This is a genomic window from Phytopseudomonas flavescens, assembly GCF_900100535.1.
Classification (GTDB): domain Bacteria; phylum Pseudomonadota; class Gammaproteobacteria; order Pseudomonadales; family Pseudomonadaceae; genus Aquipseudomonas; species Aquipseudomonas flavescens.
Genome location: NZ_FNDG01000002.1, coordinates 111279 through 168139, shown reverse-complemented (window position 1 = coordinate 168139; position 56861 = coordinate 111279). Strand labels below are relative to the sequence as shown.

Genomic DNA, 56861 nt, shown 5'->3' with positions numbered 1-56861 from the left:
TGCTGCGCAGCGATGTCCGGCTGATCGCCGCCACTTCCATCGATCTGGAAGCCGCGGTGCGGCGCGGCACGTTCCGCGCCGACCTGTACTACCGGCTCAACGTGCTGACCATCGCCGTGCCACCGTTGCGCGAGCGGCTGGAAGATCTGCCGGCGCTCTGCGAAGCGATCTTCGATGCGCTGCAGGGACGCCACGAACTGCACCCCGAGGCCATGGCACTGCTCTCTCGCCATGCCTGGCCCGGCAACGTTCGTGAGCTGCACAACGTGCTGGAGCGCGCCTGCCTGCTCAGCGATGAAACACTGCTCGATCGCGCTGCCGTGGCGGCGGCAATCGGCACGCTGCAAGCGTTGCCCGAAGTACATGATGGGCCTGCCGATGACGCTCGGATCGAAGACTTCCACCAAGCCCGGGCCAGCTTCGAGCGCGAGCTGATTGGCAAGGCGCTGGCCGCCACTGCCGGAGATGTGCCCCAGGCTGCGCAGCGCCTGGGCCTGGGCCGCTCCACCCTGTACCGGAAGATGCTCGAACTGGGCCTTTCGTCCTGATTTCGGGACTCGTCCCGATTTCGAGACAAGCGCCTGAATCAAGCCAAGAAGGCACAACGCCTGGTTTTCGTCCCGGAAACGGGACTGACAGCAGGCATCGCACCCTAGCAAAAAATAAAGTCATTGAAATTCAACAGCTTATAAACCTGGCATAGAACTCGCTATGGAACCAGGCGCGGGCCTACCCGCCGCCGACAATAAAAACAAAAGCGCCCACAGCGCCTGTGCGAGTTACTCGAAGGCTACGGCAGCCTCTCGATTCGCCGTGCTGCAGGGTCAGGAGATAGTCGATGAGTGTCATCATCGCCCTCGCTGCACTGGCTCTACTGATGCTGGCCGCCTACCGTGGCTACAGCGTCATCCTCTTCGCTCCCATCGCCGCCCTCGGTGCCGTTCTGCTCACCGATCCCAGCGCCGTGGCGCCCGCGTTCACCGGGGTGTTCATGGAGAAGATGGTTGGCTTCATCAAACTCTACTTTCCGGTGTTCCTGCTCGGTGCCGTGTTCGGCAAGCTGATCGAGCTGTCCGGGTTCTCGCGCTCCATCGTGGCTGCCGCCATCCGTCTGTTCGGTACTGGCCAGGCAATGCTGGTGATCGTGCTGGTCTGCGCCCTGCTCACTTACGGCGGCGTTTCGCTGTTCGTGGTGGTGTTCGCGGTCTACCCGTTCGCCGCCGAGATGTTTCGCCAGAGCAACATTCCCAAGCGGCTGATTCCCGCGACCATCGCCCTAGGCGCATTCAGCTTCACCATGGACGCCCTGCCCGGCACCCCGCAGATCCAGAACATCATTCCCACCACCTTCTTCAATACCACCGCCTGGGCCGCACCCTGGCTGGGGCTGATCGGCAGCCTGTTCGTGCTCGGTGTCGGCATGCTCTATCTGCGTCGGCAACTGGGCAAGGCCCTGCGCGCTGGCGAGGGTTATGGCACGGAGCTGCGCAACGAGCCGGAAACCCCGGACGACATCAAGCTGCCCAGCCCGTGGCTGGCCATCGCGCCGCTGATTCTGGTGGGCGTGGCCAACCTGCTGTTCACCCACTGGATTCCCGAGTTCTATGGCAAGACCCACAGCCTGCAACTGGCCGGAATGGCGGCTCCGCTACAGACCGATGTCAGCAAGCTGACCGCCATCTGGGCGGTGCAGGCGGCGTTGCTGCTGGGCATTGTGTTGGTGCTGATCAGCGCCTTCGGGGTCATTCGCGAGAAACTCGCCGAAGGCACCAAGAGCGCGGTGAGTGGCTCGCTGCTGGCCGCGATGAACACCGCCTCGGAGTACGGTTTCGGTGCGGTGATCGCGTCGCTGCCGGGCTTCCTGATCCTCGCCGACGCCCTCAAGGGCATTCCGGATCCGCTGGTCAACGAAGCGGTGACCGTCACCCTGCTGGCCGGCATCACCGGATCGGCGTCAGGTGGCATGAGCATCGCCCTGGCGGCCATGTCCGACAGTTTCATCGCCGCGGCCAACGCCGCCAACATCCCGCTGGACGTCATGCACCGTGTCGCCTCCATGGCCAGCGGCGGCATGGACACCCTGCCCCACAACGGCGCGGTCATCACACTGCTGGCGGTGACCGGGCTGACTCACCGCGAAGCCTACAAGGACATTTTCGGTATCACCATCATCAAGACCCTGGCGGTGTTTTTCGTGATCGGCGTCTTCTACAGCACCGGCATCGTCTAATTTTATGAAGCGAGCGGCCTGTGGTATCGGGCCGCTCGCACGCAAGGAGTCCAGCATGAATCTGAAAGGCAAGACTGCACTGGTCACCGGTTCCACCAGCGGCATAGGCCTGGGTATCGCCCTGGTATTGGCTGAAGCCGGCGCCGATCTGGTACTCAACGGCTTCGGCGATGCCCAGGCGGCCATCGATGCCGTGGCGGCGTTCGGCGGCAAGGTCGGCCACCACTCGGCGGACGTGTCAGATCCGCAGCAGATCGAGGCGATGATCGCCTACACCGAGCAGGCGTTCGGCGCGGTCGATATCCTGGTCAATAACGCCGGCATCCAGCACGTGGCGCCGGTGGAAACCTTCGCCCCGGAACGCTGGGACGCGATCATCGCCATCAATCTGTCGTCGGCCTTCCACACCACCCGGCTGACCCTGCCCAGCATGCGTCAGCGCAACTGGGGACGCATCATCAATATCGCCTCGGCTCACGGGTTGGCGGCTTCACCTGGCAAGAGCGCCTATGTGGCAGCCAAGCACGGGCTGATCGGTCTGAGCAAATCCGTGGCGCTGGAAACCGCCACTACCGGTGTCACCTGCAACGCCATCTGCCCAGGCTGGGTACTGACGCCCCTGGTACAGGCACAGATCGATGCCCGCGCGGCCGAGAGCGGCGACAGCGAAGGCGAACGGCGTAACCTGCTCGCAGAGAAACAGCCGTCGCTGGAGTTCGTGACGCCCAGACAGCTCGGTGAGTTGGCGCTCTTCCTGTGCAGCGATGCCGCTGCCCAGGTACGCGGCGCGGCCTGGAACATGGATGGTGGCTGGCTGGCACAATGACTGAAAACGGGTAGTGTCTGAACGGCCCACCTGCCAATAAAAAGCACGAATAAAAAAGTGATGAGGTAACCCAATGCAGCAACCGCTCTGGACGCCCATGGCCGAACGCATCAGTGCCACACGCATGGATGCCTTCCGCCGCTTCGTCAACAGTCGCCACGGCCTGGATCTGGCCGACTACCCGGCGCTGCACGCCTGGAGCGTGAGCGAGCGCGAAGCGTTCTGGCAAGCCATCGTCGATGTCTTCGACATTCGCTTCAGCCATCCACCCCAGGCGGTACTCGAAGAAGGCGCGGCCATGCCCAGCGCCCACTGGTTTCCAGGTGCCACCCTGAATTTCGCCGAGCACCTGCTGCGCCGCCGCGACGAGCATCCTGCCATCGTCGCAGTAGCCGAAGACGGCAGCCGCGAACAGCTCAGCCATGCGCAACTGGCCGCACACGTCGCCGGCCTGCAACGCAGCCTGCAGGCCGCCGGCGTAGGCATTGGCGACCGGGTCGCGGCCTTTATGCCCAATACCTGGCAGACCCTGGTCGGCATGCTTGCCACCGCCAGCCTGGGGGCCACCTGGTCGAGTTGCTCTCCGGACTTCGGTACCCAGGGGGTGATCGACCGCTTCGGCCAGATCGAGCCCAAGGTACTGATCGCCTGTGCCGGTTATCGCTACGCTGGCAAGACGCTGGACCTGACCGGCAAGCTCAACGAAATCCTTTCGCAGCTCCCCACCCTGCAGCAGTTGGTGATCGTGCCCTACGCCAACCCGGACACCCGGCCGGGCGACTTCCAGACCCAGGCCAACGTCGAGCGCTGGGAGGACTTCTATCGCGCCGAGGGCGAGCCGCAGTTCACCCCCGTGCCCTTCGAGCACCCGCTGTACATCCTCTACTCCAGCGGCACCACCGGGGTACCCAAATGTATCGTCCATGGTGCCGGTGGCACCCTGCTGCAGCACGTCAAGGAACTGGGCCTGCACAGCGACCTGACGGCGGACGACACGTTGTTCTACTACACCACCTGCGGCTGGATGATGTGGAACTGGCTGGTCTCCGGCCTGGCGCTGGGTGCCACCCTGGTGCTGTATGACGGCTCGCCGTTCCACCCGGATGCCAACCGCCTGATCGACCTGATCGACGCCGAGAACATCAGCATTTTCGGTACCAGCGCCAAGTTCATCGCGGCCCTGGAAAAGGCCGGCGCCAAGCCGCGCGAAAGCCATCGTTTGCAGCGCCTGAAGGCGATTCTCTCCACCGGCTCGCCATTGGCCCACGAGAGCTTCGACTACGTGTACCGCGACATCAAGGCCGATGTCTGCCTGTCGTCCATCTCCGGCGGCACCGATATCGTTTCCTGCTTCGCCCTGGGCAATCCGGTTTCGCCGGTGTACCGCGGCGAGATCCAGTGCAAGGGCCTGGGCATGGACGTGCAGATCTGGAACGATGACGGCAAGGCGGTGACGGGCGAAAAAGGTGAGCTGGTTTGCGCCCGCCATTTCCCTTCCATGCCCGTGGGCTTCTGGAACGACGCCGACGGCGAGAAATTCCGCAGCGCCTATTTCGACACCTTCCCCGGCATCTGGGCTCATGGCGACTACGCCGAGCAGACGCTGCATGGCGGGCTGATCATTCATGGTCGCTCGGACGCCGTGCTCAACCCTGGCGGCGTACGGATCGGCACCGCCGAGATCTACCGCCAGGTGGAAAAAGTCGAGCAGGTACTGGAGTCCATCGCCATCGGCCAGCAATGGGATGGCGACGTGCGCGTGGTGCTGTTCGTGCGCCTGCGTGAAGGCGTGAAGCTCGACGAAGCGCTGGAGAAACAGATCTGCCAGGTGATCCGCGCCAACACCACACCGCGCCACGTACCCGCACGGATCGTCGCGGTGGCGGACATTCCGCGCACCATCAGCGGCAAGATCGTCGAGCTGGCGGTGCGCAACGTGGTGCACGGCCAGCCGGTGAAGAACACCGACGCGTTGGCCAACCCCCAGGCCCTCGATCTGTTTCGGGATCTGCCGCAACTGCGGAACTGATGCCGGTTGGCGCCCTCGCGACAGGGCGCGATTACGGCCGATTGCTGGCTTTGCCATGGATCGGGCAGCCCCGGGTCGGTGATAATCGCCGGCGTGCAGGATTCCCCGCACGCCACTTTCCTGTTTCTTACCGACGAGGTTCACCACCGTGGCAAAAGCGATGGCCCGCCATATCCTGGTCAAGAGCGAAGACGAGGCCAAGGCACTGAAAAAACGCATTGCCGCGGGGGAGGCGTTCGATGTCCTGGCGCGCAAGCACTCCACCTGCCCGTCCGGAAAGAAGGGCGGTGATCTCGGCGAAGTGCGCCCGGGCCAGATGGTACGCGTGATCGACCAGGTGATCTTCAAGAAGCCACTGCGCGAAGTGCATGGCCCGATCAAGAGCCAGTTCGGCTATCACCTGGTACAGGTGTTCTACCGCGACTGACGTGCCCATCTATGCATAGGTGAAAACGGTCTAGCCGCAAATCGTCGCGACGGGATGCCGCCTGCCGGCCAAGCTGGCAGGATGTCAGGCAAACCGCTCAACGAAGGAGATGCAAGGATGAGTTTTGGTCCCCTGGTCAGCAGCGAATGGCTCGCCCGCGAGGGCAGCGCTGCAGACGTGGTGCTGTTCGATGCCAGCACCTACCTGCCCAACGAGGCGAAGAACGGTCGCGAGGAATACCTCAAGGCCCATATCCCCGGCGCACGCTTCTTCGATATAGACGCCTTTTCCGACCCTGACACACCGCTGCCCCACACCGTGCCATCCCAGGGGCGTTTCGCCCGCCTGATCGGCGCCCAGGGCGTCGACAATCACAGTCGTGTGGTGGTTTACGACCAGCGGGGGCTGTTCTCCGCCGCGCGCGCCTGGTGGCTGTTTCGCTATTTCGGCCACGAGCATGTCGCCGTGCTCGATGGCGGGTTGCCCAAATGGCTGACCGAAGGCCGCCCTAGCGAAACCGGTGAACCCGTCGCCGCCGCCCTGCGAACCTTCCAGACCAACGTGCATACACGCAGGCTCAAGGGCCTGGGCGATGTGCGTGAAGCCATCGAGAATCAGGACACCCTGATCCTCGATGCCCGTGCCGCCAACCGCTTCGATGGCAGTAGCGCGGAAGCACGCCCAGGGGTTGCCTCGGGCCATATCCCCGGCAGCCACAACCTGCCCTACAGCCGCCTGCTGCGCAGTGACCAGACCCTGCAGCCAGCCGATGCGCTGCGTGACTTGTTCGCCGAGGCTGGCGTCGACGGCAAACGATCAGTGATCACCAGTTGCGGCAGCGGCGTCACGGCTGCCGTACTGTTGCTGGGCCTGGAAGTGGCCGGCCTGCCCGAGGCCGCGCTGTATGACGGCTCCTGGACAGAATGGGGCGGCCGTCCGGACACGCCCAAGGCGACGGGGGTGGTTTGACAAGCCTGACGGCATCCCTTCGGGGCGGATCCCGCCGCCCCGACGTAGCACACCGGGCGCCGGGCGTGCGAAGAGCGGCGCACGGCATCAAACAATCTGGCAATCAATTTAATAAAACCCATTAAGTCATTGATAATAAATGGATTTATTTTTAGACACATGAAGACGCCCCCCGGACGTTGATAGCTGTCGCCATCGCGACGGGGCATCTGAAGCCCAGCGCTGTTGCATGACAGACACTTTGGCGGCACAACCCTCGAACAGGCCGCCATGTAGAGAGAAAATCCGTAAAAAGCGTTTTGGCCTCATTGGTCACAAGCAGCCTAGCGGTTACCGAGCCTGATACCTGATCACGTGCAAAGCAGGAACATGATCGATAAATCACATTATATATAACCAATAAAATCATGATATTTATAGATTTTTATCTAAATCTTCAGAAACGGGATTAACAACAAAAAATCAAATATGGATATATCTATATCCATTCAAATTCTTTTGAAGAATAAGCCGTTGCTCGTATAACCCTGATGACCAGGACGCGAAACGAGCACCCCATGCCCCGCACCATGCAACCCTCCTCTGTATCCGCGCTGTACGCCCAACAACTGTTTGCTCAGCAACAGCTGCACAACACTAGGTTCGGCGGAGCAACAGCTGGTCCTTCACCAGGCGCCGCGAGGCCGCGAAATCCGCAGCTACGGGTGCTTGGTACAGCTCTTGCTGCATGCCCGTGCCGCCCTGCTCACGGGGCTCTGCCACAGGACGCGAACATGATTGCTCGCCGCAACGCATCTACACCCCAACTGAGACCGTCAGCGGTCTCGATCCATGCAGGCCGGCTACAGGCCCGCAACGAGCGGGAGGCTGCCCTATGAATGTCTTCTGGTTCCTGCCGACCCATGGCGATGGCCACTTTCTCGGTACCAGTCAGGGCGCACGCCCGGTAAGCCTCAACTACCTCAAGCAGATCGCCCAGGCCGCGGACGGCCTGGGCTATTACGGCGTGCTGATTCCAACCGGCCGCTCCTGCGAAGACTCGTGGGTCGTCGCCTCGGCCCTGGCGCCCATGACGGAGCGCCTGCGTTATCTGGTCGCCATCCGCCCCGGAATCATCTCGCCGACCGTCTCGGCACGCATGACCGCGACCCTCGATCGCTTGTCGGGCGGACGCCTGCTGATCAATGTCGTCACCGGCGGCGACCCGGACGAGAATCGCGGCGACGGCATTCACCTCAGCCATGCCGAGCGCTACGAAGTCACCGACGAATTCCTGCGCATCTGGCGTCGTGTCCTGCAAGGAGAAGCCGTGGATTTCGACGGCAAGCACCTCAAGGTCGACAATGCCAAGGCTCTCTACCCACCGCTGCAGCGCCCCTACCCGCCGCTGTACTTCGGCGGCTCATCGGAGGCTGCTCATGAACTCGCTGCCGAGCAGTTGGACGTCTACCTGACCTGGGGCGAACCGCCGGCCGCAGTGGCAGAGAAAATCGCCGACGTGCGCGCCCGCGCCGCCAAACATGGCCGTACCCTGAAATTCGGCATTCGCCTGCACGTGATCGTCCGGGAAACGGCGGAACAAGCCTGGGCAGCGGCAGATCGTTTGATCGAGCACATCTCGGACGAAACCATCGAGGCCGCGCAGAAGTCCTTCTCGCGTTTCGACTCCGAAGGCCAACGGCGCATGGCCGCCCTGCATGGCGGCCGCCGCGACGGCCTGGAAATCGCCCCCAACCTGTGGGCCGGCGTCGGCCTGGTGCGCGGCGGGGCCGGCACCGCGCTGGTCGGTGACCCGCAGCAGGTGGCGGCTCGCATCAAGGAGTACGCCGACCTGGGCATCGACAGCTTCATTTTCTCGGGCTACCCCCACCTCGAGGAAGCCTACCGTTTCGCCGAGCTGGTCTTCCCGCTTCTGCCCGAACCCTACGCCAGCCTGGCCGGGCGCGGCATCACCAACCTCACAGGCCCATTCGGCGAAATGATCGCCAACGACGTGCTGCCCACTACCCAGACCGCGAGGACACACGCGTGAGCGCCCATCAGAAAGCCGCAGTTCTCAGCCCGCTGCAAACCGCGCGAAAGCTGGCCGCCGACTTTGCCGAAAGCGCTGTCGAGCGCGACGAAGCGGGCGGCACGCCAAAAGCCGAACGCGATGCCATCCGCCAGAGCGGTCTGCTCGCGCTCAGCATCCCCACTCAGTTCGGCGGCCTGGGTGCCAGCTGGACCGAGACCCTGGGGGTGGTGCGTGAATTCGCCAAGGTCGACAGTTCCATCGCCCATGTGTTCGGCTTCCAGCACCTGATGCTGGCCACCGTGCGCCTGTTCTCGCGGCCGGAGCAATGGCAACCCTGGTACGAGCAGACGGCACGCAAGAACTGGTTCTGGGGCAACGCCCTGAACCCGCTTGACACCCGAACCATCGTCAAGAAGTTCGACGGCTGGCGCGAGTTCTCCGGCAAGAAGAGCTTCTGCTCGGGCGCCACCGACTCGGAGATGCTGATCGCCTCGGCCGTCGACGAGAGTGCCGGGGGCAAGTTGCTGATCGCCGCGATCCCCAGTGGCCGTACCGGTATCACCCTGCATGACGACTGGAACAACATGGGCCAGCGACAGACCGACAGCGGCAGCGCGACCTTCGAGCGGGTGCGTGTCGAGGAAGAGGAGTTGCTCCTCGACCCCGGCCCGCTGAGTACACCGTTCGCCTGTCTCCGGCCACTGATCGCGCAATTGCACTTCTCGCACATCTTTCTCGGCATCGCCGAAGGTGCTCTGGAGGACGCACGCCACTACACCCTCAAGGAGGGTCGCCCGTGGTTCAGATCCAAGGCCCAGCACACCAGCGAGGACCCGTACATCCTGCGCCACTACGGTGAATTCTGGGTTGGCCTGGAAGGTGTACGCCTGCTGGTCGAACGTGCCGCCACGCAGCTCGACGAGGCCTGGAACAAGGAACATGCGCTAAGCGCCGAAGAACGCGCCCGCCTGGCCATTTCCATCTCCACCGCCAAGGTGGCCGCCAGCCGTACCGGCCTGGATATCTGCAACCGCCTGTTCGAAGTCACCGGCGCTCGCGCCACCCATGCCTCGCTGCGCCTCGATAGACACTGGCGCAACCTGCGCACGCAAACCCTGCACGACCCCGTGGACTACAAGATCCAGGAACTGGGCGACTGGGCTCTCAACCAGACACGCCCCACGCCAACCTTCTACTCATAGGGATAACCATGCAGCTGCTGACGCTTCCTCCCTCCCCCGCACTGGCTACCTCGATTCGGGCAACCGCTCAGGTTTTCGAAGACCCAAAATCGCAGGCGCTGCTCGCCCACTTGCAACAGGTCGCACCCAGCGAGGCAAGCGTCCTGATAATCGGCGAAACCGGTACCGGGAAGGAACTGGTCGCGCGGCACATCCACAACCTCAGCGGCCGGCGCAACGGGCCGTTCATGGCGGTCAACTGCGGCGCCTTCTCCGAGTCGCTGGTCGAGGCCGAATTGTTCGGCCACGAAAAGGGCGCCTTCACGGGCGCCCTGGCCGCCAAGGCCGGCTGGTTCGAAGAGGCCAACGGCGGCACCCTGTTCCTCGACGAGATCGGTGACTTGCCGATGCCTATCCAGGTGAAGCTGCTGCGCGTTCTGCAGGAGCGCGAGGTGGTGCGCCTGGGCTCACGTAAAAGCATCCCGATCAACGTGAGGGTGCTGGCAGCCACCAACGTGCAGTTGGAAAAGGCCATCAACGCCGGGCATTTTCGCGAGGATCTGTACTACCGCCTGAATGTCGTCAGCCTGCAACTGCATCCGTTGCGCGAGCGCCCTGGCGACATCCTGCCGCTGACCCGGCACTTCATCACGGCCTACAGCAAGCGTCTCGGCTATGGCGAGGTGCGTCTGACCCACGAGGCTCAAGCCAAGCTGGTCAATTACAGCTGGCCCGGCAACATCCGTGAGCTGGAGAACGTCATCCATCACACGCTGCTGATCTGCCGCGCCGGGGTGATCGAGCAGGACGATCTGCGCCTGTCGAACATGCGCATCGAGCGCCAGGATAGCGCGCCCCCCGTCGACGAGTCCGCCGAAGCCCTGTTGCAGCGTGCGTTCCAACGCCTGTTCGAGGAACAGAGTGGCGCCCTTCACGAGAAAGTCGAAGACAGCCTGCTACGGGCCGCCTACCGCTTCAGCCATTACAACCAGGTGCACACCGCCAGCCTGCTGGGGCTGACGCGCAACGTCACCCGGGCCAGGCTGATCGCGATTGGCGAGCTGGTCGTCAACAAACGAAAACCTGCGCAAAGTTCGCAGGGCAACCGGGTCATCAACCTGTCGATATGACAACCGATACCCATGCCGAGCATGCGATAGACGAAGGCGTGAACCGCCTTCCCTCACCCATCGCGTAAAGGACGCACTCCATGAGCCTGGACATATTCTGGTTTCTTCCCACCTCCGGCGACACCCGCTACCTGGGCCACTCCGGGAGCGGGCGCCCCGCCACCAACGCCTACATGCGGCAGATCGCCGTGGCCGCCGACCAGCTCGGCTACGATGGCCTGCTGATTCCAACCGGCGCCAGCTGCCTCGATCCCTGGGTCACGGCGGCGAGTCTGGTGCCGGTCACCCAGCGCATCAAGCTGCTGGTGGCGCTGCGCACCTCGCTGGGCAATCCCACCGCCTCGGCCCGCCAGGCGGCCAGCCTCGACCAGGCCAGCGGCGGCCGGCTGCTGCTCAACGTGGTACCAGGCGGCGACGCTACCGAGCTGGAAGCGGACGGTGTATTTCTCGATCATGATCAGCGCTATGCGGCATCCGACGAGTTTCTCGGCATCTGGCGCCAGCTCCTGCAAGGCGAGACTGTCAACTTCGATGGCGAACACCTCAAGGTGCGCGGTGCGCAGAACTTCTTCCCGCCGGTACAGACGCCCTACCCACCCCTGTACTTCGGCGGTTCGTCCCCGGCGGCCCACGACCTGGCAGCCAAGCATGTCGACGCCTACCTGACCTGGGGCGAGCCGCCCGCGGCAGTCGCCGAGAAGATCGCCGACGTGCGTGCCCGGGCAGCCGCCTATGGCCGCACGGTGCGCTTCGGGGTACGTCTGCACGTGATCGTACGGGAGACCGACGCTGCCGCCTGGGCGGCCGCCGAGGAGCTGATCAGCCATCTGGACGACGACAGCATCGCCGCCGCCCAGACCAATTACGCCAAGATGGATTCCGAAGGTCAGCGGCGCATGGCGGCCCTGCACGGCGGCCAGCGCGACAAGTTGGAGGTGGCGCCCAACCTGTGGGCCGGCGTCGGCCTGGTACGCGGCGGTGCAGGTACGGCACTGGTCGGCGATCCGCAAACGGTAGCTGCACGTCTTCAGGAATATGCCGACCTGGGCGTCGACAGCTTCGTGCTCTCCGGCTACCCGCACCTGGAAGAAGCCTACCGCTTTGCCGAACTGGTGTTCCCGCTGCTGCCAGGCAAGAGCAAGGTCACCGTCGATGGCGCCTTCACCGGGGGGGCATTCGATATCCGCGCCGCCAAGGGCAAAGTAGCCTGAGCATTGCAGGCAGACGCCTAGCGCGCCTGCCTGCTCCCCCGCTCGCCAGAAAACATCGACAGCCCCATGAAACTGCTCGTCCTGCGTCACGGCGAAACCGCCTTCAATAGCGAACAGCACTACCTCGGTGCGCTTGACCCCGCGCTGACCGAACGGGGTATCGAACAGGCACAGCAGTTGGCCAGAATCCTGCCTGCCGACATCCAGCACATACTGTGCTCGCCATTGCTGCGTGCACGTCAAACGGCGGACATCATCGCTCAGGCCGGCAATACCAACGCCAAGGTAGTCAGCGCATTTCGCGAGCGCGATGTCGGCGTCTTCGAAGGTTTGACCCAGGCGCAAGCACAGCGGCGTCATCCGGATCTGTGGGCCCGCAACATCACCCGGCGCTGGAGTGACGCCCCAACGGGCGGGGAAACCATCGAGACGGTGGCCCTGCGCATACGCGATGGCCTGCTCCAGCTGCAACAGCAGTACGGCGACACCCCTGTCGCACTGGTTGCCCACGGTTTCGTCGCCAAGGTCATTCGTGCGCTGAGCCAGCAGAACTTCGCCGACCTGTTCACCTGGCAACTGGCCAATGCACAAGGCTTCATGGCGACAAGCAGCGCTGCAGATCTGCAGCGTTTGCAACGACGCTCACTGCGTCAGCTTTGGGAAAGCGGACAACATGGCTAGGAGGTTCCCTGCCTGTCAGAGTCCGCTTCGTTCGCTTGGTAGCGCCGGAGTAACCTCACCAGGGTGGGTGGCACTCGAGTCATCGTGCGTCCCTGATTGAAGAAATAGAACGAGGCGTGCTGCATGTCGCTGACATCCGAAGAAATCGCAACGCTGACCACGCTCGAGGAAGCCATGTGGAGGGGCACGTCGCGTTACGACCTGGCGTTTCAAGAACGGCATTTCTCCGCCGACTTTTTCGAGTTCGGCCGCTCCGGCAACCGTTACTCGCGCAGTCAGTCACTGCTGTCCGAATCTGCGGGGCAAGATATCCAGGCGCAACTGCCGCTGGACGATCTGCGTATCCGTCGCCTGGACACGCAGACGGTTCAGCTGACCTACAACAGCCACGTAGAGCGCGAGGGGGTCGTCCAGCACGCCAGGCGGAGTTCGATCTGGAGCCGGCAGGACGGCACCTGGGTCATGCGTTTCCATCAGGGCACGCCTTATGACGTATGAGAACGCCGAGATTGCCAGCAAGCCTGGCTTCCGATCGCTTGTCTTGGTACCACTGCCAGAAGCCACATGAACATGCCATCGGCCCTTCGCCCCATCGCGCTCTGCCTGTTCAGCCAAGATCGGCGCATTCTGGTCAACGGGGCACAGGCGTCAATGACCCGAGCAGGCAGTCTTGCCGATGAGGTACTCGGCAAGATCCCTGTCCGCTTCCTCGGCCAACACGCCAACGACAACGTCGATGCCTGCATGACGCAGAATCTTCACACCTGCCCCTGAGTTTCTCGGATCGGGGTCGAGCATGCCGACGAACACTTGCCTGATACCGCTTGCTACCAGGGCTTGGGCGCAGGATGGTGTTCGCCCATGAAAGGAGCACGGCTCGAGTGTCACGTAGGCCGTAACGCCGGTGTGATCGCGCGGTAATCGCTCCAGGGCCTGTTGACGTTTCGACACGAGCCGCATGGCCGCCAGCGCCATGGCTTCGGCATGGTGAAAGCCTGGAGGTTGGGTGAAGCCCCGGCCGATCACTTCCCCCTCCTTCACCAACACGCACCCCACAGGCGGGTTGGGCAAACAGCCAGGTAGCGCCAGACGTCCCTGGGCAAGGGCAAGGCGCATGAAATGTTCGTTTGCGGGTGGCTGCATGCCGGCATTCATATCGCGACGGGCCTATCTGCCTGCATCGGACAACGCCCTAAATGGCATGAGCCAGGTGCAGCTCCGTCAGCGCCTCGGCTTTGAGCCGTGACAGTTCGCCATCGCGGCGGTCACGGGGGCGTGGCAGGTTGACGATCAACTCCTGCCGAATGCCGCTGGGGCGACTGCCCATCACCAGCACACGGTCACTGAGATACAGCGCCTCGTCCACGTCGTGGGTCACCACCAACAGGGCAATGCCATGGTGCTCCGCCAGTTCGAGGAGCAGATCCTGCAGTTTCATGCGGGTGAAGGCATCCACTGCACTGAAGGGTTCGTCGAGCAGCAATACCCGTGGCCGCGAATAGAGCCCGCGAGCCAGGGCGACGCGCTGCGCCATGCCGCCGGAGAGCTCCTTGGGCAGCGCGCTGGCGAAACCCTCCAGGCCCACTTCGGCGATCAGTTGTGCCACGCGCTCACGGTCGTAGTCGCGATCGTCGGCAAAGCCGATGTTCTGCTCCACCGTGAGCCAGGGCATCAACCGCGGCTCCTGAAACACGAAAGAGACGTCGCCGCCCTGCTCAGCGAGCTGCACGCGGCCACTGAACTCACGCTCCAGGCCCGCGACGATGCGCAACAAGGTGCTCTTGCCGCAGCCACTGGGGCCCAGCAGGCTGACGATCTCCCGCTCACGCAGGGATAAAGCGACGTTCTGCAGCACGGTCACGCCAGCGAAGCTCTTGCGCTCCACACGGATATCCAGCAATGACGCAGCCATCTCACACCTCCTTGCCAGTGAATGCGTCACGCCAACCCAGCAAACGCTGCTCCAGCCTCGCCAGCAGGCCATCGCTGAGCTTGCCGAGCAAGGCCAGGACGATGATCGAGGCCAGGACGATATCCGGCCGCGAGGTTTCCCTGCCATCGGTGAGCAGGTAACCGAGCCCCTTGGTGGCGGCGATCAGTTCGGCAGCGACCAGAAACATCCAGGCCAGGCTGAGCCCGCTGCGAATACCGGTCATCAGCCCGGGCAGCGCCGCTGGCAGGAGAATGCGCCAGGCCAGGCGACGCGAGCTGAAGCCGTACATCTGGCCGACCTCGACCAGCTTGCGGTCGATGTTGCGGATGGCCGCGACGCCGTTGACGTACACCGGAAAGAAGGCGCCGATGGCGATAAGAACGACTTTGGAGGTCTCGTCGATGCCCAGCCAGAGCAACAGCAGCGGCACCCAGGCCAGGCTGGGAATCGCCCGCAGCCCGGCGAAGGTGGGCTCCAGATAGGCTTCGGCCTCACGACTCAGGCCCACCCAGGCGGCCACCAGCAGGGCCAGCCCGGCGCCGATGGCGAAACCGGCGAATACCCGCGCCAGGCTGGCGCCGATATGCCCCCACAGCGGCCCCTCGGCCAGCTCATGCAGGGTCAGCAGGATCTCGCTGGGCGCCGGCATCTGATAGGACGGAACCCAGCCGATGCGCACCACGATCTCCAGAAACACGATCAGCAGCAGCGGGATGACCAATCCCTTGGCGCGCCGACGCCAGGCACTGGCATCGAACCCCGATTTCCATGGGAAACCGCGCAAAGCCGGCAGCGGCTTGCTCTTGATTGTCATGACAGACTCCGATTGTTGAAGCGACATGGACAGCGCTGTCGCGGCGAATGGCGGCAAGCGCTGCACTCACGCCTTATTTGCCGGCGACGGCCTGCTTGCCGAAGGACGGCTCGATCAGCGCATCCACCACCGCGTTCACGTCGGTGCCACGACGCACCAGTTGCTCTTCCAGCAGGATGGGTGCGGCAGCCTTGAGCGCCGCGACATGCTCAGGGCCGGGCTGGGCGTTGCTGAAGTCGGTGCGCTGCAGTTGCAGCTTGGCCACTTCCAGCGGCAGCTTGGCTTCTTCGGAGAGAATCTTGGCGAGTTCCTCGGGGTTGCCCCGAGCCCACTCGCGCGCCTTTTCGTAGGCGGCCAGCACTTTTTCGATGGCCTGCGGATGTTCCTTGGCGAATGTCTCGGTAACGCTCACCACCCCATAGCTGTTGAAGTCGAGATTGCGGTAGAGGATGCGCGAGCCAGCCTGCAGCTGGCTGGCGGCGAGCAGCGGGTCAAGGCCGGCCCAGGCGTCGACGTCCCCCTTTTCCAGGGCGGTACGGCCATCCGGATGCTGCAGGTGCACCAGTTCCACATCGTTCTTGTCGAGGCCTACGGTGGCCAGGCTACGCAGGGTGAAGAGGAACGGGTCGGTGCCTTTGGTGGCGGCGATCTTCTTGCCCTTGAGATCCTCCAGGGTCTTGATCGGCGAATCCTTGGCCACCACCAGGGCGGTCCACTCCGGGCGGCTGGCGACGTATACGGTCTTGATCGGACTGCCATTGGCACGGCTCAGCACTGCGGCCAGCCCGGCGGTGGAAGCGAAATCCACACCGCCGCTGTTCAGGTACTCGAGGGAGCGGTTGCTGCCCTGGCTGAACACCCAACTCACCTTGGTAGCGGGGCCTACGCTCTCCTCCAACCAGCCAAAGCGCTTGAGCACCAGGCTGGTCGGTGAATAGTAGGCATAGTCGAGCTTCAGCTCCTTGGGCAGCTCGGCCGCCTGCAGCGCAGCGGACAAGGTGAAGGCGGTGGTGGCTAACGCCAGCCGCCGCATGAACGAATGGACGAGACGAGGTTTGTACATGGACGGGCTCCCAGCAGGACAGGAGCGGAACCGTCGCCCTGAGCAGCGGTTCCGCGGTTGTCTGCAGCGTTGCAGCAGTCATGCCAGCGCCCGGGGCCCGACTTCCCTGGCATTGCGTGCATTCACCTGCCACGCCACGGGCAAAGTGTTAATCCACTGTTGCCAGGCGAACAGTCAGGCCATTCAGTGATGACCAGCTTGGCATCCATGAACATGCTGGACTAGAGTCAGACGACATCACCAAGGAACCAACGGAATGGCAAGCAAGAGTGATTTGATACGCGCGCTGAAGATCTACAGGGAAAGGACGGACGATGCCATCGCCGAGCGATACAGGCAGATTGGCCTGATCAAGGCGCAATTGGCAGAGCTGTTGAGGATGGTGAACGTCGATATCGCCAACGTGGGAGGCCTGGATCTGATCCGAACCGAGGATCAGCATACCTTCGACGGCACGATAGTCGAACTCGAATCCCTGAAGATCGTCCTGGCAGGCAATACCGTTGATATCAAGCCGGACATCGTCGATTCGTCCCTGCAGGTGATCATCAGCAACCTGTCTCCCGAGCATCCATCCCTGACCGTGCGAAAAGAGCACGGGCAATGGATCGTTTTTTCGTCGGCCGATACCTTCCTGTCACAGTTCAGCAATGACTTTCTCTTGAACCACCTCGTTGACCTGGTGAATCGTTCCTAGTACGGCGCACAACGAAAGCGCAGGTCATTCGGTTGCACTGTTCGATGCACTGCCGTGCAGGATGACGGTATCGATCCCCTCTTCAAGCGAAGGCACCTCCAGCATTGCAAACACGCTCCGCAGCGCATGCTCCGGCACGACCTTGTCCGCGGCCCTCGCGGCGTTGCGTGATAGCGCCTGCTCGAGGCTTGCCTGAACGAACACCGCCACCACCGGCACTTCATACGCTCGGGCCAGGGCCAGCAGGCGTTCGCGATGACGACGTGCCGGCAGAGCGGCATCGAAAATCACCGCATGCTCGTCCAGGCCAGCGGCGTGGCGCGAAATCCAGCTAGACTTGCCCGCGCCCTGCACGCCCATGACCAGATAGAGCCTGCTCGCCTGCGCCAGCAGCGCTTCCACTGCGCGGTAGGCGTGCTCCCATGCCTGCTGACTGCGCTCTGCGCTGAAAACCCGCCCGGCTGGCGTTTCCAGGTAATCGTCAGGATTGACGATGCGTGCTGCCAGCAGCGGCTTGTTCAACTCAACCGGCCGGCAACAATGTGCGTCGGCTCCTTGTAGCCGGGTATCGATGCGTGCCAAGGCGTGACCACTGAGTCGACGAAAGTTTCGTCATCGGCAGTGATGGGCACCTCCAAGGTCGCCTCTATGGTGCGCGGTGACACGCAGACATCGGTCTGCCCACCGCACATCATGCTGCCCAAGGTTAGCGGTGAAACCTGCAGGCCTGAACGGCCCAGGCGACGATACTCAAGACTCATCCGGTTCTCCTATCGGTCTCAGACCCACTCAATACAGCCTCGCGGACACGCTCGATCACTGCCTCGAACGACCTGTGGAAGCCTACGGCTGGCAACTCGAGCGGCTGCCAGAAACATTCGAAACATAAGCCCACAGGGCACAAGGATGATACATATCACCGCACAACCTGCAGGAGCAGGATGGCCAGGTACCAGGACTTGTAATGCCTGACGAAGAACAGCACGAATTGCAGCGGGGTATCCGGCAAGCTGCGGATCCTCCAGCCGTGCAGGTCGCTCGGGGGACGCGGGATCGATCTGAAAATGCTCATGGCGTACGAATCCCTGCAGGTAGGGCTACGCCGCAGTGGCAAGGTGCAGATTGAAGCGGGTCAACGGCAGGGGTTCGCCGTTCTCCTCGAAGGTGCGTTGGCTGGCGGTATCGGCGACGAAGCCGGCACTGCGGTAGAAGCCGGCAGCACGCTGGTTGCCGTCCAGCACCCAGGCGGTAACGGCGCGGTAGCCGGCGTCCTGCATTGCCTGCCGTGCCGCCTGCCAGAGTCGCGAGCCGATGCCCTGCCCCCAGGCCTCCGGCAGCAGGTAGATGGCCATCAGCTCGCCGGTCGCAGGCGCGACGCCCTCATCACGGCTGGCACCAAACGAGCACCAGCCCAGTACGCGTCCCTGGGCTTCGGCGACTCGAATCACCGGTTTCCCTGCGGCTATGGCTTTGTCGAACCAGGCCACACGCCGCTCCAGGCTGTCGCTCAGCGCGGCAAGATAAGCAGCCGACAGCAGGTCGCGATAGGTCACCTGCCAGCTGCGGATGTGAAGCGCTGCAATCGCCCGCGCATCGCCTGCCTGCGGTGGGCGAATCAGCACACTGGCTGCACTCGAGTTCATTTTTCACAGGCCTCCCGCCCATTCTTCACGCTCATCGCTCAATTGCCGGCCTGAGCACGGAGCACAGCCCGTGCCAGCACCATACCTAACCTGGGACAATCAATTTGCTGAACCGATGTGGCCCCAGGTACAACGTCATGCCCATAGGGATGCAGATACTGTCTTGCCCATTACCTCGCAAGCGCTAATTCGGCATCAAAGGCAGCCCCGATATCATTGAGCAGGATGCGCGCGGGCAAAGGTGGGCCGCTGTCCCAGTCTCAGAAGCCCACCGCCTGGCCATCCCGACGGCTGTCGCTGGCGGCCACATAGCCGTGGTTCGGGTCATCCGAGAGCCGCCAGATGAACTGCCCGGAGCCGAAGTCCATGTAGGGGTCCTCCACGGACTTCAGCGTGTTGCCAAGGGTGTGTAGACCGCGCACGGCGTCGGCGTTCATGCTCGCTTCCAGGTCCACCGAGAAGTCGCGGTTGACCTTCCAGCGCGGCGCATCGCAGGCAGCCTGGGGTTGCTGGCCATAGTCGAGCATGCGCACCAGGGTCTGTACGTGGCCTTGGGGCTGCATGTCGCCGCCCATCACCCCGAAGCTCATCTGCGCCACGCCGTCGCGGGTCAGGAACGCCGGAATGATGGTGTGGAACGGTCGCTTGCCGGGGGCCACCAGGTTCGCCGAGGCCGGGTCGCTGGAGAAACCGGCACCGCGGTTCTGCAGGCTGACGCCATAGCCCGGCACCACCACGCCCGAGCCGAAGCCCATGTAGTTGGACTGGATGAAGGAGACCATCATGCCGTTTTCGTCGGCGACGCTGAGGTAGACGGTGCCGCCCGACCTGGGCAGGCCGAAGCCGGGGTGGCTGGCCTTGCCCGGATCGATGGCCTTGGCGCGTTGCGCGAGGTACGCCGGGTCGAGCATCTGCTCGGGCGTGACCTCCATGCTGCGCGGGTCGGCCACGTAGCGATAGACGTCGGCGAAGGCCAGCTTCATGGCTTCGATCTGCAGGTGCTGCGAAGCAGCGGAGTCGACCGCCAGGGCCGCCAGGTCGAAATGCTCGAGGATGCCCAGGGCGATGAGGGCCGCGATGCCCTGCCCGTTGGGCGGTATCTCGTGCACGTCGTAGCCGCGATAACGCTGAGCAATGGGCGTCACCCATTCCGGTCGGTAGTCGGCCAGGTCTGCTGCGCTCAGGTTGCCACCGGTGGCGCGGGCGTGGGCGACGATGGCCTCGCCGATCTCCCCCTCGTAGAACGCCCGTGCGCCCTGCTCGCCCAGTAGCCGCAAGGTGCGTGCAGCATCGGCGAAGACGAATTTCTCGCCGGTTCGCGGTGCCCGGCCGCCGGGCATGAAGGCCTCGGCGAAGCCAGGCTGACCACGCAGATCGGGAACCGCCGCCGCCCATTTGTGGGCAACGATGGGGGCGATGCTGATGCCCCGCTCGGCCACCTCGGCAGCCGGCGCCAGCACCTCGGCGAACGACCGCTTGCCGAAGCGCTCGTGCAGCGCGGCCCAACCGGCCACCGCACCAGGTACCGTTATCGAATCCCAGCCACGCACCGGGCGCTTCGCGTGGCCCTTGCCATCCTCACCGTGGCGCTGGCGGAAATACTCGGGTGTCCAGGCGGCGGGTGCCGTGCCCGAGGCGTTCAGACCCTGCAGCGACTGGCCGTCCCAGACCAGGGCGAAGGCGTCGCTACCCAGGCCGCAGGATACCGGCTCGACCACGGTGAGCATCGCCGCTGCGGCGATTGCCGCGTCCACCGCGTTGCCGCCGGCCAGCAGCAGGCGCAGGCCTGCCTGGGCCGCGAGAGGGTGCGAAGTCGACACCACGTTGCGAGCGAACAACGGAATGCGGATCGACGGATAAGGGTTGTGCCAGTCAAAGGACATCGGGTTCTCCATCAGTGTTTACGGGACCGGACAGCGCCCGGCTCCCAGAAGATCACACGGCGTTGCAGCCAGCGCACGGTCTGCGCACCGCACAGACCGATCAGCGCCAGCAGGATGACACCGGCGAACATGGTCGACAGGCTCATGCTCACCGAGCTGGACGCGATCAGATAACCCAGGCCACGCTGGGCGGAAAGGAACTCGCCGACTACCGCACCGATCAGCGCCAGCGACACGCCGATCTGCAAGCCGGCGAACACCTCGCCCGCCGCGGCAGGAAACTTCACGTGGATCAGCAGGTAGAGCCGCGACGCGGAAAACGAACGGCAGGCGTCGAGCAATTCGGGGTCGGTACGCCGAATGCCGTTCACCGTATTGACGAACAGCGGGAAGAAGCAGACCAGCGCCACTAGCACGATCTTCGAGGCCATGCCGAAGCCGAACCAGACCAGAATGATCGGCCCCAGTGCGACCTTGGGCGTTGCCTGCAGGCCGATCAGCAAGGGATACACGAAGCGCTCGAAGGTTTCCGACTCGGCCAGCAAGGCGCCCAGGACGATCGCCAGCAGGCAGCCGATCACGTAACCGCTGAGGGTTTCACCCAGGGTGACGCCGATGTGCGGCCACAGGCTGCCATCGGCAAAACCGCCCGCCAGCGCCTGATAGACCGTCAGCGGCGCAGGCAGCAGATAGTCGGGAATCTCGAGCAGGCGCACGGACAGATCCCAGATCAGGATCAGCACCGCCAGGCTGGTCAGTGGATAGAGCACGGGAAGCAATCTACGCATGGGTGAAGTGCCTTCGCAGGTGTTGGCAGAGCGCGATGAACGCCGGGTCGGCCAGGGTTTCCAGGGTGCGCGGGCGCGGCAGCGTGATCGCCACCTCGTCGATGATGCGCCCGGGGCGCGGCGACATGACCAGCACCCGGTCCGCGAGAAACACCGCCTCCTGAATGCTGTGGGTGATGAACAGCACCGATTTTCGCTGCTGGCTCCAGATGTGTTGCAGCTCCAGGGTCAGTGCCTCCCGTGACAGGGCATCGAGGGCGGCGAACGGCTCGTCCATCAGCAGCAGTTGCGGATCGTGCAACAGCATGCGAGCGATCCCGACACGCTGCTGCATGCCCCCGGAGAGTTCGAACGGGTAGTCGTTGGCGAACGGGCCGAGGCCGACCAGCTCGAGCAGCGCCGTCGCCCGCTGGCGAGCCTCGTCTATGGGCAGGCCCAGGGTCTGTTGACGTTTCAGCGCGAGCCGCGTTGCCGCGAGAAATCTCGCCAGGCTAGGCGGAGGGCGCAGGTAATGGTTGTTCCCTTGCCAAGTCCTCCAACAACGCATGGCGAGATTTCCCGCGCAACCCGCAGGGCCGGGCCCGTTTTGCCGCGATGCGGCGTTTCTCGCCGGCTCATTTAGCCCGCTAAACTTCTCGGCTCGTGCCTTGCCTCGCGGCAAAACGGGCTCCGGCGCGGTCGTGCGTGAAACGTCAACAGACCCTAGGGTGCGTGCCGGCAGCAGCACGTTGTTCAGCACGGTTTTCCAGGGCAGCAGATTGGGCTTCTGGAATACCACGCCGGTATGCCGGCCAGGGCCTTCTATCGCCTGCCCGGCGACCACCACCCGCCCTTGGCTGGCGTCGAGCAAGCCTGCCGCCAGTTTGAGGACGGTGGACTTGCCACAGCCGGAGGGCCCGAGCACCGCGACGAACTCCCCGTCGGCGATGCTCATGCTCACGTCGGCCAGGGCCTGAATCTCTCCGCGACGGGTCTGGTAGGTCAGCCCCACCGCCTGCAGGGTCAGGGCCGCGCTCATGGCTGCATCTCCCGTGCAGGCAGCGCATCGGCCAGGAACTTCAGCACGGCCTGCCAGCTCTCGCGGTTGGCACGGGCATTGGCTGCCGGGGTGCCGCCACCACTGATCAGCACACCGGCGACCGGATGAACCTTGGCGATCTGCGTGGTGGGCACGCAGGGAAAGCCGATGGCGTGACCTGCCCCTTCATTGCGCGCATGGGTGACCGGCCAGGCATGCCCTGCCGCCTGCAGTTCGGCCTGAATACGCTCGCTGTAAGCGCTGGACGGCCAGAAACCATCGTCGCTCCCCGAGATGAGCAGGATCGGCCCTTCGATGCGCTCAACGGCGATGCGTGCCGCCGCGACGCTGGCTGCATGGGATTCCACTGCCACGAAGGCCGGCGCCTGGCGAATCGCCGCCCCGGGTTCGGGGGGCTGGTCGAAGGCACGCCAGTCGGCCGCGGGGTTGTCCCTCCAGACATTACGCAGCGGCTGGCCACGCCATGTCCATGCGTCAGCATCGCGTGGCTGTTCCGGGCGCCCTGCCCGCAAGGTGCCGTGGATCACCGCGCTCGGCACGTAGCCGATCACCGCGGATACCAACTCGGGAAAGGTCGCCCCCAGCAGCAATGCCAGCTCACCGCCACGCGACAGCCCGGCGACGGCGATGAAGCCATGCCGCGGCTGCAGCTCGCGCCGCGCCCAGAGCAGTGCCTGCTCGAAGTACTCCAGCGGCGTGTCGGAAATATGCTCGGGCCGCCCCGGCGCCTTGAAGAAGGCCAAAGCCAGTGCCGCATAGCCATGGGCGGCATACAGCGCCGCACGTTGCTCGGGCGTGCCGCCACCGGAGCCATTGAGCACGACCACCAGGGGATGGGGGCCATCGCCGGCTGGGCTGAACAGGGTTGCGGAAAGTCCCTCATCGCGGATTTCACGGCGGCTCACCCCGGGGACGAGAAAGCGCTGGGTGAGCGTGGCCGAGGCGCTGCCGCCCGCTGCATCGCCTATCTGCAAGCGAATCGACAAGGGGTCCAGCCCCTCGCTGGCTTGCGGCCTGTGGGGCGGGCTCAGCTGGCGCAACGCCCACACCGGCGCCAGCGCCTCCAGCTCGCGCCAGTCGCCAGCAAGGGGCACTTGGGCATCGATATCCAGCACGCCGTCGGCAGCGAGTTCGAAGCTGGCCTCGCTCTGCCACAGACTGCCATCGGGATGTTCCAGGGTCGCCGTCAGATGCGCCACACCCGCGCTCAACCCCAACACCCGAACGCGCCGAGGCTGGTCGATCAGCCCATCGGCAATGTCGATTTCGAACGCGGGGGTCATTTCGCCGCCTCCGCACGCTTGCGCAGCGCGTCACGGTCGAAATCGTTGAAGGCGGGTACGAACTCGTTGGAGAACACCTGCTCCACCGGCACCTCGGCACTGGGGAACTCGCCCGCCTCGGCCATGGCCTTCACCGCAGCGCGAATCGCCTGCAGGTCATAGTGCCCCGGTACACGCGGGCTGCCATCCGGGAAATACAGGGTGCGCTGCAAGCGGCGAGCGAGCAGCGTCTTGGCGTCTTCGAGGCCCTTGCCCTGGGCATCGGCAGGCTTGCTTTCAGGGTGCTGGCGCCAGAATGCCTGGACGCAGAACGCCGGGTTCACCTCGCACACGAACTGTGCCTCGGTATAGGCGCGGCCGAAGCGGCGGATCAGATCGGGGTTGTCGTTGAAGGTGTCCTGGTGAGCAATGAAGCCGTTGCCGGGGTTGTTCTGAAACACCTCGGGGTACTGGATGCGCCGGATCGGCGTACCGGAAAGCTCCAGCATGTCACCCCAGCTGTTGTTGAAGTTGAGCGCATCCACCTGGCCGCTGCGCAGCGCCTGAAAACCCGCGCCGAGCGCGCCGACGGCGACGAATTCGACGTTCTTGCCGGGTTCCAGGCCGGCGACGCGCAGGGCGGCGCGGCTGTTCGGCAAGGTGCCCCAGGTCAAGGCACCGACCCCGATTTTCTTGCCCGCGAGATCCTCCAGCGTCTTGATCGGCGAATCGGCGAGTACCTGGTATTCCAGGGTCTGGCTGGGAACGCCATTGTAGAAATAGCGCAGCGGCAGCGGGTTCTTGTTGAAGTGGCTGGAGAGCACCGGTTCGGCGACCGGGAAGCCGAAGGTCACCCGTTTGCTGGCGACCTGCGGCAACAAGGCGCCAGCCCCCTGGAAGACCACGGTCTCGACGCTCAACCCCTGTTCCTTGAACAGCCCCAGTTCCCGGGCTGCGGCATATGGCGCGCCGTCATGAACGGCGGCGGGAATGGCCAGGGCGACGGTGATCTCGTCGAGGGCATGGGCGTGGCTGGCAAATGCCAGCGTCAGGGGCAGCAATGAGCGAATGGCGAAGCGCATGGAGGCAGATCCTGGGTTGTGTTGAAAGTCAGATGGGTTGGCGCTCCAACGCTCCGGTGGTCCGGCCACTGTCCTGGAGGTTTTGCCGAGCCTTGTCGAGCAAGGCCTTGCGGTCGATCTTGTGGGTGGAAGCAAGCGGCAAGGTGTCGACGAACCACACCCGGCGCGGGTGCTGATAGGCCGGCGCGTGCTCCAGGGAAAAGGCCTTGATCTCGGCCTCGCTGGCCTGGCTGCCTTGGCGCCGCACGACGAAAGCCATGGGTTTGAACCCTTTGATCTCGTCCTCGACCGGCACCACGCAGGCCTGCTGCACCCCGGGGTGACGTTCGAGCAGCTTTTCCACCTCACCGGGATAGATGTTCTCGCCACCGCTGACGAACATGTCGTCGCGGCGGCCAACGAAGGTATGGAAACCCTCGGCATCGCGGCGGAACACGTCGCCCGTCACGTAGAAGCCGTCGGCCGTGAAGGGTGCGGCCAGGTCAGGCCGGTTGTGGTAGCCGGACATCAGCCCGGGGCTCTCCAACTCGAGCACGCCCTCATCCGCCAGCAGCCCTGCCTCATCGCGCAGGCGCAGTTGCACGTCCGGGTGAGCATGCCCCACCGATAGCACCGGGCTGGCCAGCCCCTGGGGGTGGGCGCCGAAGACCACCGGACCACCTTCGGTGGTGCCGTAGGCATTGATGATCCGCGCATTCGGCAGCAGCCGGTGGATCTGTTCGAGCAGGCTCGCACTCACCGGCGCCGAGCCCATGCGCACCACCCGCACGGATGACAGGTCGGCGCGCTCCAGCAGCGCCTGCTCGCGCAGCATCATGGCGATCATCGGCGGCACGGCGGTCAGCCAGGTACAGCGGTAACGCTGGATCGCCTCGATATAGGTGACGGCACTGAACTGCGGCAGCAGTATCGCGGTGGCACCACTGGCCAGGACGAGCAGCGCCAGCGCCAGCGCATTCATGTGGTACAGCGGCGCCGCGATCAGCGCACGCTCGTCAGCCAGCGGGGTGGCCTGCAATCGGGTGCGCACGATCCACAGGTGAGCGCGGTGGCTGAGCACCACGCCCTTGGGCTTGCCAGTGGAACCCGAGGTGTAGAGCATCATCGCCGGCTCGTCACCGAGCGGCTGGAAGGCTTGCAAAGGCCCTGGCCGGGCGAAAGCCGCCAGCTCATCCGCCTCCAGCGATACGCGCGGCATGTCGGGGGCTGCATCTCGATGCGGCGCGTCGCAGAACAGCAGGCGCGCGCCACTGTCGGCGATCACATAGTCGACCAGCGCCCTGGGGAATCGGTGATTGACCGGCACGGCGACCAGCCCGGCGCGCATGATGCCGAGCACGGCCGCGATGCAGGCCACCGAGTTGAAGGTCAGCAAGGCAATGCGCTCCCCCTGGACGAAGCCCCGGGCCAGCAGCGCACGGGCAATGCCATTGGCCAGCTCGTCCAGTTCACGGTAGGTGCAGCGCGACTCGTTCAACTGGCTGTCGAGGCCGATGAACGCCAGTCGCTCGCCCGGACTGTCGGGGCCGATCACACTGCCCAGATTGGCGATCTGCGCATTCATACCAGGCACTCCAGCACGGTGGCGAAGCCCGGGATGACGATGGTGACCCGATCGGCCTCCTGCCGATGGGGCAAGCCGAGACCCGTGGCGCGGCGTGCCAGGTCTAGCGGGTCGCCACCACGCAGGCCGATGGAAACGAAGCGCTCGGCCCGCTCGTGCTCGCCCTCCGCGACCAGCACACCCCTGGTACGCCACTCCGCCTTATCGATGACCTCGACGCTGAATCGTCCGTCGAAACGCCCCAGGCGCTCGAACGCCTGGCGTGTCTGCTCGGGTTGCTCGCTGACTACCGTCAGCCGCTCGATGCGCTGAATGCCATTGGCGTGGCCCAGCCACTCGGGCCGCCAGACCAGTTCCGGTGTCTGGTGATGGCAGAAGTAGACCCGGCCGGCGGCGAACTGCCCAGGCACCAGCCGGACGGTACCGAAGCGAGCTTCAAGAGAGGCCCCATCGACCTCCACCGGTCTGGAGAAATGCTGTACCGGCTGGACCAGAAAGCCGGCCTGCACCAGCGCTGCATGGGTGGCGCGGGGGTCGTCACTGGCCAGTACCAGGCCGTCGATACCAGGTGGGCTGTCGAGGATTTCCTGGCGCAGACGCTCGCCTCCGGCCGGTAGCCCGATCAGCTCCAGGTAGCCCTCGTCGAACATGATCAGGTTGTTGATCGAGCCGAGTGAGTGATGGCCACGGGGCGTGAGCGTGAAGCCCAGGCCCGCGAAGACGCCTGCCGCCGCATCGAGATCGAAGCGCGCGTTGATGACCAGGTGGTCCAGTGCCGCACTCATGGGATCACACCTTCGGGGCAGGCGTGGAATAGACGCCGCGGCCGCTGGCGACCAGATGGCCTTCGCCATCGAAGACCTGTGCTTCGGCCACCGAGAACTGCTTGCCGAACTTGATGACGGTGCCCGTGGCGCGCAGATCGCACTTGGCTGGCCGGTGGTAGTCGACACGCAGGTCGATGGTCGGCACGCCTTTGCCGGTTCTGGACACCAGCGCCCAGTCCGCGGTCAGGTCGACCAGCGCCGCGAGTATGCCGCCGTGGGTATAGCCACCCTCGACATTCACCACCCATTCTTCGCGCCATTTTGCGCTGAGCTCGATGCTGCCCTCGCCCACCGCCAGAACCTGCAGGCCCAGCCATTGGTGATAAGGGCCCTTGAGCAGTCTGGCCTGGATATCGGCAACGCTCGGAAGTGTCGTTTCGGTCATGAGATCAATCCTGTTGAGTTGTTTCGGAGGCGCTGCAATCGCCCGCAAAACGGACGATTGCACGGTACGGGTCGCTGCAAGCCGGTCAGGGCGTGACGACCACCTTGCCCAGCACTTCGCGATCACGGATCAGCGCCAGGCCTTCGGCGGCCTGTTCGAGGGGCAGTACGCGGTCGATGATCGGGTCGATCCGGCCTTCGGCGATCAGGTCGAGGAGCCCGACCAGGTTGTCTTCGTAGAAGCTGTTCGAGCCTTTGATGTTGAGTTCGAAGCTCCAGACGTAGCGCAGGTCTTCCTTGGGGTCGTGGCCGGCGGTAGCGCCGCACACCAGCAGCGTGCCGCCGCGCTTGATGCACTTGAGCGATGGCAGCCAGGTGTCGCCACCAGTGAAGTTGATCACCACGTCCACGCCGCCTTCGTAGTTGCGGCGCTGCGGCTTGCCGTACTGGCCGATGGCCCACTTGGAGAAGTCGGTATCGCGGTAGTTGATGACGTGGTCGGCACCCAGGGCCTTGAGGCGCTCGCCCTTCTCGTCGCTGCCCGCACAGGCGATCACCTCGGCGCCCAGCAGTTTGGCGAGAATCACGCAGGCGGTTCCCACGCCACCGCTGGCACCGAGGATCAGCACGCGGTCCCTGGCCTTCACGGTGTTATGGGTAATCAGCATGCGGTGGGCGGTGCCATAGGCCACCGGCAAGGCCGCCGCCTGCTCGAAACTCACGGCATCGGGCAGACGGATCAGCTGTCGTGCATCGACCAGGGCATACTCGGCCATGCCGCCGTCGACCATCTCGCCCATCAGACCGACGTCGGGCTTGAGCGGGTTGATCAGCACGCGGTCACCGACCTTCCAGCCCTCGACACCTTCACCCAGCTCGCTGATGGTGCCGGCCAGATCCAGGCCGATGATCACCGGCAGCGGCACCTTGATGCCGGGCATGCCCTTCACCGTGAATACATCGTGGTAATTGAAGGACGATGCGCCAACGCGAATTACCACGTGTCCGCTGCCCACTGCCGGTATCGGCTTGTCGGTGACGACGCGCAACTGGTCGAGGTCGCCGTGTTCGTCGAGTACCAGGGCTTTCATGGTCTTGCTCACAGTCGCTGTCTCCGTGATTACTTGATGTGTTTGGCTTGGGTGTAGGGTTCGGTGGCGAACAGGTCGTCCTTGAGTTCGCCCTTGATCAGGCCGCCGTCGACGAATACCTGGTGCTGACGGCGCAGGGTCTCGATGTCCGCCGGCTCGAAGGCGATGCGGTTCATGGCATCCCACTGGCCGACGTACACGCGGGCATCCTGCTCGGGCAGGTTGGCGCTCTTGCGCAGGATGCGGACGACTTCATCCGGGTTCGCCTTGCCCCAGGCGAGCGTGTCGCGCAGGCCGGCGATGACCCGGGCGACAACCTCCGGCTTGTCGTCGACCAGCTTGGCGGCCACCGTGCCGACGCCGATATACGGCACCGCATCGGCGTGCGTGAGGGTCTTCCATTCCTCGGCGAAGCTGCCCAGGCGCTTGACCTTCAGCTCGTCTTCGAGCTGGGCGATGGTGACCGAACGCAGGGCCGCGCCATCCACCTGTTTCTGCGCCAGGAACTGCGCCAGACGCGACTCGTTACCGCCGACCAGGGAGAAGTCGTTGGTCTGGATGCCATGGTTGCCGGCCAGCACGGCGCCGGCGATCACCGCCACCGAAGAGCCTGCCGGCGACATGCCGATCTTCTTGCCCTTGAGCTCGGCCAGCGAGGTGATCGGCGAATCGGCCGGTACCACGAACTGCACGTCGGCCGGCTGGGTCACTGCGAAGATCCGGATCGGCACACCTTCGGCCGCCGTCGAGAACACCCCGGCCAGCGGTGCGCCGAACGCCAGGTCGATGGAGCCGGCTGCCAGTGCGCGGATCGGCGCATTGACGTCGGGGAAGTGCACGAATTCGGCGTCGATGCCGCGTTCGGCGAGGAAATCCTTGGATTCGAGCACCGAGCCGTAGCCCAGGCTCACACCGCTGGTCCAGTAACCGATACGGACCTTGTCCGCCGAATGGGCAGCAAAAGGCAGTACCGCGGTCGCGGCCAGGGCGGCGACGGCAATCAACTTACGCATGGATTGATCCTTGAGAGGTTAAGTAAACGAGGGTCAGCTAGGGGGTTTTCCAACGAAACAGCCGGCGTTCGAGGGGCTTGAGCACCCCCGCTTCAAGCGCCAACATCAGGGCGACCAGCAGCAGGGTCCAGGCGAACACCTGGTCGCTCTGCACCAGGTCCGCCGCCTGACGCAGGCGATAGCCGATGCCATCGGAAGCGCCGAGCGTCTCGGCCACCAGCGATACCCGCCAGCCGAAGCCGAACGCCAGGCGGGCACCGGAAAAGAAGTACGGCAGGATGCTCGGCAGCGAGATCTTCAGCAGGATCTGCAGCCGCGACAGGCGAAACGAGTGCGCCAGTTCCACGTATTGCCGCTCCACCGTCTTCGCCCCCTGCCAGACGTTGGTGAGGATCAGCGGCATGGCGGTCATGAACACCACGAACACCGTGGTGGCGTCGGAGATGCCGAACCAGATGATGGCGAAGATCGCCCAGATCGCCGACGACACGGTGTTGAACACCGACAGCACCGGCTCGAAGAAGCGCGCCAGTGCGGGGCTGCTGCCGAGCGCCAGGCCCAGCGGCGTGCCGACCAGCGTGGCCAGTGCGAAGCCGCTGAGCACCCGGCCGAGGGTGGCGCTCAGGTCATGCACGAAGGTGTCGCTGTGCAGCAGGTTGCCCAATGCCGTAAGGACCTTTTCCGGCCCGGGCAGCACGAACGATGGCAGGCGACCTGCGGCGTACCACCAGAGCAGGCCGACCACGGCGATCAGCGCGAAGCGTTGCAGGGCGAGACTGGAAAAGCGCTTGGCGGTCTCCATGTCAGACCTCCAGACGCAGGCGACGAACCTGTTCGTTGACGGCAGGCTCGGTGGGCACCCGTGGGCGCGGCAAGGCCATTGGATGGATGGCGCGAATGCGGCCCGGGCGTGGCTCCAGCACCACCACCCGGTCGGCCAGGACCACGGCCTCCTCGACATCATGGGTGACGAACAGCACCGTCATGCCGGTGAGCGCCTGCAGACGCAGTAGCTCGTCATGCATCTGGCTGCGGGTGTGCGGGTCGAGCTTGGAAAACGGTTCGTCCATCAGCAACACCTGGGGGTTCACCACCAGGCTGCGCGCCAGAGCGACCCGGCTGCGCATGCCGCCGGACAACTGATGCGGCCAGGATTTCGCGAAGGCCTCGAGGCCCACCAGGCGCAGCGCCTCGGCAACCCGCTGGGCACGCTCGGCCTTGCCGACGCCACTGCCCTCCAGCCCGAAGGCGACGTTGGCCTGCACGCTGCGCCAGGGCAGCAGGCGGTCCTCCTGGAACATGTAGGCGATGCGCCGCCAGTCGCTGAAAGCGCTCGCGGCCTCGCCAAACAGACTCAACCGGCCCCGATCCTGGGCGAGCAACCCGGAAACGATATTGAGCAAGGTGCTCTTGCCACACCCCGAAGTGCCCAGCAGCGCGACCACTTCGCCCTGCCCCACCTCGAAGGAGATATCGCGCAGCACCTCGAGAGCGTCGAAGCGCTTGCCGATACCCTGCAAGGTGATCGCCGACACCGCGAGATCCTGCTGCAGTGCGGCATTCATCGGGCGAACCTCGCCGCCAGCAACGGCAGCGATGCGCCGGCTTCGCTGAGGCTGGCATAGACCTTTTCCAGGGTCATGGCCTGGAAGGTTTCGATATGCCGGCGAGCGATCAGCTCGGCGCGCTTGCCGTCGCCCTCCTCGAACGCGGCGATCATGGCGTTGTGGTCGTGCTTGATCTCCGGCTTGGTGCCCTGAACGTTGAACCCCAGCGCCACCAGTCGCGTCATCTCGTCCATCAGGCCGGACAACGTACGCAACAGGCGCTCGTTGCCGGCGGCCCGGGCGATCTCCAGGTGAAACGCCTTGTTGGCGTCCATGAATACATCGATCTGATCAGGCAGGGAGACCGGATGGCGAACCCGGCAGGCCGCCTCCAGCTCCCGCAGGCGCTCGATGTCCACGCGCCCGACCGCCAGGCGCGCCGCCAGCGGCTCGAGCTGCACGCGCAGGGTGAAGACTTCCTCGACGTCCTTCACGGTGACCGGCGCTACCTGGTAACCCTTGCGCGGCAGCGAACGGACGAAGCCCTCGTGGGACAAACGCGTCAAGGCGATCCGACAACTGCTCTTGCCGATCGCGTACAGCTCCATCAGGCCGGGCTCGGTGATCAGCGCCCCCGGATTCAGGCGGCACGACAGGATGTCACGACGGATCCGCCCATAGGCGGCATCGCCCTGGTTGGCGGCATCCAGCGTACGATCGGCGGGGGCGATGGACAGAGACATTCGGCAGCCTTGGCAAAAACGGTGAGCAGCTCACAGAGAGGTTCTGCGATGCCTACGAATGGCCGTTAAGCTAGACCAGAACAGGCGGATTTCGAACGAATTTATTCCGCTAAACATAGAGGCTGCAGGAATAGACTAAGCAGCTCAAGAAAACTTTAATGCATAAAGACTCAAGTGCCATGCCGCCTGGGCCGGGCCTTTGGACGTTATTCGCCAGGCGTTTTCCCAAGCGCTGGCCAACGCCGCCGACACCAAGCCAGGTGCGTGGGAATCACCAAATCGAATGCAATTTCTACCGGGCGGGCGGCCTGCCAGCAACGCCTCTGCGGTCTTCGGCGAGCCCGACCACCATCGCTCCCGCTGCGCAACGCGCAGCACTGCCCTTGTCGGCTGTGCTGGCCGGCAAGTCCAGTCGAGGCGCTGGAGAAGCCAGGGCATACGCTGAGCGCCGCATCGTCGACATTGGCACACAGCGAACGCCCTGCTGCTTCCCTCGCAACCAGAACGCCTGGACGACCAACAGACGAGCGGCCTGCATCATCAGTGGCCCCGCACCTGAAAGCGCTGGGTATTCGCTACCGCCCTCCGTACAATGCGCGCCACACTTACGAAACCCTGTGCCTAATGGCAGGGATGGTTCCAGCCTTCATCGCCAGGCAGTTGTGCCACTGAGCACAGATCTTGCTGGATCGCCACGCCCGATGGATTGATGGCGAAGGCAACTGGGCAGCGTTGAGCGAACCAAGCACTGCCCCAAAAACAAACCCACCCCTTTGAAACATGCGAGATAGACAGCTTTGATTTCCACCGCAAATATCACCATGCAGTTCGGTGCCAAGCCGCTGTTCGAGAACGTGTCCGTCAAGTTCAACAACGGCAACCGCTACGGCCTGATCGGCGCCAATGGCTGCGGCAAGTCGACGTTCATGAAGATCCTCGGTGGCGACCTCGATCCCTCCGGTGGCCAGGTCATGCTCGAGCCGAACGTGCGTCTCGGCAAGCTGCGCCAGGATCAGTTCGCCTACGAGCAATTCAACGTGATCGACACGGTGATCATGGGCCACGAGGAGCTGTGGAAGGTCAAGGCCGAGCGTGACCGCATCTACTCGCTGCCGGAAATGAGCGAAGAAGACGGCATGAAGGTCGGCGAACTCGAAGGTGAGTTCGCCGAGATGGACGGCTATACCGCCGAATCCCGCGCCGGCGAGCTGCTGCTCGGCCTGGGCATTCCGTTGGAGCAGCATTTCGGCCCGATGAGCGAAGTCGCTCCCGGCTGGAAGCTGCGCGTGCTGCTGGCCCAGGCGCTGTTCTCGGACCCGGACGTGCTGCTGCTCGACGAACCGACCAACCACCTGGACATCAACACCATCCGCTGGCTGGAAACGATTCTGACGGCGCGTAACAGCACCATGATCATCATTTCCCACGACCGCCACTTCCTGAACGCGGTCTGCACCCACATGGCGGATCTCGATTACGGCGAGCTGCGCCTGTTCCCGGGCAACTACGACGAGTACATGACCGCGGCGACCCAGTCGCGCGAGCAGCTGCTGGCCGACAATGCCAAGAAGAAGGCGCAGATTTCCGAACTGCAGAACTTCGTCAGCCGCTTCTCCGCCAACGCCTCGAAAGCCAAGCAGGCCACCAGCCGTGCCAAGCAGATCGACAAGATCCAGCTGGCCGAGGTCAAACCGTCGAGCCGGGTCAGCCCGTTCATCCGCTTCGAGCAGACCAAGAAGCTGCATCGCCAGGCCGTGACCATCGAACAGATGTCCAAGGGCTTCGATGGCAAGCCGCTGTTCAAGAACTTCAGCTTCACCGTCGAAGCCGGCGAGCGCGTCGCGATCATCGGCCCCAACGGTATCGGCAAAACCACCCTGCTGCGCACCCTGGTCGGTGAGCTGAGCCCGGACGCCGGCGCGGTGAAGTGGACGGAAAGCGCCGAGGTGGGTTACTACGCCCAGGATCACGCCCACGACTTCGAGGACGACGTGAGCCTGTTCGACTGGATGGGTCAGTGGACCCAGGGCGAACAGGTCATCCGCGGCACACTGGGCCGCATGCTGTTCTCCAACGACGAGATCCTCAAGTCGGTGAAAGTGATCTCCGGGGGTGAGCAGGGCCGCATGCTGTTCGGCAAGCTGATCCTGCAGAAGCCCAACGTGCTGGTGATGGACGAACCGACCAACCACCTGGACATGGAATCCATCGAAGCGCTCAACCTGGCACTGGAAAACTACCCGGGCACGCTGATCTTCGTCAGCCACGACCGCGAGTTCGTCGGCTCCCTGGCCACGCGCATCATCGAGCTGTCGGACAACGGCGTCACCGACTTCAGCGGCACCTACGACGACTACCTGCGCAGCCAGGGCATCATCGTCTGATCGTCTGAACCGGCACGACCAGAAGCCCCGTCATCTCATGGATAGCGGGGCTTCTTTGTTTGATGATCGTGGATGCATATCGTCGCAGCGCAATCCGCTCCACATGGCGCGAGCGGTCCACAAAGCGCAGGGTGGATGACGCCTTATCCATCCACCACCCAGATACCGAACGGTGGACGGATAAGGCGCCGTCCACCCTACACAGCCTGTGATATCCGGGAAATGCTCCCACATGTAATGACGCTGGAACCAGGCTACGGACTCCAGATACAAAAACGCCGCTCGGATGAGCGGCGTTTTGCGTTGCGGCTAACGGATCAGGCAGAGAGCTCGACCAGCAGCTTGTTCAGGCGCTGCACGTAGGCGGCCGGGTCTTTCAAGCTGTCGCCTGCAGCCAGGGCGGCCTGGTCGAAGAGGATGTGCGACAGGTCGCCGAAACGGTCTTCGTCCGGCTCGGCATCCAGCTTCTCGATCAGCGGGTGGTTCGGGTTGAATTCGAAGATCGGCTTCGAATCCGGCACCTTTTGACCACTGGCCTCGAGAATCTGGCGCATCTGCAGACCCAGGTCCTGATCACCGATGGCCAGGATGGCTGGCGAATCGGTCAGGCGATGGGAGACGCGAACCTCCGCGACCTGCTCACCCAGCGCGCCTTTCAGACGCTCGACCAGACCTTCCTTGCTCTTGGCGACTTCTTCCTGGGCCTTCTTGTCCTCTTCCGAGTCCAGCGAGCCCAGATCCAGGTCGCCGCGGGCCACATCGATGAACGACTTGCCGTCGAATTCGGTGAGGTAGCTCATCAGCCACTCGTCGATACGGTCGGTGAGCAGCAGCACTTCGATGCCCTTCTTGCGGAAGACTTCCAGGTGCGGGCTGTTCTTGACCTGCGCGTAGGATTCGCCGGTGAGGAAGTAGATCTTGTCCTGGCCTTCCTTGAGACGGCCGATGTAATCGCCCAGGGAAACGCTCTGCTCACCCTCGCCTTCGGCAGTGGAGGCGAAGCGCAGCAGGCCGGCGATCTTCTCCTTGTTGGCGAAGTCTTCCGCCGGACCTTCCTTGAGGACCTGGCCGAAGTTCTTCCAGAACGCCTTGTATTGCTCGGGTTCGTTCTTGGCCAGCTTCTCCAGCATGTCCAGCACGCGCTTGGTCAGTGCCGACTTCATGGAGTCGATCACCGGGTCCTTCTGCAGGATCTCGCGGGAGACGTTCAGCGACAGGTCGTTGGAGTCGACCACACCCTTGATGAAGCGCAGGTACAGGGGCAGGAACTCGTCCGCCTGGTCCATGATGAACACGCGCTGCACATAGAGCTTCAAACCACGCGGTGCCTCACGCTGGTACAGGTCGAACGGCGCACGGCCGGGCACGTACAGCAGCGAGGTGTATTCCAGCTTGCCTTCGACCTTGTTGTGGCTCCAGCTCAGCGGATTGTCGTAGTCGTGGGAAACGTGTTTGTAGAATTCCTGGTACTGCTCGTCGGTGACCTCGGTGCGCGGACGCGTCCACAGCGCGCTGGCGCGGTTGACCACTTCCCACTCGGGTTCGGCCGGCTTGTCCTTGTCCTCGCCGTGGAACTCCTTGGGCAGTTCGATGGGCAGGCCGATATGGTCGGAGTATTTCTTGATGACGTTGCGCAGGCGCCAGCCGTCGGCGAACTCTTCTTCGCCGCTCTTGAGATGCAGGACGATGCGGGTACCGCGCTCGGCTTTCTCGACGGTGGCGATCTCGAAGTCACCCTCGCCCTTGGAGGCCCAGTGCACCCCTTCGCCCGCCGACAGACCGGCACGCCGGGTGAACACTTCGACCTTGTCGGCAACGATGAATGCCGAGTAGAAGCCCACGCCGAACTGACCGATCAGGCTGGAATCCTTCTTCTGGTCGCCGGAGAGGTTCTTCAGGAAGTCGGCGGTGCCGGACTTGGCGATGGTGCCGAGGTGGGCGATGGCCTCTTCACGGCTCATGCCGATGCCATTGTCGTCGAGAGTGACGGTCCTGGCGTCCTTGTCGAAGCTCACACGGATCTTCAGCTCGGCGCCGCCCTCGAGCAGCTCGGGCTTGGCCAGCGCCTCGAAACGCAGTTTGTCGACGGCGTCGGAGGCGTTGGAGATCAACTCGCGCAGGAAGATTTCCTTGTTGGAATACAGCGAGTGGATCATGAGGTGCAGCAGTTGCTTTACCTCGGTCTGGAAGCCCAGGGTTTCTTTTTGAGTTTCCACACTCATGGTCATCTAACTCCACATTGATGGCTAAGCCGCAGTACGGCGGATGCTCATCAGGTGGGGGCGGGCCGGGAAAACTTCAAGTCACCGTCGATTCACTCGTCGAGCAGCTCGATATCGACGACATCCGCCGGCGACAGCGCGAAGCGCGCTTCGCCCGAACCGTTGAGACGCTGGCGCAGGATGATCTGCCCCTGCTCGTCGAGACCGACGAATTGGCCCTGGGCGGCGCTGCCCTTGTCGCTGACCACCCGCATCGGCTGGTTGACGTAGCGCTGCGGCTCGCTGAGCAGGCGCACCAGGGAAAAGTCGCGGCGTGGATCCTGCGGGGGGTCGGGCTGGCGCGGCGCAGCAGGCTGAACCGCAGTAGCGGCAGGCTCCGGAGCGAGCGCAGCCGGCAATTCGGCGAAACGGTCATCATCCACGCGCCAGCCCGTCTCAGGGTGCTTGCTCAGGCTGACCGGCAAACGCTGTTCACGGCCATCGATGCGAACACTCACGTCGAGCATCAGGTTGCTGCCGGTCAAGCTGGCAGCCGGCAACGGCGAAAGTTGCACGTCGCGGGTGGTGAAACGGCGCTGCAGGTAGTCGGTGAGGATGTAGGCCAGGGTGTCGCGCGAATCGATGCGGCGATCCACCCTGCCCTGCTGATAACGCAGGCCGTTGCGAAACACCTCGACCTTGCCGCTCAAGGTAGTCTCGAACTGCGCTGGCAGCACCAGGTGGAACTCACCCACCAGGCGATTGGGTGCCTCGGGCTGCAGATCCAGATGCAGGGTATAGCCACCCTGGAGCTGACGTGCTTCGGGCAGATCCTGGTCGGGCAGCAGCCAGTTGAGCTCGATCTCGGGCAACGGCCCCTGGTCGCCCGGCAGCACATCCAGGCGCAGGCCATCTACCGCGGGCGGCAGGCCACGGATGATCAGCTCGCGACGGGCGAAGAAGTCCTGGCCCTCACGCAGGCTGAGCACACCGTCGGTCAGTTCGCCTTCCAGGGGCACGAACGGTTCACCGTTGAGCTGGCCGTACAACTGGGTATGCAATTCGCCAGGCGCAGGCTTCTCGGGCGTCAGCCACTCGAGGCCGATGATGGCCTCCAGGCGCTGAGGATCCTGACCTGCCATGACCGCCAGGCCAACCACCAGCGGGATCATGCCCAGCGCGCAGCAGACCAGCGCATGCCTGGCGCGCCGCCAGTGGCATACGATGAACAGCAGCGTCAGCGGCGGCAGCAGGCACGCCCAGCCCCACAGCAGGCTGGTGGCGAAACCGCGCATCACCAGCATTACCAGGCCGACGATAATCAGCAGCAGACCGCCGAGGATCAACAACGCGTCCATTCAGTTTCCTTGGGTCAGTTACCGGCATCGCTGCCGGATACACTCATTTTCCCGTGCCCCACGGGAAGGTGCATCACATTAGTCATCGAAATGTGCGCCCTGCCGCGACGAACCGGAAATTTCCATACCGCAACGAGCCCTGAATTGGTGCTTACAGCGGTGCGTGCGGTGCGTTATCGGGCATTGAGTGGAAAGGGAATGAACTTATATCCACTTTGAAGTCTCGAAAAACCGTAATGGTATTTACCCAAAGGAGAGACACCCCCATGCAAAAATCAGTCGCCTACGCCTTCATGCTGGCTGCCACGCTGGGCCTCGCGGCCTGTGACAAGCCATCCGAAAACAAAGCACAAGACGCTCAGGAAGCTCGCAGCGAGGCTCAGGAGTCGATGAACGACGCCGCCAAGGAGAGCAACCAAGCGGCCCAGAAAGAAGCCGAGGCCGCTCAGGAGCGTGCCGAAGAGCAGCAGGAAGAGGCTCAGACCCCTCCGGCCAACACTGCACCTGCAACGCCTGCGGCTCCAGCTGCACCCGCTGATCCGGCAGCGCCGGCTCAGAAACAGCAATAAGCTGTCGTCTTCACGTTACCCGCAGCCTGCTGCGGGTAACGCGCTTCTCCCCCCACGCCCCGCTTTATCGCAATGCTGGCGCCAGCATCAACAACAGCGTGCAGCCCATCCCGATTGCCCATACCAGACTGCGCTGCCAGTGCAGATCAGCCCAGTAGAAAACCAGATAGAACACCCGCGCGATCACGAAGATCACCGCCAGCCAGTCCACCAGCCAGCCGCTGCTCTGGGTGACATGGGCCATCAAGACTCCCACTGCAAACAGCGGAAACGCCTCGAAGCTGTTCTGATGCGCGGCCAGCGCACGTGCGCCGAATCCGCTCAAGCGTGCCTGCTGTGCTCGGGGATGATGGTTGTCGTAGCGCCCACCCTCCTCTTTCATCGCCTTGGCCAGCGGCGCCTTGGCCACGAAGATCAGCACGGCGCTGATGAATATGCACCAGAACGGAATACTCATTCGGTTTTCTCCTTGGCCGGCTCGAATGTCGGCGTTTGTGTGTACACCATCACTTCCAGCACATCGGAATGGAATTCGCGTCGATACAGCACCACCACGACACCAGCGGTCACGATCATGAAGAACCAGGGGTTGATGAACCACGCCAGGGTCGCCATGCCGAAATAGTAGGCGCGCAGCCCATAGTTGAACTGGTTGGCCGCCATCGAGATGACCCGCGCGGTTCGCTCGCCGAACGCCTTGCGCTCCTGCTCGGTGACATGCCGCTCACCGATCATCGGCGCCGAACCCACCAGTACCGCCGCGAAGTTGTATTGGCGCATGCACCAGCTGAACGTGAAGAAGGCATAGACGAAGACCACGCCCAGGCACAACAGCTTGGCTTCCGACATGCCACGGCTGGCGACCTGCACGAATGGCAGGTCGGCCAACAGCGATACCGCACGATCCGACGCACCGAGCACGGTAAGGATGCCGGCCAGGATGATCAGCGTGCTGGAAGCGAAGAACGACGCATTGCGCTCGAGGTTGCCGATCACGTTGGCGTCGGCGATGCGGTTGTCGCGCAACAGCATGCGCCGCATCCAGTCCTCGCGATAGAGGTGCAGGACGCTGGCCAGGCAGGGCGTGGTGCGGCCCTTCGCGTGGGCATAGCGGGTATAGCCGCCCCAGCAGATCACGAACCAGAGAACGGCCAGTAGATGCGGCAGATAGTCTTCGCTGATGGGCATGCAAGCTCCTTGTAAGGCTGGAGCGATTATAGCCAGGCGAGATAAGAAAAAGCCGCTCATTGCAGGCTTTGTGAAAACGTAGCGAGCGAAGGTCAGGCAAGGGCTAGGCGCCCCCGCAAACCGGCGAAACGCAGCGCAGTGGAGTAACAGCCGAGGCTGGCCCACAGGGCGAACCAAGTAAGTCAAAAGCGCAGTTTACGAGCTGTAAATGAGCATTTTTACTGGGCTGGCATCCCCGCCGGTTTTAACGCCGCATGAGCGAGCGCATTAGTTTTCACACAACCTGATACGAGCGGCTTTCGATCAACCGGATATGCTCAGGCCAGCACTTCCTGCGGCTTGCCACGCAGCCAGTCGTAACCACTGGCAAGGGCCAGCATGATGGCCGCCGGCAGCAACCAGGCCAGGCCCTGCTCGGCCAGTGGCAGTTTGACCATCCACTGCGGCAGGCTGCCGTCCAGGCCGGCGGTCTTCAGGCCATCGACGATACCGAACAGCGTCGCCACCAACATCACCGGCCCGACCACACGACCGGCCGAGTTCCACAGCCCCCAGCAGAAGCTCAGGGCGATCAGCACGATGCACGGCGGGTAGATGGCGGTGAGAACCGGCACGGATATCTGGATCAGCTTGGTCAGGCCCAGGTTGGATACCAGCAGCGAGAATGCAGCGAGGATCACCACCAGGCTGCGATAGGACAAGGGCACCAGACGGCTGAAGTACTCCGCACAGGCGCAGGTCAGGCCAACCGCCGTGACCAGGCAGGCCAGGGAGATCAGTACGGCCAGGAAACCGCTGCCCAACGCCCCGAAGGTGTGCTGAACGTAGGCATGCAGCACCGCCGCGCCATTGGTGGCGCCAGCCGCGATGGCATGGCTGCCCGCCCCCAGGCGGAACAGGCTGATGTACACCAGCGCCAGGCCGACCCCGGCAATCAGCCCGGCGATGATGGCGTAACGGGTGATCAGTTGCGGCGATTCGACGCCACGGGAGCGGATGGCATTGACGATGACGATGCCGAAGACCAGCGCACCCAGGGTATCCATGGTCAGGTAACCGTTGACGAAGCCCTGGGAAAATGGCGCGGCCTCATAGGCGCCAGTCGCAGGCCCTGCTTCGCCGGGTGCCAGCACGAAGGCCGTGCCGCCGAGAATCAGCAGGGCGAGGATCTTCATCGGGCCGAGCACGCGCCCAACGGTGTCCAGCAATCGCCCCGGGTACAGGGAGACGCCCAGCACGATCACGAAATACACCAGGCTGTAGATGAACAGGGCCAACGGGCTTTCGCCGGTCAACGGCGCCAGACCCACCTCGAAGGACACCGTGGCGGTTCGCGGCGTGGCGAACAGCGGGCCGACCGCCAGGTAGCAGACCGTACCCAGCAGCACACCGGCAGCCTTGCCGATCGGACTGCTCAGCGCGTCCATGGCACCACCGACCTTGGCCAAGGCGATCAGGGTGATCACCGGCAGACCGACTGCAGTGATCAAGAAGCCCAGCGCGGCCAGCCACACGTGGGGACCGGCCTGCATGCCGACGATGGGCGGGAAAATAATGTTGCCGGCCCCGACGAACAGGGCAAACGTCATGAAGCCCAGGGCGAGCACATCCTGGCTTTTCAGAAAAGTCATTTAAAGAAATACCACATCGCTAAATCGGAGTTGAGAGAGGGAATCCCGATGGATAGTGGGAAACGTCGTTCGCTCTCGTGGCGCGAACCTTGATTGCGGGCCCGTCTCGGGTAGAGACGAAACCTATTAGTTGCAAGGCTAATGATTTTGCCGCAACCGCCCTGCCCGTGCCAGCCCACCTGACCATTGGCTGTAAGCGGCTGTCGCCTGAACAACTTTTCCGGGCAAAAAAGAAGGCCACCCGAGGGTGGCCTTCTTCGATCAGATCAGATGGCTTACGCCTTCTTCACTTCCCAACCGGTCAGCTCGGCCAGGGCCTTGCCGATGTCAGCCAGGGAACGCACGGTTTTCACACCCGCGTCCTGCAGTGCAGCGAATTTCTCGTCTGCAGTGCCTTTGCCGCCGGAAATGATGGCGCCAGCATGGCCCATACGCTTGCCGGGAGGCGCGGTCACGCCAGCGATGTAGGAAACCACAGGCTTGGTGACGTTGGCCTTGATGTAGGCAGCCGCTTCTTCTTCAGCCGAACCGCCGATCTCGCCGATCATGACGATCGCTTCGGTCTTCGGGTCTTCCTGGAACAGCTTCAGGATGTCGATGAAGTTGGAGCCCGGGATCGGGTCACCACCGATGCCCACGCAGGTGGACTGGCCGAAGCCGGCGTCGGTGGTCTGCTTGACGGCTTCATAGGTCAGGGTGCCGGAACGCGACACGATGCCTACCTTGCCTGGCAGGTGGATGTGACCCGGCATGATGCCGATCTTGCACTCGCCCGGGGTGATAACGCCCGGGCAGTTAGGACCGATCAGGCGAACGCCCAGCTCGTCACACTTGACCTTGGCGTCGAGCATGTCGAGGGTCGGGATGCCTTCGGTGATGCACACGATCAGCTTGATGCCGCCAAAGGCAGCTTCCAGGATCGAGTCCTTGCAGAAAGGAGCCGGGACGTAGATGACCGACGCATCGGCGCCAGTGGCTTCCACGGCTTCTTTCACGGTGTTGAACACGGGCAGGTTCAGGTGGGTAGTACCGCCTTTGCCTGGGGTCACGCCGCCAACCATCTTGGTGCCGTAGGCGATGGCTTGTTCGGAGTGGAAGGTACCTTGCGAACCAGTGAAACCCTGGCAGATAACCTTGGTGTCTTTATTGATCAGGACGCTCATTACTTGCCCTCCGCAGCTTTGACGACTTGCTGAGCAGCGTCGGTCAGGCTGGTTGCCGCGATGATGTTCAGGCCGCTTTCGGCCAGGACTTTGGCACCCAGTTCAGCGTTGTTGCCTTCCAGACGGACGACAACCGGAACCTTGACGCCGACTTCCTTCACTGCACCGATGATGCCTTCGGCAATCATGTCGCAACGAACGATACCGCCGAAGATGTTCACCAGAACGGCAGCTACGTTGCTGTCGGACAGGATGATCTTGAAGGCTTCGGTCACGCGCTCTTTGGTAGCGCCGCCACCTACGTCGAGGAAGTTGGCTGGCTTGCCGCCGTGCAGGTTGACGATGTCCATGGTACCCATGGCCAGGCCGGCACCGTTGACCATGCAGCCGATGTTGCCTTCGAGCGCAACGTAGTTCAGTTCGAACTTGGCGGCATGGGCTTCACGGGCGTCGTCCTGCGACGGGTCGTGGAAAGTCTTCAGCTTCGGCTGGCGGTACATGGCGTTAGCGTCGATGTTGATCTTCGCGTCCAGGCAGTGCAGGTCGCCGTCTGCCTTGATGACCAGCGGGTTCACTTCCAGCAGCGCCAGGTCGTGATCCTTGAACAGCTTGGCCAGACCTACGAAGATCTTGGCGAACTGAGCGACTTGCTTGCCTTCCAGACCCAGCTGGAATGCCAGTTCGCGACCCTGGAACGGCTGAGCGCCGACCAACGGATCGATAGTGGCCTTGAGGATCTTCTCAGGCGTTTCGTGAGCGATCTTCTCGATGTCCACGCCACCTTCGGTGGACGCCATGAACACGATGCGACGGCTGGAGCGGTCGACTACCGCGCCCAGGTACAGCTCCTTGGCGATGTCGGTGCAGGACTCGACCAGGATCTTGGTGACAGGCTGACCATTGGCGTCAGTCTGGTAGGTCACCAGACGCTTGCCCAGCCAGTTGGCGGCGAAAGCCTTGGCGTCTTCCTTGCTCTTGACCAGTTTCACACCACCCGCTTTACCGCGGCCACCAGCGTGTACCTGAGCCTTGACGACCCACTCGGTACCACCGATCTTTTCGCAGGCCGCTGCGGCCTCTTCCGGGGTGTCTACGGCGAAGCCCTTGGATACGGGCAGGCCGTATTCAGCGAACAGCTGCTTACCCTGATACTCGTGAAGATTCATGCTTGTCTACCGTCTTCGTTTAGGTATTGCGCATCGGTGCTGCACTTGCGTGCCGCACCACCTGTGACCGCCTCGAGGCAGTCCGGCGCACATTCCGCGCATGGGCCTGAGCCCTGCGCGGGCAATACGCCGTGGTTCTGCTTCGCGAAAAATCGCCTGAACGACACCGGCCCGCAGGCCGGCACCGAACGAACGACTTCTTAGCGTTTCTTGCGGTTGGCGATGTGAATCGCGCCGCCGTTTACTGCGAGCGCTGCTTCGTGCAGGGCTTCGGACAGGGTCGGGTGCGAGAAGACCATCATGCCCAGGTCTTCGGCACTGGTGCCGAACTCCATGCCGATGGCGCCTTGCTGCACCAGCTCCGCGGCACTCGGACCGATCACGTGTACACCCAGTACGCGATCGGTATTGGCATCGGCGATGACCTTGACGAAACCACCGGTGTCATTGGCTGCCATGGCACGGCCGCTGGCGGCGAACGGGAAGGTGCCGACATTGACGGCGACGCCCTCGCCCTTCAGTTGCTGCTCGGTCTTGCCGACCCATGCAATTTCCGGGTGGGTGTAGATGACCGAAGGGATCAGGTCATAGTTCATCTGCGCCTTGTGACCTTTGATCCGCTCGGCAACCATCACGCCCTCTTCCGAGGCCTTGTGGGCCAGCATCATGCCGCGCACCACGTCACCGATGGCGTATACGCCCGGCACGCTGGTGGCGCACTGGTCGTCGACGAAGATGTAGCCACGCTCGTCCAGGTCCACGCCGCTGTCCGAAGCCAGCAGATCGGTGGTAACCGGGCGACGGCCGACGGCCACGATCAGTTTGTCGAAAACGATCTTCTGCTCGCCTGCGGAATCGGTGTAGTTGACGGTGACCTGTTTCTTCTTGACTTCGGAACCGGTCACGCGAGCGCCCAGTTTGATGTCCAACCCCTGCTTGGTGAGGGTCTTCAGCGCTTCCTTGGCAACCGCTTCGTCAGCGGCCGGCAAGAACTTGTCCAGCGCTTCCAGCACAGTCACTTCAGCGCCCAGACGGGCCCACACCGAGCCCAGCTCCAGACCGATGACGCCAGCGCCGATGACGCCCAGCTTCTTCGGTACCGATTGGAATTCCAGCGCACCGGTGGAATCGACGATGACGTCCTGATCGACCGGAGCCGGCGGGATGTCGATCGGGCGCGAGCCGGAGGCCAGGATCACGTTGTCCGCCTCGACCACGGAGGTCTTGCCGTCCTTGTCGGTGACTTCGACTTTCTTGCCGGCCAGCAGCTTGCCATGGCCTTCCAGCAGGGTGACGCCGTTTGCCTTGAACAGGCCGGCCACGCCGCCGGTCAGGTTCTTGATGATGGTGTTCTTGCGACCGACCATGGCCGGTACGTCGATGCTCACGCCCTTGGCGCTGATGCCATGGGCGGCGAAGCCTTCGTGGGCTTCGTGGTATTTCCAGGAGCTGTCCAGCAGCGCCTTGGACGGGATACAACCGACGTTCAGGCAGGTACCACCGAGAGCGATCTTGCCGTCCTTGTCCTGGTATTTCTCGATGCACGCGGTTTTCAGGCCGAGTTGTGCAGCCTTGATGGCGGCCACGTAGCCGCCAGGGCCGGCACCGATGACTACCACGTCGAATTTCTGGCTCATAAAAGATTCCTTTTCAGCGTCAAGCTTCAAGCCTCAAGCTGCAAAACGCAGCGCTTCTACTCGAAGCGCGGCGCTTGCAGCTCAAGGCTGGTGTATTAGATGTCCAGCAGCAGACGAGCTGGGTCTTCCAGCAGGTTCTTGATGGTCACCAGGAAAGTCACGGCTTCTTTGCCGTCGATCAGGCGGTGATCATAGGACAGTGCCAGGTACATCATCGGGCGAATCACCACCTGGCCGTTCACCGCAACCGGGCGCTGGATGATGTTGTGCATGCCGAGGATCGCGGCCTGCGGCGGGTTGACGATCGGCGTCGACATCATCGAACCGAAGGTACCACCGTTGGTGATGGTGAAGGTGCCGCCCGTCATCTCTTCGATGGACAGCTTGCCGTCACGGGCTTTCTTGCCGTAGGCGGCGATACCAGCCTCGATGTCGGCCAGCCCCATCAGTTCGGCGTTGCGCAACACCGGCACGACCAGACCACGGTCGCTGGAAACGGCTACGCCGATGTCCTGGTAGCCATGGTAGACGATGTCGTTGCCATCGATCGAGGCATTGACTGCCGGCAGACGCTTCAGCGCCTCGGTGGCCGCCTTGACGAAGAAGGACATGAAGCCCAGGCGCGTGCCGTTGTGGGCTTTCTCGAACTGGTCCTTGTACTTCGAACGCAGTGCCATGATCTCGGACATGTCGACTTCGTTGAAGGTGGTCAGCATGGCCATGTTCGACTGTGCCTCGACCAGGCGACGGGCGACGGTGGCCCGTACGCGGGTCATCGGCACGCGCTTCTCGGTGCGATCGCCGGCAGCGGCGACCACCGGAGCTGCAGCAGCGGCGGGCTTGGCAGCAGGCGCGGCAGCCGGAGCGTTCTTCTTGGCGGAGGCGGCGGCAACCACGTCTTCCTTGGTCACGCGACCGCCCTTGCCGGAACCGCTGATGCTGTTCGGGTCGATGCCATTTTCCTCGGCCAGCTTGCGAGCGGCCGGCGAAAGGATCTGGTCATCGCCAGCGGCTGCGGCGGCAGGGGCTGCGGCCTGAGCCGGGGCGGCTGCGGCTTGTGCCGGGGCAGCGGCCGGAGCGGCGGCGCCGCCTTCGGTCAGTGTGCCCAGCACTTCGTTGCTCAGCACGGTATCGCCTTCGTTCTTGACGATGTCGGCGACAACGCCATCGGCCTCGGCCAGTACTTCGATCACGACCTTGTCGGTTTCGATGTCGACGATCAGCTCATCGCGCTTGACCGCTTCGCCCGGCTTCTTGTGCCAGGTGGCCACGGTGCCGTCGGCGACCGATTCGGGGAATGTAGGGGCTTTGATCTCGATAGCCATTGTGTCTTGTTCCTTAAATTCGGTTTGTTCGAGGAAGCGGCCTCGGCGGCCGCTTGCATCGCGATGGCGTTAAACGGTGAAAGCATCCTGCAGCAGTTTTTCCTGCTGTTCGGCGTGCAGCGAAGCGTAGCCACAAGCCGGAGCTGCCGAAGCATCACGCCCCGCATACTCGAGCACCAGGGATTTCTTGTGCGCCGTGGCAACACGACGCATGTGGTGCTGGCTGCAATACCAGGCGCCCTGGTTCATCGGCTCTTCCTGGCACCAGACGACATGCTTGAGGTTCTTGTAGCTGGCGAACACCTCGTTCATATCGTCTTCCGGGAACGGATACAGCTGCTCGATACGCACGATGGCGATATCGTCGCGGCCTTCGGCACGGCGCTTCTCCAGCAGGTCGTAGTAGACCTTGCCGCTGCACAGCACCAGACGCTCGACCTTCTTCGGGTCCAGCGCATCGATTTCCGGGATGACGGTCTGGAACGAACCTTCGGCCAGGTCTTCCAGGGTCGATACGGCCAGTTTGTGGCGCAGCAGCGACTTGGGCGTCAACACCACCAGCGGCTTGCGCAACGGCCGGATGACCTGACGACGCAACAGGTGGTAGATCTGTGCCGGCGTGGTTGGCACCGCCACCTGGATGTTGTGCTCGGCGCACAGTTGCAGATAGCGCTCCAGGCGTGCCGAAGAGTGCTCCGGGCCCTGCCCTTCGTAACCGTGCGGCAACAGCATGGTCAGGCCGCACAGGCGACCCCACTTGGTTTCGCCGCTGGAAATGAACTGGTCGAACACCACCTGGGCACCGTTGGCGAAGTCGCCGAACTGGGCTTCCCAGATCACCAGGGCGTTCGGCGTGGTAGTGGCGTAGCCGTACTCGAATGCCAGCACCGCTTCTTCCGACAGGAACGAGTCGTACAGGTCGAAGCGCGGCTGACCTTCGTAGAGGTTCTGCAGGGGCAGATAGGTGCTGCCGTCCTTCTGGTTGTGCAGCGCCGCATGGCGATGCGAGAAGGTACCGCGGCCCACGTCCTGGCCAGTGATACGGATCGGATGGCCCTCGACGAGCAGCGTCGCGTAGGCCATGGTTTCGGCGTAGCCCCAGTTCAGCGGCAAGCCGCCGGCGCCCATCTTCTGGCGATCTTCGTAGATCTTGGTGACCTGACGCTGGACCACGAAGCCATCCGGGGTTTCCAACAGCTTGTTGGACAGCTCCTGCAGGGTCTTCAGGTCGAAACGGGTGTCGTGACGCGCGGTCCAGGTGTGGCCCAGGTACGGGCGCCAGTCGACGAACAGTTCCTTGTTCGGCTCCTTGACCAGGCTCTTGACCACGTGCTGACCGTTGTCCAGCGCGGTGCGGTACTCGTCGACAGGCGCCTGAACGGCTTCGGCCGACAGGCGTCCGGCGTTGGTCAGCGCCTCTGCATACAGCTCACGGGTGGTGCGCTGCTTGGCGATCTGCTGGTACATCAGCGGTTGGGTGCCACTCGGCTCGTCGGCCTCGTTGTGGCCGCGGCGACGGTAGCAGACCAGGTCGATGACCACGTCACGCTTGTACTGCATGCGGTAGTCGACCGCCAGCTGGGTGACGAACAGTACCGCTTCCGGATCATCGCCATTCACATGGAAGATCGGCGCCTGGATCATCTTGGCGACGTCGGTGGCATACTCGGTGGAACGCGCGTCGTCGGCACGGTTGGTGGTGAAACCCACCTGGTTGTTGATGACGATGTGGATGGTGCCGCCCGTCTTGTAGGCACGGGTCTGCGACATCTGGAAGGTTTCCATGACCACGCCCTGACCGGCGAATGCCGCGTCACCGTGCAGGGAAATTGGCAGGACCTTGTCGCCCGCCACGTCACTGCGGCGATCCTGGCGGGCGCGCACCGAACCCTCGACCACCGGGGAAACGATTTCCAGGTGGGACGGGTTGAACGCCAGCGCCAGGTGCACTTCGCCACCCGAGGTCATCACGTTGGAGGAGAAGCCCTGGTGATACTTGACGTCACCGGAGCTCAGGCCTTCGACCTTCTTGCCCTCGAACTCGTCGAACAGGTCGCGCGGGTTCTTGCCGAAGGTGTTGACCAGCACGTTAAGACGGCCCCGGTGGGCCATGCCGATGACGATTTCCTTGGTGCCATAGGAGCCGCTGCGCTGGATGATTTCGTCGAGCAACGGGATCAGGCTCTCGCCGCCTTCCAGACCGAAGCGCTTGGTGCCCGGGTATTTGGTACCCAGGTATTTTTCCAGGCCTTCGGCCGCCGTCAGGCGCTCGAGCAGGTGGCTTTGTGCCTCTGCGGAGATCTGAGGGCGGCCACGCACGCTTTCCAGACGCTGCTGGAACCAGCTGCGTTGCTCGGAATCGGTGATGTGGGTGAACTCGGAGCCGATGGTGCGACAATATGTCTGCTGCAAAGCGTCGCGGATTTCCCGCAAAGTAGCTTCTTCTTTGCCGATTGCCAGACCACCCGTGCGGAAGGTGGTATCCAGATCCGCGTCGGTAAGGCTGTAATGGCTGATCGACAGATCAGCAGGAACAGGGCGCTGCCACAGCCCCAGCGGATCGAGCTGAGCCGCTTGATGGCCACGCATGCGGAATGCCTGAATCAACCGCAACACTTCGACCTGCTTCTTCTCGTGCTCGCTGCTCACGGTACCGGCCGATGCCGGCTGAGCGCGACGCTGGTTTTTGGCCAGCAACACGAAATGATCACGAATCGTCGAGTGCGATACGTCATTGGCGGTACTGCCCTCAGACGGCAACTTATCGAAATAAGTGCGCCACTCTTCCGGCACGGCGTTGGGATCGTGCAGGTAGAGCTCATAGAGCTCTTCCACGTAGGCAGCGTTACCACCGGATAGGTGGGCACTGTCCCACATGCGCTGCATCACGCTTTCTTGCATGCTTGGTCACCCTCGGTAAGGGGACACCACCGGCGAGGACGCCATCCGGCTTTCGAAGTCATGTAGCAGCGACTTCGACAAAGCCACCAAGAATCCCGCAGGTAGTCCGGGCACCAGCCCGGATGCCCCTGCTGGTCGTCATATTTCGTATAAGGACATCGGCGGCTAGGCCGACGCCCTGGCGATACTGCAACACCGACATGACGTCGGTGCGGCAGGCGTTGCGGGTCAAGCTAAAGAGCGATGGATCAGGTGCCGCTCTGCAGCAGCATGTTGCGTACGTGACCGATAGCCTTGGTCGGGTTCAACCCTTTGGGGCAGACGTTCACGCAGTTCATGATGCCGCGGCAGCGGAATACACTGAATGGATCATCCAAAGACGCCAATCGTTCCGCGGTCTTGGTGTCGCGGCTGTCGGCCAGGAAGCGATAGGCTTGCAACAACGCGGCCGGGCCCAGGAATTTGTCCGGGTTCCACCAGAACGACGGGCAGCTGGTCGAGCAGCAGGCGCACAGGATGCACTCGTACAGGCCATCCAGCTTCTCGCGTTCGTGCGGCGACTGCAGGCGCTCGATGGCCGGCGCCGGCGTGTCGTTCTGCAGGAACGGCTGCACCTTCTCGTACTGCTTGTAGAAGATGCTCATGTCGACGACCAGGTCACGGATGACCGGCAGGCCGGGCAGCGGACGAATGACCAGCTTGTTGCCCTTGACGACGGTAGAAATCGGCGTGATGCAGGCCAGGCCGTTCTTGCCACTGATGTTCATGCCGTCGGAACCGCACACACCCTCACGGCAGGAGCGACGGTAGGAGAAGCCCTCGTCCTGCTCCTTGATCAGGGCCAGCACGTCGAGCACCATCAGATCCTTGCCGTCGATCTCGATGTCGAAGTCCTGCATGAAGGGCGCCTTGTCCGTTTCCGGATTGTAGCGATAAACGCTGACTTTCAAGCTTTTGCCAAGAGACATGGTAGCCACCCTCAATAAGTACGAACTTTGGGTTCAAATGCCGGAACCGTCTTCGGCGAGAAGTTGACGTCACGCTTCGTCACACGTTTCTCCCCCGGGAAGTACAGGCTATGGCACAACCAGTTGGTGTCGTCACGATCCTCGTAATCTTCACGGGCATGGGCGCCGCGAGATTCGGTACGGGTATCGGCGGCGACAGCAGTGGCCTCGGCGACTTCCAGCAGGTTCTGCAGCTCCAGCGCTTCGATGCGCGCGGTATTGAAGGCCTGGCTCTTGTCAGCGATGCGGACGCTGGCGATGCGCTCGCGCAGGTCAGCCAACTGAGCGATGCCCTTCTTCATGTATTCGCCGGTACGGAATACACCGAAGTAGTTCTGCATGCACTGCTGCAGTTCCTTGCGCAGCGGCGCGACCTCTTCACCCGTGCTGCGCTCGTTGACACCGGACAGGCGCCCCAGCGACTGCTCGATGTCGGTCTCGCTGGCACCACGAACTTCCACGCCTTCTTTCAGGGCTTTTTCCAGGTGCAGGCCAGCGGCACGACCGAATACCACCAGATCGAGCAGCGAGTTGCCGCCCAGGCGGTTGGCGCCGTGCACCGATACGCAGGCCACTTCGCCCACGGCGAACAGACCTTCGATGATTCGGTCGACACCATTGGCATCCTGGGTAATGGCCTGGCCATGGATGTTGGTGGCCACGCCGCCCATCATGTAGTGGCAGGTCGGGATGACCGGAACGGGCGCGACGACCGGGTCGACGTGGGCGAATGTCTTGGACAGTTCGCAGATGCCGGGCAGGCGGCTGTGCAGCACTTCCTCACCGAGGTGATCGAGCTTCAGCAGTACGTGATCCTTGTCAGGGCCACAACCGTTACCGGCGATGACTTCCTTGACCATGGAACGGGCCACCACGTCACGACCTGCCAGGTCCTTGGCGTTGGGCGCATAACGCTCCATGAAACGCTCGCCGTGGGCGTTGATCAGGTAACCGCCCTCACCCCGGCAGCCTTCGGTAACCAGCACACCGGCGCCGGCGATACCGGTCGGGTGGAACTGCCACATTTCGATGTCCTGCACCGGCACGCCGGCACGCAGCGCCATGCCTACGCCGTCACCGGTGTTGATCAGGGCGTTGGTGGTGGAGGCATAGATACGTCCAGCACCGCCAGTGGCCAGAACCACGGCCTTGGAGCGGATGTAGACGGTCTCGCCGGTTTCGATGCAGATGGCGATGACGCCGACGATGGCGCCGTCCTGGTTCTTGACCAGATCCACTGCGTACCACTCGTTGAGGAACGAGGTGCCGGCCTTCAGGTTGGCCTGGTACAGGGTGTGCAGCAGCGCGTGGCCGGTACGGTCGGCAGCGGCGCAGGTACGGGCGGCCTGAGTCGGGTTGTCCGGGCCTTTGGACTGGCCACCGAACGGGCGCTGATAGATGCGGCCCTGCTCGGTACGGGAGAATGGCAGGCCCATGTGCTCGAGTTCGAACACGGCCTCCGGGCCGACGGAACACATGTATTCGATCGCGTCCTGGTCACCGATGTAGTCGGAGCCCTTGACGGTGTCGTACATGTGCCAGCGCCAGTCGTCGTTCGGGTCGTTCGAAGCGATGGCGCAGGTGATGCCGCCCTGAGCGGAGACGGTATGGGAACGGGTCGGGAAGACCTTGGTGACCACGGCGGTCTTGTGGCCACCCTGCGCCAACTGCAGTGCGGCGCGCATGCCGGCACCGCCACCACCCACGATGATGGCGTCATAGGAAAGAGTACGAATGCTAGTCATGAATCAGAAACCCCAAAGAATCTGCACGCCCCAGACGAAGAACACGAACATGGCGATGCCACACGCGGCCTGGAACAGAAAACGCACAACGGTGGCCCACTTGCCCAGCGCCGTTGGCGTCAGGTAGTCCGTGGAGATCGTCCACATGCCGACCCAGGCGTGGATACCCAGCGCGACGAGGGTCAGCATGCTGAAGATGCGCATTGCATTATTGGAGAACAGGCCATGCCACTGGGCATAGCCCATGCCTGGATTCAGGACGATGTAGCCGAGCAGAAACAGGACATAAGCCGCGAGAACGACCGCAGAAACGCGCTGCGCCATCCAGTCATAGAGGCCCGAACGCGAGAAATTCGTGACATTGGTTACCATATCCACACCCCCAGCAGCACGATCACGATCGCCGATACGACGAGAACGATTTTGGAACCCCGTTTGCCGCCTTCCAGCGTCTCACCGACTCCAGCATCCATGATCAAGTGGCGTACACCGGCCACCAGGTGGTACAGCAGAGCGGACAGAAGTCCCCAGATCACGAACTTGGCCAGCGGGCTGGTCAAGCATTCTTTCACCTGAGCGAAGCCCTCTTCCGAAGACAGCGATTTGTCGAGCCCGAACAGCAGCACGGCAATGCCGAGGAAAAGGATCACGCCGGATATACGGTGAAGAATGGACGTGTAAGCAGTGACTGGGAGTTTTATCGTCCGAAGGTCTAAGTTTACAGGTCGTTGGCTATTCACGGCTTTATTATCACACTGAGAGCCCCAGCTATCAGGGCTGAGTTGTCGGGAAGCGCACTGGTCAGGTACCCATCACCCAAGGAGTGACAACCACCAGAATCCGGGCGGTAAGGCCCTTGGCAGTCGGGCGCAGAGTATAGACAGTTAGGTCGCTAATGACAACGCGGTTACCTCGACCTTCTACCGATTGCGTCAACCCCGGAAATGGCGTAAAAGGCCGCGCCCTTTTGTCGCAGGCACCCTACTCAAACCCTTCTATTGCGTGGGTTTTCGCAAATTGACTTTCAGATTCATCACACTATAGTGATGCGGGCCCTGCGTGGGGGGCCGACTGATGATTCCAAGCATAACTAGGAGGCCAAACATGGCTGACAAAAAAGCGCAGTTGATCATCGAGGGCGCAGCCCCCGTCGAGCTGCCCGTTTTATCCGGCACCGTTGGCCCTGATGTGATCGACGTGCGAAGCCTGACTGCCACGGGCAACTTCACTTTCGACCCCGGTTTCATGTCGACCGCCTCGTGCGAGTCGAAGATCACCTACATCGATGGTGACAAGGGCGTCCTGCTGCACCGCGGCTACCCCATCGAGCAACTGGCCGAAAAAGCCGACTACCTGGACACCTGCTACCTGCTGCTCAACGGCGAACTGCCCGACGAAGAACAGAAGGCCGGCTTCGTCGACACCATCAAGAACCACACCATGGTGCACGAGCAACTGAAGACCTTCTTCAACGGCTTTCGCCGCGACGCCCATCCGATGGCCGTCATGTGCGGCGTGGTCGGCGCCCTCTCCGCCTTCTACCACGACTCCCTGGACATCAAGAACCCGCAGCATCGCGACATTTCCGCGAAGCGCCTGATCGCCAAGATGCCGACCATCGCCGCCATGGTGTACAAGTACTCCAAGGGCGAGCCGATGATGTACCCGCGCAACGACCTGAGCTACGCGGAAAACTTCCTGCACATGATGTTCAACACACCGTGCGAGACCAAGCCGATCAGCCCGGTGCTGGCCAAGGCGATGGACCGGATCTTCATCCTCCATGCCGATCACGAGCAGAACGCCTCCACCTCCACCGTTCGCCTTGCCGGTTCCTCGGGCGCCAACCCGTTCGCCTGTATCGCTGCCGGTATCGCTGCGCTCTGGGGCCCGGCCCACGGCGGCGCCAACGAAGCCGTTCTGGCCATGCTGGACGAGATCGGCGACGTATCGAACATCGACACCTTCATCGCCAAGGCCAAGGACAAGGACGATCCGTTCAAGCTCATGGGCTTCGGCCATCGCGTCTACAAGAACTTCGACCCACGCGCCCAGGTCATGAAGCAGACCTGCGACGAAGTACTGGCCGAGCTGGGCATCAATGACCCGCAGCTGGAACTGGCGATGAAGCTCGACGAAATCGCCCGTAACGATCCTTACTTCAAGGAACGCAACCTGTACCCGAACGTCGACTTCTACTCGGGCATCATCCTCAAGGCCATCGGCATTCCTACCAGCATGTTCACCGTGATCTTCGCCCTCGCGCGTACCGTCGGCTGGATCTCGCACTGGAAGGAAATGCTCTCCAGCCCTTACAAGATCGGTCGCCCGCGCCAGTTGTACACCGGCCCGACCCAGCGCGACATCAAGTAACGCGCGCACCAGCCACCGCAGGTCAGAAGGCCCATGTCCACGGATATGGGCTTTTTCATTTCTACCCTGGTCAATCAGGCCTTATCATGGCGCCCTGATCACGCAACCGGGCCATTCATGAAATTCGCCATTGCCCTGTTTTCGCCCCCTGCGGCACCCTCCTCCCGCCGCGCCCTGCGTTTCGCCGAAGCGGTGATGCAAGGCGGTCACGAAATCGTGCGCCTGTTCTTCTATGCCGAGGGCGTGCACAGCGCCTCGGGCAATGTCGTCAGCCCCCAGGATGAAACCGATGTCGCCCGCCAGTGGCGCGAGTTCGTCGCCACCCGGCAACTCGACGGCGTGGTGTGCATCGCCGCCGCCCTGCGCCGTGGCGTGCTCGATGAGCAGGAGGCGCGCCGCTACGAACGCCAGGCTGCCAATCTGCCGGCCCCCTGGGTGCTCTCCGGCCTCGGTCAGTTGCACGAGGCAGCGCAGCAGGCCGACCGGCTGATCTGCTTCGGAGGCGACTGAGGTGAGCCGCTCATTGCTGATCATCAGCCGCAAGGCGCCCTGGAACGGCCCCGGTGCCCGTGAAGCCCTGGATATCGCGCTGGCCGGTGGCGCCTTCGATCTGCCTGTTGGCCTGCTGTTTCTCGACGACGGCGTGCTGCAACTGGCCCCGGGGCAGCAGTCCCGGGCGGTGCAGCAGAAGGATCTGTCCGCCAACCTGCAGGCCCTGCCGATGTTCGGTGTCGAAGCGCTGTACGCCTGCAGTTACAGCCTGCAGCAACGTGGTCTGAGTGAAACTTCGCTGGAGGTCGAACGCCTGGACGGCGCCGGGCTGCGCGACCTCATCGACCGTTACGACCAGGTGATCACCCTCTGATGACGACCCTGCACGTGGTATCCAGCTCCCCCTTCAGCGATGACCGTCTGAGCAGTTGCCTGCGCCTGCTGGGCAGCGGCGATGGCCTGCTGCTCTGTGGCGATGCCACCTATGCCAGCCAGCCCGGCACGCTGCACGCGCAGTCGCTGAGCGCCCTGGGCGCGGGGATTGACCTGTTCGCCCTGCAAGAAGACATCCAGGCCCGCGGCCTGCAGCCTGCCGATGACCTGCAGCAGATCGACTATCCGGGCTTCGTCGCCCTCGCCGTGCGTTTCGACAAGGTCAACACTTGGTTATGAGCCCCCTGATCGTCAATGAGCGCGCCATCGGGCTGGACAAGGATGGCTATCTGCTCGATCTTCAGGACTGGTCCCGAGACGTGGCTACCGCCCTGGCCGAGCGTGAGGCGCTGCCGCTGGGCGACGAGCACTGGGAAATTCTCCTGCTGCTGCGCGCCTTCCACGATGAATTCCAGCTGTCGCCAGCCAACCGGCCGCTGATCAAGTACGTCGCCCTCAAGCTGGGCCCGGAAAAAGGCAACAGCCTGCACCTCAATCGACTGTTCAATGGCACTCCTGCCAAACTCGCCGCCAAGCTGGCGGGCCTGCCCAAGCCCACGAATTGCCTATGAACCTGATCACCCCAGCCGAACACCCTTTCGCGCTCTTCGTGCGCATTCTCGGCAAGGGCAAGCGCGGCGCGCGCAACCTGACCCGCGAGGAAGCCCGCGAGGCCATGGGTATGATTCTCGACGACAAGGTCGAAGACAGCCAGCTTGGCGCCTTTCTCATGCTCCTGCGCCACAAGGAGGAAAGCGCCGAAGAGATGGCCGGCTTCACCGACGCGGTACGTGCCCGCCTGCCTGCGCCAGCCATTGCCGTCGACTTCGACTGGCCCACCTACGCCGGCAAGAAACGCCACCTGCCGTGGTTCCTGCTGGCGGCCAAGGCCCTGGCCAACAGCGGCCTGCGCATCTTCATGCACGGCGGCGGCGCACACACGGCCGGGCGCCTGTACAGCGAGCAGTTGCTCGGCGAGCTGGAGATCCCTCTGTGTCGCAGTTGGGAGCAGGTTTCGCACAGCCTGGATAACGGCAACCTGGCCTTTATGCCCCTGGGCGACTGGATGCCGGCACTGCAGCGCATGATCGACCTGCGCAACGTGCTCGGCCTGCGCTCGCCGATCCACTCCCTGGCACGCATTCTCAATCCTTTGGCAGCCCGTTGCGCGCTGCAGAGCATCTTCCATCCCGGCTATCAGGCCGTGCACCGTGAGGC

At 63.3% G+C, this 56861-nt stretch carries 55 protein-coding genes and 1 pseudogene (2 of these 56 cut by a window edge); 21 read left to right on the top strand and 35 right to left on the bottom strand.

Annotated elements, in window-relative coordinates:
• The 12 genes and pseudogenes from BLR94_RS02890 to BLR94_RS02835 form a co-directional block, all read left to right on the top strand.
• Positions 1–585, top strand: a pseudogene (locus tag BLR94_RS02890) (sigma-54 interaction domain-containing protein) (it extends 862 nt beyond the left edge of the window).
• Between the two features lie 253 nt (positions 586–838).
• Positions 839–2230 carry a GntP family permease gene (locus tag BLR94_RS02885; protein WP_084303344.1) on the top strand — a complete coding sequence of 464 codons (1392 nt, stop codon included), beginning with the start codon at positions 839–841 and terminating at the stop codon, positions 2228–2230.
• Between the two features lie 55 nt (positions 2231–2285).
• The gene (locus BLR94_RS02880) at positions 2286–3056 is read left to right on the top strand and encodes a 3-hydroxybutyrate dehydrogenase (RefSeq protein WP_084303345.1); all 771 of its coding nucleotides are present in this window, start codon (positions 2286–2288) and stop codon (positions 3054–3056) included.
• A 73-nt stretch (positions 3057–3129) separates the two neighbouring features.
• Positions 3130–5085 carry an acetoacetate--CoA ligase gene (locus tag BLR94_RS02875; RefSeq protein ID WP_084303346.1) on the top strand — a complete coding sequence of 652 codons (1956 nt, stop codon included), beginning with the start codon at positions 3130–3132 and terminating at the stop codon, positions 5083–5085.
• Between the two features lie 160 nt (positions 5086–5245).
• Positions 5246–5512 (top strand): peptidylprolyl isomerase, encoded by a 267-nt coding sequence (locus tag BLR94_RS02870; protein WP_090423646.1) that lies wholly within the window; start codon positions 5246–5248, stop codon positions 5510–5512.
• A 117-nt stretch (positions 5513–5629) separates the two neighbouring features.
• A complete protein-coding gene (sseA, locus tag BLR94_RS02865; RefSeq protein WP_084303348.1) occupies positions 5630–6481 on the top strand; it encodes a 3-mercaptopyruvate sulfurtransferase in 852 nt (283 codons plus the stop codon).
• Positions 6482–7355: 874 nt separating this feature from the next.
• Positions 7356–8513, top strand: coding sequence for an FMNH2-dependent alkanesulfonate monooxygenase (gene ssuD / locus BLR94_RS02860; protein ID WP_084303349.1), 1158 nt, complete (start codon positions 7356–7358; stop codon positions 8511–8513).
• On the top strand, positions 8510–9697 hold the full coding sequence (locus tag BLR94_RS02855) for an acyl-CoA dehydrogenase family protein (RefSeq protein WP_084303350.1): 1188 nt from the start codon (positions 8510–8512) through the stop codon (positions 9695–9697). The genes ssuD (BLR94_RS02860) and BLR94_RS02855 overlap by 4 nt, the downstream gene beginning before the upstream one ends.
• Positions 9698–9705: 8 nt before the next feature.
• Positions 9706–10806, top strand: coding sequence for a sigma-54 interaction domain-containing protein (locus BLR94_RS02850; protein WP_084303351.1), 1101 nt, complete (start codon positions 9706–9708; stop codon positions 10804–10806).
• 80 nt (positions 10807–10886) lie between these two features.
• A complete protein-coding gene (gene ssuD / locus BLR94_RS02845) occupies positions 10887–12017 on the top strand; it encodes an FMNH2-dependent alkanesulfonate monooxygenase (protein ID WP_084303352.1) in 1131 nt (376 codons plus the stop codon).
• A 66-nt stretch (positions 12018–12083) separates the two neighbouring features.
• Positions 12084–12698, top strand: a complete 615-nt coding sequence (locus tag BLR94_RS02840) for a histidine phosphatase family protein (protein WP_084303353.1) — start codon at positions 12084–12086, stop codon at positions 12696–12698.
• A 123-nt stretch (positions 12699–12821) separates the two neighbouring features.
• On the top strand, positions 12822–13196 hold the full coding sequence (locus BLR94_RS02835; RefSeq protein WP_084303354.1) for a nuclear transport factor 2 family protein: 375 nt from the start codon (positions 12822–12824) through the stop codon (positions 13194–13196).
• 150 nt (positions 13197–13346) lie between these two features.
• Here BLR94_RS02835 and BLR94_RS02830 read toward each other — a convergent pair whose 3' ends face one another.
• The 4 genes from BLR94_RS02830 to BLR94_RS02815 form a co-directional block, all read right to left on the bottom strand.
• Positions 13347–13814, bottom strand: a complete 468-nt coding sequence (locus tag BLR94_RS02830) for a bifunctional diaminohydroxyphosphoribosylaminopyrimidine deaminase/5-amino-6-(5-phosphoribosylamino)uracil reductase RibD (protein WP_244158056.1) — start codon at positions 13812–13814, stop codon at positions 13347–13349.
• A gap of 76 nt (positions 13815–13890) precedes the next feature.
• Positions 13891–14610: an ABC transporter ATP-binding protein gene (locus tag BLR94_RS02825; RefSeq protein ID WP_084303356.1), complete on the bottom strand. Its 720-nt coding sequence runs from the start codon at positions 14608–14610 to the stop codon at positions 13891–13893.
• Position 14611: 1 nt separating this feature from the next.
• A complete protein-coding gene (locus tag BLR94_RS02820) occupies positions 14612–15445 on the bottom strand; it encodes an ABC transporter permease (protein ID WP_084303357.1) in 834 nt (277 codons plus the stop codon).
• 73 nt (positions 15446–15518) lie between these two features.
• Complete coding sequence (locus BLR94_RS02815) at positions 15519–16508, bottom strand: aliphatic sulfonate ABC transporter substrate-binding protein (protein ID WP_420492660.1); 990 nt, start codon at positions 16506–16508, stop codon at positions 15519–15521.
• Between the two features lie 256 nt (positions 16509–16764).
• On the opposite strand from BLR94_RS02815, the gene BLR94_RS02810 reads away from it, so the two are divergent.
• Positions 16765–17205, top strand: coding sequence for a hypothetical protein (locus BLR94_RS02810; protein ID WP_084303358.1), 441 nt, complete (start codon positions 16765–16767; stop codon positions 17203–17205).
• Positions 17206–17229: 24 nt separating this feature from the next.
• On the opposite strand, the gene BLR94_RS02805 is transcribed toward BLR94_RS02810, so the two are convergent.
• The 17 genes from BLR94_RS02805 to BLR94_RS02730 form a co-directional block, all read right to left on the bottom strand.
• Positions 17230–17727, bottom strand: a complete 498-nt coding sequence (locus BLR94_RS02805) for an AAA family ATPase (protein WP_208601327.1) — start codon at positions 17725–17727, stop codon at positions 17230–17232.
• Positions 17724–17966, bottom strand: coding sequence for a hypothetical protein (locus BLR94_RS02800; RefSeq protein WP_084303359.1), 243 nt, complete (start codon positions 17964–17966; stop codon positions 17724–17726). Before BLR94_RS02800 ends, BLR94_RS02805 begins: the two co-directional genes overlap by 4 nt.
• 155 nt (positions 17967–18121) lie before the next feature.
• A complete protein-coding gene (locus BLR94_RS27480; RefSeq protein WP_167359703.1) occupies positions 18122–18277 on the bottom strand; it encodes a hypothetical protein in 156 nt (51 codons plus the stop codon).
• A gap of 25 nt (positions 18278–18302) precedes the next feature.
• On the bottom strand, positions 18303–18848 hold the full coding sequence (locus BLR94_RS02795) for a GNAT family N-acetyltransferase (protein WP_084303360.1): 546 nt from the start codon (positions 18846–18848) through the stop codon (positions 18303–18305).
• Positions 18849–19108: 260 nt separating this feature from the next.
• On the bottom strand, positions 19109–20731 hold the full coding sequence (locus BLR94_RS02790) for a gamma-glutamyltransferase family protein (protein WP_208601326.1): 1623 nt from the start codon (positions 20729–20731) through the stop codon (positions 19109–19111).
• Between the two features lie 11 nt (positions 20732–20742).
• Positions 20743–21519 (bottom strand): ABC transporter permease, encoded by a 777-nt coding sequence (locus BLR94_RS02785; protein WP_042553692.1) that lies wholly within the window; start codon positions 21517–21519, stop codon positions 20743–20745.
• Positions 21512–22537: an ABC transporter ATP-binding protein gene (locus BLR94_RS02780; RefSeq protein ID WP_084303362.1), complete on the bottom strand. Its 1026-nt coding sequence runs from the start codon at positions 22535–22537 to the stop codon at positions 21512–21514. The genes BLR94_RS02785 and BLR94_RS02780 overlap by 8 nt, the downstream gene beginning before the upstream one ends.
• The gene (locus tag BLR94_RS02775; RefSeq protein WP_084303363.1) at positions 22534–23841 is read right to left on the bottom strand and encodes an acyl-CoA thioesterase/bile acid-CoA:amino acid N-acyltransferase family protein; all 1308 of its coding nucleotides are present in this window, start codon (positions 23839–23841) and stop codon (positions 22534–22536) included. The genes BLR94_RS02780 and BLR94_RS02775 overlap by 4 nt, the downstream gene beginning before the upstream one ends.
• On the bottom strand, positions 23838–24902 hold the full coding sequence (locus tag BLR94_RS02770; protein ID WP_084303364.1) for an ABC transporter substrate-binding protein: 1065 nt from the start codon (positions 24900–24902) through the stop codon (positions 23838–23840). The genes BLR94_RS02775 and BLR94_RS02770 overlap by 4 nt, the downstream gene beginning before the upstream one ends.
• Positions 24903–24930: 28 nt before the next feature.
• Positions 24931–26466: a class I adenylate-forming enzyme family protein gene (locus tag BLR94_RS02765; protein WP_084303365.1), complete on the bottom strand. Its 1536-nt coding sequence runs from the start codon at positions 26464–26466 to the stop codon at positions 24931–24933.
• Positions 26463–27251 carry a VOC family protein gene (locus BLR94_RS02760; protein WP_084303366.1) on the bottom strand — a complete coding sequence of 263 codons (789 nt, stop codon included), beginning with the start codon at positions 27249–27251 and terminating at the stop codon, positions 26463–26465. The genes BLR94_RS02765 and BLR94_RS02760 overlap by 4 nt, the downstream gene beginning before the upstream one ends.
• A gap of 4 nt (positions 27252–27255) precedes the next feature.
• Positions 27256–27678 carry a PaaI family thioesterase gene (locus tag BLR94_RS02755; protein WP_084303367.1) on the bottom strand — a complete coding sequence of 141 codons (423 nt, stop codon included), beginning with the start codon at positions 27676–27678 and terminating at the stop codon, positions 27256–27258.
• Positions 27679–27763: 85 nt separating this feature from the next.
• Positions 27764–28780: a zinc-binding dehydrogenase gene (locus BLR94_RS02750; RefSeq protein WP_084303368.1), complete on the bottom strand. Its 1017-nt coding sequence runs from the start codon at positions 28778–28780 to the stop codon at positions 27764–27766.
• Positions 28781–28797: 17 nt separating this feature from the next.
• Positions 28798–29781: an ABC transporter substrate-binding protein gene (locus tag BLR94_RS02745; RefSeq protein ID WP_084303369.1), complete on the bottom strand. Its 984-nt coding sequence runs from the start codon at positions 29779–29781 to the stop codon at positions 28798–28800.
• Between the two features lie 37 nt (positions 29782–29818).
• Complete coding sequence (locus tag BLR94_RS02740; RefSeq protein WP_084303370.1) at positions 29819–30583, bottom strand: ABC transporter permease; 765 nt, start codon at positions 30581–30583, stop codon at positions 29819–29821.
• A 1-nt stretch (position 30584) separates the two neighbouring features.
• Positions 30585–31346 (bottom strand): ABC transporter ATP-binding protein, encoded by a 762-nt coding sequence (locus tag BLR94_RS02735; RefSeq protein WP_084303371.1) that lies wholly within the window; start codon positions 31344–31346, stop codon positions 30585–30587.
• Complete coding sequence (locus tag BLR94_RS02730) at positions 31343–32071, bottom strand: GntR family transcriptional regulator (RefSeq protein ID WP_084303372.1); 729 nt, start codon at positions 32069–32071, stop codon at positions 31343–31345. Before BLR94_RS02730 ends, BLR94_RS02735 begins: the two co-directional genes overlap by 4 nt.
• A gap of 797 nt (positions 32072–32868) precedes the next feature.
• On the opposite strand from BLR94_RS02730, the gene BLR94_RS02725 reads away from it, so the two are divergent.
• Positions 32869–34455, top strand: a complete 1587-nt coding sequence (locus tag BLR94_RS02725; protein WP_084303373.1) for an ABC-F family ATPase — start codon at positions 32869–32871, stop codon at positions 34453–34455.
• 317 nt (positions 34456–34772) lie between these two features.
• Here the strand turns inward: BLR94_RS02725 and htpG are convergent, their stop codons facing one another.
• Both htpG and BLR94_RS02715 read right to left on the bottom strand, forming a co-directional pair.
• A complete protein-coding gene (gene htpG, locus BLR94_RS02720) occupies positions 34773–36677 on the bottom strand; it encodes a molecular chaperone HtpG (RefSeq protein ID WP_084303509.1) in 1905 nt (634 codons plus the stop codon).
• 92 nt (positions 36678–36769) lie between these two features.
• Positions 36770–38014 (bottom strand): MFS transporter, encoded by a 1245-nt coding sequence (locus BLR94_RS02715; protein ID WP_084303374.1) that lies wholly within the window; start codon positions 38012–38014, stop codon positions 36770–36772.
• Positions 38015–38280: 266 nt separating this feature from the next.
• On the opposite strand from BLR94_RS02715, the gene BLR94_RS02710 reads away from it, so the two are divergent.
• Complete coding sequence (locus tag BLR94_RS02710) at positions 38281–38583, top strand: hypothetical protein (protein ID WP_084303375.1); 303 nt, start codon at positions 38281–38283, stop codon at positions 38581–38583.
• A 64-nt stretch (positions 38584–38647) separates the two neighbouring features.
• On the opposite strand, the gene BLR94_RS02705 is transcribed toward BLR94_RS02710, so the two are convergent.
• The 12 genes from BLR94_RS02705 to sdhC form a co-directional block, all read right to left on the bottom strand.
• Positions 38648–39040: an MAPEG family protein gene (locus BLR94_RS02705; protein ID WP_084303376.1), complete on the bottom strand. Its 393-nt coding sequence runs from the start codon at positions 39038–39040 to the stop codon at positions 38648–38650.
• Positions 39037–39771, bottom strand: a complete 735-nt coding sequence (locus BLR94_RS02700; protein ID WP_084303377.1) for a DUF599 domain-containing protein — start codon at positions 39769–39771, stop codon at positions 39037–39039. The genes BLR94_RS02705 and BLR94_RS02700 overlap by 4 nt, the downstream gene beginning before the upstream one ends.
• A gap of 317 nt (positions 39772–40088) precedes the next feature.
• Positions 40089–41402: a branched-chain amino acid transport system II carrier protein gene (gene brnQ, locus BLR94_RS02695; protein ID WP_084303378.1), complete on the bottom strand. Its 1314-nt coding sequence runs from the start codon at positions 41400–41402 to the stop codon at positions 40089–40091.
• Between the two features lie 275 nt (positions 41403–41677).
• Positions 41678–42565, bottom strand: a complete 888-nt coding sequence (gene sucD, locus BLR94_RS02690) for a succinate--CoA ligase subunit alpha (RefSeq protein WP_084303379.1) — start codon at positions 42563–42565, stop codon at positions 41678–41680.
• On the bottom strand, positions 42565–43731 hold the full coding sequence (gene sucC, locus BLR94_RS02685; RefSeq protein WP_084303380.1) for an ADP-forming succinate--CoA ligase subunit beta: 1167 nt from the start codon (positions 43729–43731) through the stop codon (positions 42565–42567). Before sucC ends, sucD begins: the two co-directional genes overlap by 1 nt.
• A 200-nt stretch (positions 43732–43931) precedes the next feature.
• The gene (gene lpdA, locus BLR94_RS02680) at positions 43932–45368 is read right to left on the bottom strand and encodes a dihydrolipoyl dehydrogenase (RefSeq protein ID WP_084303381.1); all 1437 of its coding nucleotides are present in this window, start codon (positions 45366–45368) and stop codon (positions 43932–43934) included.
• Positions 45369–45463: 95 nt separating this feature from the next.
• Positions 45464–46693 (bottom strand): 2-oxoglutarate dehydrogenase complex dihydrolipoyllysine-residue succinyltransferase, encoded by a 1230-nt coding sequence (odhB, locus tag BLR94_RS02675; RefSeq protein WP_084303382.1) that lies wholly within the window; start codon positions 46691–46693, stop codon positions 45464–45466.
• 69 nt (positions 46694–46762) lie between these two features.
• Positions 46763–49594 (bottom strand): 2-oxoglutarate dehydrogenase E1 component, encoded by a 2832-nt coding sequence (locus tag BLR94_RS02670; protein ID WP_084303383.1) that lies wholly within the window; start codon positions 49592–49594, stop codon positions 46763–46765.
• 248 nt (positions 49595–49842) lie between these two features.
• Positions 49843–50562, bottom strand: a complete 720-nt coding sequence (locus BLR94_RS02665; RefSeq protein WP_084303384.1) for a succinate dehydrogenase iron-sulfur subunit — start codon at positions 50560–50562, stop codon at positions 49843–49845.
• An 11-nt stretch (positions 50563–50573) separates the two neighbouring features.
• The gene (gene sdhA / locus BLR94_RS02660; RefSeq protein ID WP_084303385.1) at positions 50574–52346 is read right to left on the bottom strand and encodes a succinate dehydrogenase flavoprotein subunit; all 1773 of its coding nucleotides are present in this window, start codon (positions 52344–52346) and stop codon (positions 50574–50576) included.
• A gap of 3 nt (positions 52347–52349) precedes the next feature.
• Positions 52350–52718 (bottom strand): succinate dehydrogenase, hydrophobic membrane anchor protein, encoded by a 369-nt coding sequence (sdhD, locus tag BLR94_RS02655; RefSeq protein WP_084303386.1) that lies wholly within the window; start codon positions 52716–52718, stop codon positions 52350–52352.
• Positions 52712–53086: a succinate dehydrogenase, cytochrome b556 subunit gene (gene sdhC / locus BLR94_RS02650; protein WP_084303387.1), complete on the bottom strand. Its 375-nt coding sequence runs from the start codon at positions 53084–53086 to the stop codon at positions 52712–52714. The genes sdhD and sdhC overlap by 7 nt, the downstream gene beginning before the upstream one ends.
• Positions 53087–53450: 364 nt before the next feature.
• Here sdhC and gltA point away from each other — a divergent pair, with 364 nt between their 5' ends.
• The 6 genes from gltA to BLR94_RS02620 all read left to right on the top strand — a co-directional run.
• Positions 53451–54719, top strand: a complete 1269-nt coding sequence (gltA, locus tag BLR94_RS02645) for a citrate synthase (protein ID WP_084303388.1) — start codon at positions 53451–53453, stop codon at positions 54717–54719.
• Between the two features lie 117 nt (positions 54720–54836).
• Entirely contained in the window at positions 54837–55229 is a 393-nt protein-coding gene (gene tusD / locus BLR94_RS02640; protein WP_084303389.1) for a sulfurtransferase complex subunit TusD, read from the top strand.
• Position 55230: 1 nt separating this feature from the next.
• Positions 55231–55584, top strand: coding sequence for a sulfurtransferase complex subunit TusC (gene tusC, locus BLR94_RS02635; RefSeq protein ID WP_084303390.1), 354 nt, complete (start codon positions 55231–55233; stop codon positions 55582–55584).
• A complete protein-coding gene (tusB, locus tag BLR94_RS02630; RefSeq protein ID WP_084303391.1) occupies positions 55584–55883 on the top strand; it encodes a sulfurtransferase complex subunit TusB in 300 nt (99 codons plus the stop codon). Before tusC ends, tusB begins: the two co-directional genes overlap by 1 nt.
• The gene (locus tag BLR94_RS02625) at positions 55880–56215 is read left to right on the top strand and encodes a TusE/DsrC/DsvC family sulfur relay protein (protein WP_084303392.1); all 336 of its coding nucleotides are present in this window, start codon (positions 55880–55882) and stop codon (positions 56213–56215) included. The genes tusB and BLR94_RS02625 overlap by 4 nt, the downstream gene beginning before the upstream one ends.
• Positions 56212–56861, top strand: partial view of a glycosyl transferase family protein gene (locus BLR94_RS02620; protein WP_084303393.1) — the 5' portion only. Its footprint extends 346 nt past the window's final position; 650 of the gene's 996 nt are visible here — the first part of the coding sequence; it begins with the start codon at positions 56212–56214; its stop codon lies beyond the right edge, outside the window. The genes BLR94_RS02625 and BLR94_RS02620 overlap by 4 nt, the downstream gene beginning before the upstream one ends.

Excerpts from the sequence above, each read along its gene's own strand:
- BLR94_RS02885 (WP_084303344.1), top strand. The coding sequence starts at position 839 with ATGAGTGTCATCATCGCCCTCGCTGCACTGGCTCTACTGATGCTGGCC.
- BLR94_RS02880 (WP_084303345.1), top strand. The coding sequence starts at position 2,286 with ATGAATCTGAAAGGCAAGACTGCACTGGTCACCGGTTCCACCAGCGGC.
- BLR94_RS02875 (WP_084303346.1), top strand. The coding sequence starts at position 3,130 with ATGCAGCAACCGCTCTGGACGCCCATGGCCGAACGCATCAGTGCCACA.
- BLR94_RS02870 (WP_090423646.1), top strand. The coding sequence starts at position 5,246 with ATGGCCCGCCATATCCTGGTCAAGAGCGAAGACGAGGCCAAGGCACTG.
- sseA (WP_084303348.1), top strand. The coding sequence starts at position 5,630 with ATGAGTTTTGGTCCCCTGGTCAGCAGCGAATGGCTCGCCCGCGAGGGC.
- ssuD (WP_084303349.1), top strand. The coding sequence starts at position 7,356 with ATGAATGTCTTCTGGTTCCTGCCGACCCATGGCGATGGCCACTTTCTC.
- BLR94_RS02850 (WP_084303351.1), top strand. The coding sequence starts at position 9,706 with ATGCAGCTGCTGACGCTTCCTCCCTCCCCCGCACTGGCTACCTCGATT.
- ssuD (WP_084303352.1), top strand. The coding sequence starts at position 10,887 with ATGAGCCTGGACATATTCTGGTTTCTTCCCACCTCCGGCGACACCCGC.
- BLR94_RS02840 (WP_084303353.1), top strand. The coding sequence starts at position 12,084 with ATGAAACTGCTCGTCCTGCGTCACGGCGAAACCGCCTTCAATAGCGAA.
- BLR94_RS02835 (WP_084303354.1), top strand. The coding sequence starts at position 12,822 with ATGTCGCTGACATCCGAAGAAATCGCAACGCTGACCACGCTCGAGGAA.
- BLR94_RS02830 (WP_244158056.1), bottom strand. The coding sequence starts at position 13,814 with ATGCGCCTTGCCCTTGCCCAGGGACGTCTGGCGCTACCTGGCTGTTTG.
- BLR94_RS02825 (WP_084303356.1), bottom strand. The coding sequence starts at position 14,610 with ATGGCTGCGTCATTGCTGGATATCCGTGTGGAGCGCAAGAGCTTCGCT.
- BLR94_RS02820 (WP_084303357.1), bottom strand. The coding sequence starts at position 15,445 with ATGACAATCAAGAGCAAGCCGCTGCCGGCTTTGCGCGGTTTCCCATGG.
- BLR94_RS02815 (WP_420492660.1), bottom strand. The coding sequence starts at position 16,508 with ATGTACAAACCTCGTCTCGTCCATTCGTTCATGCGGCGGCTGGCGTTA.
- BLR94_RS02810 (WP_084303358.1), top strand. The coding sequence starts at position 16,765 with ATGGCAAGCAAGAGTGATTTGATACGCGCGCTGAAGATCTACAGGGAA.
- BLR94_RS02800 (WP_084303359.1), bottom strand. The coding sequence starts at position 17,966 with ATGAGTCTTGAGTATCGTCGCCTGGGCCGTTCAGGCCTGCAGGTTTCA.
- BLR94_RS27480 (WP_167359703.1), bottom strand. The coding sequence starts at position 18,277 with ATGAGCATTTTCAGATCGATCCCGCGTCCCCCGAGCGACCTGCACGGC.
- BLR94_RS02795 (WP_084303360.1), bottom strand. The coding sequence starts at position 18,848 with ATGAACTCGAGTGCAGCCAGTGTGCTGATTCGCCCACCGCAGGCAGGC.
- BLR94_RS02790 (WP_208601326.1), bottom strand. The coding sequence starts at position 20,731 with ATGTCCTTTGACTGGCACAACCCTTATCCGTCGATCCGCATTCCGTTG.
- BLR94_RS02785 (WP_042553692.1), bottom strand. The coding sequence starts at position 21,519 with ATGCGTAGATTGCTTCCCGTGCTCTATCCACTGACCAGCCTGGCGGTG.
- BLR94_RS02780 (WP_084303362.1), bottom strand. The coding sequence starts at position 22,537 with ATGAGCGCGGCCCTGACCCTGCAGGCGGTGGGGCTGACCTACCAGACC.
- BLR94_RS02775 (WP_084303363.1), bottom strand. The coding sequence starts at position 23,841 with ATGACCCCCGCGTTCGAAATCGACATTGCCGATGGGCTGATCGACCAG.
- BLR94_RS02770 (WP_084303364.1), bottom strand. The coding sequence starts at position 24,902 with ATGCGCTTCGCCATTCGCTCATTGCTGCCCCTGACGCTGGCATTTGCC.
- BLR94_RS02765 (WP_084303365.1), bottom strand. The coding sequence starts at position 26,466 with ATGAATGCGCAGATCGCCAATCTGGGCAGTGTGATCGGCCCCGACAGT.
- BLR94_RS02760 (WP_084303366.1), bottom strand. The coding sequence starts at position 27,251 with ATGAGTGCGGCACTGGACCACCTGGTCATCAACGCGCGCTTCGATCTC.
- BLR94_RS02755 (WP_084303367.1), bottom strand. The coding sequence starts at position 27,678 with ATGACCGAAACGACACTTCCGAGCGTTGCCGATATCCAGGCCAGACTG.
- BLR94_RS02745 (WP_084303369.1), bottom strand. The coding sequence starts at position 29,781 with ATGCGTAAGTTGATTGCCGTCGCCGCCCTGGCCGCGACCGCGGTACTG.
- BLR94_RS02740 (WP_084303370.1), bottom strand. The coding sequence starts at position 30,583 with ATGGAGACCGCCAAGCGCTTTTCCAGTCTCGCCCTGCAACGCTTCGCG.
- BLR94_RS02735 (WP_084303371.1), bottom strand. The coding sequence starts at position 31,346 with ATGAATGCCGCACTGCAGCAGGATCTCGCGGTGTCGGCGATCACCTTG.
- BLR94_RS02730 (WP_084303372.1), bottom strand. The coding sequence starts at position 32,071 with ATGTCTCTGTCCATCGCCCCCGCCGATCGTACGCTGGATGCCGCCAAC.
- htpG (WP_084303509.1), bottom strand. The coding sequence starts at position 36,677 with ATGAGTGTGGAAACTCAAAAAGAAACCCTGGGCTTCCAGACCGAGGTA.
- BLR94_RS02715 (WP_084303374.1), bottom strand. The coding sequence starts at position 38,014 with ATGGACGCGTTGTTGATCCTCGGCGGTCTGCTGCTGATTATCGTCGGC.
- BLR94_RS02710 (WP_084303375.1), top strand. The coding sequence starts at position 38,281 with ATGCAAAAATCAGTCGCCTACGCCTTCATGCTGGCTGCCACGCTGGGC.
- BLR94_RS02705 (WP_084303376.1), bottom strand. The coding sequence starts at position 39,040 with ATGAGTATTCCGTTCTGGTGCATATTCATCAGCGCCGTGCTGATCTTC.
- BLR94_RS02700 (WP_084303377.1), bottom strand. The coding sequence starts at position 39,771 with ATGCCCATCAGCGAAGACTATCTGCCGCATCTACTGGCCGTTCTCTGG.
- brnQ (WP_084303378.1), bottom strand. The coding sequence starts at position 41,402 with ATGACTTTTCTGAAAAGCCAGGATGTGCTCGCCCTGGGCTTCATGACG.
- sucD (WP_084303379.1), bottom strand. The coding sequence starts at position 42,565 with ATGAGCGTCCTGATCAATAAAGACACCAAGGTTATCTGCCAGGGTTTC.
- sucC (WP_084303380.1), bottom strand. The coding sequence starts at position 43,731 with ATGAATCTTCACGAGTATCAGGGTAAGCAGCTGTTCGCTGAATACGGC.
- lpdA (WP_084303381.1), bottom strand. The coding sequence starts at position 45,368 with ATGAGCCAGAAATTCGACGTGGTAGTCATCGGTGCCGGCCCTGGCGGC.
- odhB (WP_084303382.1), bottom strand. The coding sequence starts at position 46,693 with ATGGCTATCGAGATCAAAGCCCCTACATTCCCCGAATCGGTCGCCGAC.
- BLR94_RS02670 (WP_084303383.1), bottom strand. The coding sequence starts at position 49,594 with ATGCAAGAAAGCGTGATGCAGCGCATGTGGGACAGTGCCCACCTATCC.
- BLR94_RS02665 (WP_084303384.1), bottom strand. The coding sequence starts at position 50,562 with ATGTCTCTTGGCAAAAGCTTGAAAGTCAGCGTTTATCGCTACAATCCG.
- sdhA (WP_084303385.1), bottom strand. The coding sequence starts at position 52,346 with ATGACTAGCATTCGTACTCTTTCCTATGACGCCATCATCGTGGGTGGT.
- sdhD (WP_084303386.1), bottom strand. The coding sequence starts at position 52,718 with ATGGTAACCAATGTCACGAATTTCTCGCGTTCGGGCCTCTATGACTGG.
- gltA (WP_084303388.1), top strand. The coding sequence starts at position 53,451 with ATGGCTGACAAAAAAGCGCAGTTGATCATCGAGGGCGCAGCCCCCGTC.
- tusD (WP_084303389.1), top strand. The coding sequence starts at position 54,837 with ATGAAATTCGCCATTGCCCTGTTTTCGCCCCCTGCGGCACCCTCCTCC.
- tusB (WP_084303391.1), top strand. The coding sequence starts at position 55,584 with ATGACGACCCTGCACGTGGTATCCAGCTCCCCCTTCAGCGATGACCGT.
- BLR94_RS02625 (WP_084303392.1), top strand. The coding sequence starts at position 55,880 with ATGAGCCCCCTGATCGTCAATGAGCGCGCCATCGGGCTGGACAAGGAT.